Source organism: Geodermatophilus aquaeductus (assembly GCF_900182545.1).
GTDB lineage: Bacteria > Actinomycetota > Actinomycetes > Mycobacteriales > Geodermatophilaceae > Geodermatophilus > Geodermatophilus aquaeductus.
The window spans coordinates 1-56,669 of record NZ_FXTJ01000005.1 but is presented as its reverse complement, the minus strand read 5'-3'; the positions used below and the strand labels follow the sequence as shown (position 1 = coordinate 56,669).

Genomic DNA, 56,669 nt, shown 5'->3' with positions numbered 1-56,669 from the left:
TCGACGACCGCGACCTCGACCGCACCGCGGCGATCATCCGGTCGATGACGCCGCAGGAGCGCGTCGACTCGAAGATCATCAACGCGTCGCGCCGGGTGCGCATCGCCAACGGCTCGGGCGTGACCGTCACCGAGGTCAACCAGCTGCTGGAGCGCTTCGCGCAGGCCCAGAAGATGATGGGCCAGATGGCCGGCAGCATGGGCCTGCCCGGCATGGGCCCGATGTCGAAGAAGGCCCGCGGCCGGCAGATGCAGGCCCAGTCGGCGAAGGGCAAGAAGGGCAAGAAGGGGAAGGGCAAGGCGCCCGCCCGCCGTCCGATGGGCGCTCCCGGCCTGCCGCCGGGCGCCGGCTTCCCCGGTGGTGGCCTGCCCGGCGGGATGCCCGCGCTGCCCCCGGGCCAGGCGCTGCCCGACCTCAGCAAGCTCGACTTCAGCAAGTTCGGGGACGAGCGGCCCGGGCGGTGAGCGCGCCGGCCCTCCACGTCTCCGGGGTCGTCCTCCCCGAGGGCGAGCACCGCGACCTGTGGATCCGCGACGGCCGGGTGACGTTCGACCCGGTGCCGGGCGCGGAGACCGTGTCCCGCGGCGGATGGCTGCTGCCGGGTCTGGTCGACGCGCACTGCCACGTGGGCATCGGCCACGGCGGGGTGCCGGTGGAGGACCGGGCCGGGCTGCGGGAGCAGGCGCTGGCCGAGCGGGCCGCCGGCGTGCTCGCGCTGCGCGACTGCGGCTCGCCGGTGGACACCCGGGCGCTGGACGACGAACCCGACCTGCCCCGGATCGTCCGGGCCGGCCGGCACCTCGCCCGCACCCGCCGCTACATCCCGGGCCTGGCCGTCGAGCTCGAGCCCGCGGACCTCGTCGCCGAGGTGCGGGTGCAGGCCCGCCGCGGCGACGGGTGGGTCAAGCTCGTCGGCGACTGGATCGACCGCTCGGTGGGCGACCTCGCGCCGGAGTGGCCGGCCGACGTCGTGGTCGAGGCGATCGCCGCGGCGCACGAGGAGGGTGCGCGGGTCACCGCGCACACCTTCGGCACCGACGCGCTGCCCGGCCTGGTCCGCGCCGGCATCGACTGCATCGAGCACGGCACCGGGCTGACCGAGGACCTCGTCGGCGAGATGGCCGCGCGGGGGACCGCCGTCGTCCCGACGCTGGTCAACGTGGAGAACTTCCCCGGCTTCGCCGCGGCGGGGGAGGCGAGGTTCCCCACGTACGCGAGCACGATGCGGCGGCTGTACGCGCAGTCGGGTGCCGTCGTCCGGGCGGCGTACGAGGCCGGGGTGCCGGTGTTCGCCGGCACCGACGCCGGCGGCGGCATCGAGCACGGCCGCATCGCCGACGAGGTCCGTGCACTGTGCCGGGCCGGGCTGCCCGCCGAGGCCGCGCTGGCCGCCGCGTCGTGGTCCGCGCGCGCCTGGCTGGGGCTGTCCGGCATCGAGGAGGGGGCGCCGGCCGACCTCGTCGTCTACGAGGCCGACCCGCGCGCCGACCTCGACACGCTGACCCGGCCGGTCCTCACCGTGCTGCGCGGCCGGGTCGTCTGAGCCCGGTCAGACGGCGACGCCGGCGCTCGTGCAGGCGGCGCCGAAGTCGGTGACCGGCCCGGTCAGCGTCTCGAAGGCGGTGAACACGTCGGTGCCCGACCCGAGCTGGCCGATCACCTCGTCGGTGACCCCGGAGACGTCGTCGGCGGCGGCGAGCAGCGGCGCGCTGGCGTCCTGGTGGTCGGCGGGGGCGTCGCGCAGCGCCTCGAGCAGCGGGACGACGGAGGCGGGGTCGACGTAGCCGTTCTCGTCGACGGAGATCAGCGACAGGCCGGCGTAGCCGTACCAGCCGACGACCGCCTGGCACAGGCCCAGGTCGCCGGGCACGCCGGCGCCGGGGACGGGGAGGTCGTCGTCGGTGCCCGTCCCGGTGCCGCCCGTCCCGGGGGAGGTCTGCGGCGCGGGGCTCGGGACGGGGTCGGTGTCGCCGGCCTCCTCCACGGGCGGGGCGGCGGGGTCGGTCGAGGCCTCCTGGCCCTGGGAGACCGGGGTGGCCGTGCCGCTGACCGGGGACGAGCAGGCGGCGAGGGCCGCGCTCGCGGAGACGGCGAGGACGAGGGTGGCCAGTCGGCGGGGCGTGCGCACGGGGGGAGCTCCAGGGGTTCTCGGCGGGTTCGAGCCCGCCGGTCGGCGGCTCGCTGGGGACGACGGTCGCCGCCGGCACTTGCGACCCCCTTGCGAGCTGCTGACCGCGCGGCACAACCGGCTCGCGCGCCCTGGGAGACTCTGTCCGTGCTGTTGCGGATGTCCTCCCTGTTCCTGCGCACCCTGCGCGACGACCCGGCCGACGCCGAGGTGCCCAGCCACCGCCTCCTCGTGCGCGGCGGCTACATCCGGCGGGCCGCGCCGGGCGGGTTCACCTGGCTGCCGCTGGGCTGGCGGGTCTTCCGCAACGTCGAGCGCGTCGTCCGCGAGGAGATGGACCGGATGGGCGCCCAGGAGGTGCACTTCCCGGCGCTGTTGCCGCGCGAGGCCTACGAGGCGACCAACCGGTGGACCGAGTACGGCCCCAACCTCTTCCGCCTGCAGGACCGCCGCGGCGCGGACTTCCTGCTCGGCCCCACGCACGAGGAGATGTTCACGCTCCTGGTGAAGGACCTGTACTCGTCCTACAAGGACCTGCCGCTGTCGCTGTACCAGATCCAGACCAAGTACCGGGACGAGGCGCGGCCTCGGGCCGGGCTGTTCCGCGGCCGCGAGTTCACGATGAAGGACAGCTACTCCTTCGACGTCGACGACGCCGGCCTGGACGCCTCCTACGCCGCGCACCGCGCCGCCTACATCCGGATCTTCGACCGGCTGGGCCTGGAGTACGTGATCGTCTCGGCGATGTCGGGCGCGATGGGCGGCTCCAGGAGCGAGGAGTTCCTGCACCCCACCGAGATCGGCGAGGACACCTTCGTGCGCTCGGCCGGCGGCTACGCGGCCAACGTCGAGGCGGTCGCCAGCGTCGTCCCCGAGCCGATCCCGCTCGACGGGCTGCCCGAGGCGCACGTCGAGGACACCCCCGACACCCCGACCATCGAGACGCTGGTCGCCGTCGCCCGGGAGCTGTTCCCCGACGCCGGGTACACGGCGGCCTCGACCCTGAAGAACGTCGTCGTCACGCTGGTGCACCCCGACGGCACCCGCGAGCCGCTCGTCGTCGGCGTCCCCGGCGACCGCGAGGTCGACGCCAAGCGGCTCGAGGCGCAGATGGCGCCCGCCGAGGTGGAGCCGTTCGCGGACTTCGAGAAGCACCCGGCGCTGGTCAAGGGCTACATCGGGCCGCAGGTGCTCGGGAAGGACAGCGCGTCGGGCATCCGCTACCTCGTCGACCCGCGCGTGGTCCCCGGCACCCGGTGGGTGACCGGCGCCAACGAGCCGGGCAAGCACGTGTTCGACCTGGTGGCCGGCCGCGACTTCTCCTGGGACGGCACCGTCGAGGCCGCCGAGGTGCTGCCCGGCGACCCCGCGCCCGACGGCTCCGGCCCGCTGGAGCTGGCCCGCGGCGTGGAGATCGGGCACATCTTCCAGCTCGGCCGCAAGTACGCCGACGCGCTGGGCCTGCAGGTGCTCGACGAGAACGGCAAGCTCGTCACGGTCACGATGGGCTCCTACGGCATCGGCGTCTCCCGCGCGGTGGCCGCGATCGCCGAGTCCACGCACGACGAGCTGGGCCTGGTCTGGCCGCGCGAGATCGCCCCGGCCGACGTGCACCTGGTCGCCACCGGCAAGGACGCCGCGGTGTTCGAGGCCGCCGAGCGGCTGGCCGACGAGCTGGTGGCCGCCGGCCTGACCGTCCTCTACGACGACCGGCCGAAGGTGTCGCCCGGCGTGAAGTTCAAGGACGCCGAGCTGCTCGGGATGCCGACGATCGTCACGGTGGGCCGCGGCCTGGCGCAGGGCGTCGTCGAGGTGCGCGACCGGGCGACGGGGGAGCGGACGGAGGTCCCGGTGGCCGACGCCGCGGCCGCCGTCCTCACCGCGGCCCGGGGCTAGCTCTCCGCCACGAGCTCGACCTCGTAGCCGTCGGGGTCCTCGAGGTAGGCGGCGCGGTGGTCCGGGCCGCCGGCGAACGGGTGGCGGTCGGCGAACATCAGCCGCCACCCGTGCGCCGGCGCCGCGGCCACCAGGGCGTCGAGGTCCGCGGGCGTCCCCGCCCAGAACGCGAGGTGGTTGAGGCCCGGCCGCCGGCGCTCGTGGATGTCCGCGGACAGGTCCGGCGAGCGCTCGACCACGACGTAGACCTCGTCCAGCCGCCACGACCGGCCGCGCTCCCAGGACTGGTACGGCTGCGCGCCCAGGGCGGTCAGCAGCCAGCCCCACGACCGCTCGGCCCGGTCGAGGTCGGGCACCCACAGCTCCACGTGGTGGAGCAGACCCCGGCTGGTCATCACGTGCCTCCCGGCATCTGGCATCATGGACGGTCGAACACGGCGGTGCGCGGCCCTCTCACCGACGCCGGCCGTGTCCCTGGCTCCGCCCCGGCGTAACCCCACGCGTCCGTCCGGCGAGCACCGACGAACAGCGTTCGAGGAGAATCCGAGCCACCGTGGCCACCAAGATCAAGCTCATGCGTCTGGGCAAGATGCGTGCTCCGTACTACCGCATCGTCGTCGCCGACTCGCGCACCAAGCGCGAGGGCCGCGTCATCGAGACGATCGGCAAGTACCACCCGAAGGAGGACCCCTCCTTCATCGAGGTCGACACCGAGCGGGCGCAGTACTGGCTCGGCGTGGGCGCCCAGCCCACCGAGCCGGTCGCAGCCATCTTCCGCGTCACCGGTGACTGGCAGAAGTTCAAGGGCGAGCCGGCCCCGCCGCCCATGAAGGTCGCCGCCCCGAAGCCCGACCGCAAGGCCCTCTACGAGGAGGCCGTCCGCGGCAACGGCGACGAGCCGGCCGCCGGCGCGACCACCCCGAAGAAGAAGGCCGCGCCCAAGGCCGACGACGCCCCCGCCGCCGTCGCCGAGGCCGCCGGTGCCGCTGGCGAGGGCCCGGCCGCCGGCGCCACCTCGACGCCCGCCGAGTAAGACGTGCTCGAAGAGGCGCTCGAGCACCTGGTCAAGGGCATCGTCGACCACCCGCGCGACGTCACCGTCGACATGGTCGGCGGCCGTCGCGGCAAGACCCTCGAGGTCCGGGTCCACCCCGACGATCTCGGCAAGGTGATCGGCCGAGGCGGGCGCACCGCCAAGGCGCTGCGCACGGTCATGACCGGCGTCGGCGGCCGCGGCCTGCGGGTCGACGTCGTCGACACCGACGGGCGCTGAGCCCTCGCGTCCCGGACGTGGGACCCACTCCTGACGACACCGTGGTGGTCGGCCGCATCGGCCGGCCCCACGGTGTCCGTGGTGAAGCGACCATCGAGGTCCGCACCGACGACCCCGACGACCGGTTCGTCCCCGGTGCCGTCCTCCGCACCGTCCCCGCCGACCGCGGTCCGCTGACCGTCGCCGGCGCCCGCTGGCACCGCGAGGTGCTGCTGCTCGCGTTCGAGGGCTACGACTCCCGCGAGGAGGTCGAGGCCCTCCGCGACACCCTGCTCGAGGTCCCCGTCGCCGACCTGCCGGCACTGGAGGACCCCGACGCCTACTACGACCACCAGCTGCACGGCCTGGGCGTGCAGCTGCCCGACGGCACGCCGCTGGGCGAGGTGACCGCCGTCCGCCACGAGGGCGCCGACCTGCTGGTCGTGGCCCGCGTCGACGGCGGGGAGCTGCTGGTGCCCTTCGTCTCGGCGATCGTGCCGACCGTCGACGTCGCCGGCGGGATCGTGGTCGTCGACCCGCCCGAGGGGCTGCTCGACCTGTGACCTTCCGCATCGACGTCGTCACGATCTTCCCCGAGTACCTCGCCCCGCTGCGCCAGTCGCTGCTGGGGAAGGCCGCGGAGCGCGGCCTGCTCGCCGTCGGCGTGCACGACCTGCGGCAGTGGACCGACGACGTCCACCGCACCGTCGACGACGCCCCCTACGGCGGCGGCCCCGGCATGGTGATGCGCCCCGAGCCGTGGGCGCGGGCCCTGGAGGCCGTCCGGCCGCCCGGCACGCGGCTGGTCGTGCCGACGCCCGCCGGGCGCCCGTTCACCCAGGCCGTCGCCGCCGAGTGGTCCACCGAGCCCGGCCTGGTCTTCGCCTGCGGCCGCTACGAGGGCATCGACCAGCGCGTGGCCGACTGGGCCGCGGAGTCCGGGCCGGTGTCGGAGGTCTCCATCGGCGACTACGTCCTCGCCGGCGGTGAGTCCGCGGTGCTGGTGATGGTCGAGGCGGTCACCCGGCTGCTGCCCGGCGTCGTGGGCAACCGCGACTCGGTGGAGTTCGACTCGCACGCCGACGGGCTGCTCGAGGGCCCTTCCTACACCCGCCCGGCGTCCTGGCGTGGGCTCGACGTGCCGCCCGTGCTGCTCTCCGGCGACCACGCGGCCATCGCCCGGTGGCGGCGCGCGGAGTCCCTGCGGCGCACCGCGACCCGGCGTCCGGACCTGCTGGCCGCGCTGCCCGAGGACGCGCTCACCCCGGCCGACCGGGCGGCCCTCGACGGTGCCTGAGCGCGCGGTGGTGCGGCCGACGGCGCGGGTCGTCGTGCTCGACCCCGACGGGCGGGTGCTGCTGCTCGGCGCCCGGCTGACCGACCCGGCGGTCCCGCCCGGTGACGTGCTGTTCTGGTACACGCCCGGCGGGGGAGTGGAGGACGGCGAGACCGTCCGCCAGGCCGCCGCCCGCGAGCTCGCCGAGGAGATCGGCCTGGTGGTCGACCCGGCGGCGCTGGAGGGCCCCGTCTGGCTGCGCCGGCACGTGGGTCCCTTCGCCGGCGTCGACGTCGACTCCCGGGAGACGTTCTTCGTCCTGCGCGACGTCGTCCACGAGGTGGACGCCGCCGGCCGCACCGAGTTGGAGCTGCTGGGGGAGGAGCCGCACCGCTGGTGGACGCCAGCCGAGATCGCCGCCGCGGACGTGGAGTTCGCGCCGCGCGAGCTCGCCGACGTGCTGCCCGAGCTGCTCGCCGGAGCGTGGCGTCGGCCACCCCGGGTCGTCGACTGACGCCCGTTCCGCGGGGCCGCACTCGGCAGGCCGGCGCGGATGTGGCACAGTAGAGAGTCGCTGCAGACCGGAGGCGCCCGCCGACGGGTCCCCGGAGTCGCAGCCCCCTGGTCCGGAGCGCGGGGTGTCCCGCTGCCCGGACCGACGACGAGCCACTGCTGAGACCGAGGAATGCCGCGATGAACACCCTGGACGTACTCGACGCCGACTCGCTGCGCGACGACATCCCCGAGTTCCGCCCCGGGGACACCGTCAAGGTGCACGTGCGCGTCGTCGAGGGCAACCGCTCGCGCATCCAGGTCTTCCAGGGCGTCGTCATCCGGCGCCAGGGCGGCGGGATCCGCGAGACCTTCACCGTCCGCAAGGTCAGCTTCGGCGTGGGTGTCGAGCGCACCTTCCCGGTGCACACCCCGGTCGTCGAGAAGATCGAGGTCGTGACCCGCGGTGACGTCCGCCGCGCCAAGCTGTACTACCTGCGCGAGCTGCGCGGCAAGGCCGCCAAGATCAAGGAGCGCCGCGAGACCGTCGCGCGCTGACCGCGCCCGGCTCGCCCCGGACGACTCCGGGCCGGAACGACCCGGCCTGACCACGGCGGGTCCTCCGCGGCCGTACGCTGGCTCCCGATGAGCAGCGACCGGTCCGGAGGGCCCGCCGACGTCGTCCCGGGGGACGACCCCACGCCCGAGGAACCGGCCACCGGACGGCACCGCGCCTGGCGGAGGCCGAAGGGCGCCCCGGAGAAGAAGAGCTCGCTGCTGCGCGAGCTGCCGGTGCTGCTGCTCGTGGCCTTCGTGCTGGCGCTGCTGGTCAAGACGTTCCTCGCCCAGGCGTTCTTCATCCCCTCCGGATCGATGGAGCAGACGCTGCACGGCTGCACCGGCTGCACCGGTGACCGGGTGCTGGTCAACAAGATCCCGTACTGGTTCGGCGAACCCGAGCCCGGCGACATCGTCGTCTTCGAGGGTCCGGACACGTGGACACCCGAGGTCGAGGTGTCCGAGCCGTCGAACTGGTTCACCGGCGCCCTGCTCTGGCTCGGCCGCGCGGTCGGCGTCGCGCCGCCCAGCGAGGACGACTACGTCAAGCGGGTCATCGCCACCGGCGGGCAGACCGTGCAGTGCTGTGACGCCGAGGGGCGGGTGACCGTCGACGGCCAGCCGCTCGACGAGCCCTACATCTTCGAGAACACCCCGCTGGAGAGCCGCGCGTTCGACCCCGTGATCGTGCCCGAGGGCCGGCTGTGGGTCATGGGCGACCACCGGTCGGCGTCGGCCGACTCGCGGTCCCACGTCGGCGACCGCTACAGCGGCACCATCGCCGTCGACGACGTCATCGGCAAGGCCGCGCTCATCGTCTGGCCGGTCTCGCGCTTCGGCACCCTCGACGACCCGGACATCCAGGGCACCGAGGCGGCCGGCCTCTCCGGCACGGTCGGCCAGTACCTGCCGCTGGGTGCGGGTCTGGTCGGCGCGCTGCCGGTCGCGGCGTGGAACCGCAGGCGCCGGCTGCGCCCGCCACCGGGCTGAGCACCTCCGCCTCCCGACGGCGCCGTCCCTCCCCGAGGGGCGGCGCCGTCGTCGTTCCCGCGCCATTCCCGGAAATTGCGTCCCCATGTCGACAATCCGGAGTCGGTCACCACTCGGTGTTTCCCCTGTGACGGCGACTACCAATACGGGCCGCAGAAAAAATCCCCAGGAAGTGTTCAAGGTGTGCGCCATTCATCCCGATGGAGTAGTCGAGAGTCACCTGGTCCACTGAATTGGAGAAAGTCGTGTCCGCACCCCTGGCGAGCGCTACCCGAGGCGTCACCCGCGTGCTCCTCCTCGCCGACGCCCCCGTCCTGCGGCGCGGCCTGGTCAGCATGATCAACGAGACGGCCGGCATGCAGTCGGTCGGCACCCCCGGCGAGCTGCGCCGCGCCCTGACCCTCGTCGAGACCGCCCGGCCCGACGCCGTGGTCGTCGAGATGGGCGCCGGTCGCGCCGCCACCCTCAACGTCGTCCGCGACCTGCGCCGCCGCTTCCCGCGGGTGGCCGTCGTCGCCCTGGCCACCTCCGAGGACCCCGCCGTGGTCAACGAGGCGGTCGCCGCCGGTGTTCGCGGCTACCTGATGCTCAACACCTCGCCGACCCTGCTCGGCTGGGCGATCCTGGCCGCCCGTGCCGGCCGCACCGTCGTCGACCCGCAGATCCGCCGCGTCGAGGGCGCCACCGCTCCCGTCGCCAAGCCGCTGACCCCCGAGGTCCCCCTGACCCGCCGCGAGCAGGACGTCCTCGACGAGCTGCTGCAGGGCCAGTCCAACCGGCAGATCGGCCGCAACCTGTTCATCAGCGAGGACACCGTCAAGTCCCACGTCAAGGCCATCCTGCGCAAGCTGGGTGCCCGCGACCGGGCGCACGCGGTCTCCCTGGTGCTCTCCTCGCGCGGCTCGGCCTCCTGCACCTGCGGTGCCCACGCCGTGACCGCCGCCCCGGCCCCCGTGGAGGTCTGACCCCCTCCCTCCTCCGTCCGGACCGTCCGCCTCCTCGGCGGTCCGGCCCACGGACCCCCGGGTCCGCTCCGGTCCACGGGCCGGTCCCCTCTGACCCCGGGGACCGGCCCGTGGTCGTTGCCGCCGCCCCGCGGGCCCCGACGTCGCCGACGGTCCGTCGGGAGGGCGTCGTAGTGTCGGTCGGCGATGGCCGGACGTCTTCCCCCCGCCCACCGGGTCGCCGCTGCGCCGGCGGCCCGCTCCCGTCGTCCCGACGTCGCCGACGGCGACGCGCTGTGGGACATGGAACGGTCGCTGCGCCGGCGTGGCTTCGCCTCCGTGGCCGGTGCCGACGAGGCCGGGCGCGGCGCCTGCGCCGGACCGCTGGTCGCCGCCGCCTGCGTGCTCCCCGCCGGACGCCGCGGCCGCGTCCCCGGGCTCGCCGACTCCAAGCTGCTCACCGCCGCCGCCCGCAACCGGGTCTACGACGAGGTCGTCGAGCGCGCGGTGGCCTGGTCGGTCGTGGTGATCCCGGTCTCCGAGCTCGACGCGCGCGGCATGCACGTCACCAACCTCGAGGCGCTGCGCCGCGCGGTGACCGCGCTGGACCCGCCGGCCGACTACGTCCTCACCGACGGCTTCGCGGTGCCCGGGCTGGGCGTGCCCAGCCTCGCGGTGTGGAAGGGCGACCGCGTCGCCGCCTGCGTGGCCGCCGCGTCGGTGCTGGCCAAGGTCACCCGCGACCGCATCATGCTCGACCTGCACGAGCGCTTCCCCGAGTACGACTTCGCGGTGCACAAGGGCTACACGACCGAGGCGCACGGCGCCGCCCTCGAGCGTCACGGGCCCTGTCCCGAGCACCGCTCGCGGTTCGTCAACGTCGTCCGCGCGCGCGACGCACACGCCGTCCGGGAACTCCAGCTCACCGGTCCCGGCGGCATGGTCGATGATGGGGGCATGTGCACCGTCTCCGGAGAGCCGCGATGAGTACCGAGGACCTGGAGAAGTACGAGACCGAGATGGAGCTGCAGCTCTATCGCGAGTACCGGGACATCGTCCGGCAGTTCACCTACGTGGTGGAGACCGAGCGGCGCTTCTACCTGGCCAACTCCGTCGACCTGCAGGTCCGCGAGGCCGGCGGCGAGGTGTTCTTCGAGCTCAAGCTCTCCGACGCCTGGGTCTGGGACATGTACCGGCCGGCGCGCTTCGTCCGCAACGTCCGCGTGCTGACGTTCAAGGACGTCAACGTCGAGGAACTGGACAAGCCCGACCTCGAGCTGCCCGACGGGCCCCGGCTCAGCTGATCTGCACTCCACGCCCGGGAGGCTGACCGCCCGGGCCGACGGGAGCGTCCGCGCCGTCCACAGCCCGGGACGCCGTCCACAGACCGCCCTCCCGGGCCGTGGGCGGTGTCGCCGCGGGTCACGGTCGGCGGGTGTCCACGACCACCGAACTCGGCAGCCGCGGGGAGACCATCGCCGCGGTCTACCTGACAGACGCCGGACTGTCCGTCCTCGACCGCAACTGGCGCTGCCGCGACGGCGAGCTCGACATCGTCGCCCGCGAGGGGACGGCGATCGTCTTCTGCGAGGTCAAGACCCGCCGGGCGACCGGCTTCGGCCACCCCGTGGAGGCGGTGACCCCGGTCAAGCAGCGGCGGCTGCGCCTGCTGGCCCAGCGGTGGCTGGCCGCCCACGACGAGCACGCCCCCGACCTGCGCTTCGACGTCGTCGGCGTCCTCGTGCGGCCGGCCGCGCCGGCGCTGGTGACCCACCTGCGCGGGGCGTTCTCGTGACGCTGGCGCGCACCTGGTCGGTCGGCCTGGCCGGGGTGTCCGGGGAGATGGTCGAGGTCGAGGTGGACATGTCCGCCGGCGTCCCCGGGGTGGTGCTCGTCGGCCTGCCCGACGCCGTGGTGCGCCAGTCGGTCGACCGCGTCCGCGCCGCCGTCGTGAACACCGGCGCCTCGTGGCCGATGCGCCGCATCACCATCGGCCTGTCACCGGCCGCCATGCCCAAGCAGGGGAGCGGCTTCGACCTCGCCCTGGCCGCCGCGGTCCTCGCCGCGGCCGGCACGCTGCCGGCCGACAGCGCCGACGGGCTGGTCCTGCTCGGCGAGCTGGGACTCGACGGCTCGGTGCGTGCCGTCCGCGGTGTCCTGCCCGCGGTGCTGGCCGCCGCGCGGGCCGGCCACGCCACCGTCGTGGTCCCGGCCGGCAACGCCGAGGAGGCCGCCCTCGTCGGCGGCGTCGAGGTGCTCGCCGCGCGGACGCTCGGCGACCTCGTCGGCCACCTGTCCGGCCGCAGCCGCCTCCTGGCGCACCGGCGCGGTCCGCTGCCCCCACCGGCGCCGGCGCCGGACCTCGGCGACGTGGTCGGCCAGGCCGCGGGCCGGCGCGCGGTCGAGGTGGCCGCGGCCGGCGGTCACCACCTGTTCCTGACCGGCCCGCCCGGTGCGGGCAAGACGATGCTCGCCGAGCGGCTGCCCGGGCTGCTGCCGGTGCTCGACGAGCGGGCCGCGCTCGAGGTCACCGCCATCCACTCGGTGGCCGGCACGCTCCCGCCGGGAGCGCCGCTGCTGAGCCGGCCGCCCTTCGAGGCGCCGCACCACACGGCCACCATGGCCGCCCTCGTCGGAGGCGGCTCCGGCGCCATCCGCCCCGGGGCCCTCTGCCGCGCCCACCGCGGTGTGCTCTTCCTCGACGAGGCGCCCGAGTTCCCCCGGGCGACGCTGGACACGCTGCGCCAGCCCCTGGAACGCGGGCAGGTCACGATCAGCCGGGCCGCGGGCTCGGCGACCTTCCCGTGCCGCGCCCAGCTGGTGCTGGCGGCCAACCCGTGCCCGTGCGCCAGCGCGGCCGGCGACGCCGCGTGCACGTGCAGCCCGCTGGAGCGGCGCCGCTACCAGTCGCGCCTGTCCGGCCCGCTGCTCGACCGCATCGACCTGCGCGTCGAGCTCCCGCCGGTCACCCGGGCCGCCTGGATGGACGCGGGCTCGGCCCCGGAGCCGACCGCCGCGGTGGCGGCGCGGGTGGCCGCCGCACGGTCGGCCGCGGCCGACCGGCTGGCCGGCACCGGGCTCGTCCTGAACAGCCAGGTGCCCGGACGGCTGCTGCGCGAGCGCTGGCCGGTCCCGCGCCCGGCACTGGCGCTGGCCGAGCGGGCGCTGGACCGCGGCCTGCTCTCGGTCCGCGGCCTGGACCGCGTGCTGCGGGTCTCCTGGACGCTGGCCGACCTGTCGGGGCGGACGGTGCCCGACAGCGACGACGTCGCCGAGGCGCTGGGCATGCGGCTGCAGCGGGTGGCGGCGTGACCGCGCCGACCCTCGACGAGGACCTCGAGGACGCCCTCGCCGGCCCGGCCGCGGTCGGGGGCGTCGCCGCGGCCGGCCTGCGGCGGGCCCGGGCCTGGCTGACCCGTGCCGCCGAGCCGGGCTCGGTGGACCTGTGGCGGTGGATCGACGAGGTCGGACCGGTCGCCGCGGTGCGCGCGCTACGCGCCGGGGTGGCGCCGGAGAAGGCCCGGGCCCTCGTCGGTCCGCGGGCCGGGGAGGACGCCAGCCTCGCCGACCTGCGCCGCGCCGAGCGCTGCGGCGCCCGTCTGGTGGTGCCCGAGGACGACGAGTGGCCCGCCCTGGCGCTGCACCCGCTGACCGTCGCCGCGCACGACGGCGGGGACGCGGGCCAGAGCGACCGGACCACCGCGCTGGTGCCCCCGGTGGGCCTGTGGGTGCGCGGGGACCCGCCGCTGGACGCGACCGTCGACCGCTCGGTGGCCGTGGTGGGGGCGCGCGCCTCCACGGCCTACGGCGAGCACGTGGCCGTCGACCTCGGCGCGCAGCTGGGGGAGCGGGGCTGGACGGTCGTCTCGGGCGGGGCCTACGGCATCGACGTCGCCGCCCACCGCGGCGCGCTGGCCGCCGGCGCGCCCACCGTGGTGGTGCTCGCCTGCGGCGTCGACCGGGCCTATCCCGCGGCCCACTCGGCGGTGTTCTCGCGCATCGTCGACGCCGGGGGCCTGCTGGTCAGCGAGTGGCCGCCGGGCGCAGCACCGCACCGGCACCGCTTCCTCGTCCGCAACCGGATCATCGCCGGGCTCACCCGCGGCACCGTGGTGGTCGAGGCCGCGGCCCGCTCCGGCGCCCAGGCCACCGCCCGGCGGGCGCGCGGGCTGGGCAAGCAGGTGCTGGTCGTGCCCGGCCCGGTCACCAGCGCGATGTCGGTCGGCTGCCACGAGCTGCTGCGCGAGCCGGAGGGTGGCGCGCAGCTGGTGGGCAACGCCGCCCAGGTGATCGAGGCGGTCGGCAGCCTCGGCGACGACCTCGTGGCCCCGGCGGCGCGGCCCGCGTCCCCGCGCGACGGCCTGTCCGACATCGCCCGCCGGGTGCTCGACGCCTGCCCGGTCCGGACCGGCGTCAGCGCCGAGCGGCTGGCCGCCGTGGCCGGGTGCGACCCGCTGGAGGCCCTGCGCGTCCTGCCGGCGCTGGAGCTGGCCGACCTCGTGCAGCGGACCGGCACCGGCTGGCGGCTGGCACCGCCGCCGCGGAAGCGCGGGTGACGCCCGTCGGTGCATCCGTGGTGGGCAACCGACCGGCGCGGCGCCTTGACCGGCGGTCGGCGCCGTCGGACGGTCAGGACCGTGACCGCCCGGACCGCCGACGCCCGCGCCGCGCTGCCGCCCGCGCTGGGTGCCGCGCTCGAGGGCTACGAGCGGGCGCTGCTCGACGAGCGGGACCTGTCGGCGCACACCGTCCGCGGGTACGTCACCGACGCCGTCTGGCTGCTCGACCACCTGGCCCGGCGCGGCGGCACGCAGGTGGACGAGCTCGACCTCGGGGTCCTGCGCAGCTGGCTGGCCCAGGGCCGCACCCGGGGTGCGAGCCGCGCGACCACCGCCCGCCGCGCCGCGGCCGCGCGGTCGTTCACCGCCTGGCTGCGCCGCTCGGGGCTCATCCCGGAGGACGTCGGCCAGCGGCTGGTCAGCCCCAAGGCGCACCGCACGCTGCCCGACGTGCTCGCCCCCGACCAGGCGCGCGCGGTCGTCGAGTCGACCGCCGGCGCCGAGGAGCCGGTGGGCCTGCGCGACGCCGTCGTCCTCGAGCTGCTCTACGCCAGCGGCATCCGGGTCAGCGAGCTGGTCGGCCTCGACGTCGACGACGTCGACCGCGGCCGGCGACTGCTGCGCGTCCTGGGCAAGGGCCGTAAGGAGCGCAGCGTCCCCTACGGCGCCCCGGCCGAGCAGGCGCTCGACGCCTGGCTGACCCGCGGCCGCCCGGCGCTGGCCACCCCGGACTCCGGCCCGGCGCTGCTGCTCGGCGCCCGCGGCCGGCGGCTGGACCCGCGCGAGGCCCGCCGGACGGTGCACGCCGCGGTGGCCCGCGCGCCCGGCGCCCCCGACGTCGGCCCGCACGGGCTGCGCCACTCCGCGGCCACGCACGTCCTCGAGGGCGGCGCCGACCTGAGGTCCGTCCAGGAGCTGCTCGGCCACGCTAGCCTCGCGACGACGCAGATCTACACGCACGTGACCGTCGAGCGACTGCGTGCGGTGCACGCGCAGGCGCACCCGCGGGCCTGAGCCCACCACCCACCAGCCCGACAGTCCGAGGGGTCCCGCGGGACCCGAGCCACCACGAAGCGGGGAGAGCCGACGTGCCCGAGGCGACCATCCACCGGATCGGCGGCGACTCCGAGGAGGACGCCGACGCAGCGCTGACCGAGCTCTGGGCGCAGTACGTCGCCGACCGCGCCCCCGAGCTGCGCGACCGGCTGATCCTCCACTACGCGCCGCTGGTCAAGTACGTCGCCGGCCGGGTCGGCAGCGGTCTGCCGGCGCACGTCGAGCAGGCCGACCTGGTCTCCTACGGCACCTTCGGGCTCATCGACGCGATCACCCGCTACCAGCCCTCGCGCGAGGTCAAGTTCGAGAGCTACGCGATGGCCCGCATCCGCGGCGCGATCATCGACGAGCTGCGCAGCACCGACTGGATCCCCCGGTCGGTCCGCATGCGCGCCCGCCAGTTCGAGCGGACGGTCGCCGCGCTGGAGAGCCAGCTGCGGCGCAGCCCGACCGACGAGGAGATCGCCGCGGCGATGGAGATGGACGTCGAGGACGTCCGCAAGTTCCTCGGCCAGCTCTCCCTGGTCAACGTCGTCGCCCTCGACGAGCTGCTCACCGACGACGACGGCGGCGCCCCCCGCCTGGTCGACACGCTGCAGGACGCCAACGCCCTCGACCCGCAGGCGATGGCCGAGCACGGCGAGGCCCGCCAGTTGCTCGCGCGCGCCGTCGAGCAGCTGCCCGAGCGCGAGAAGGTCGTCGTCAGCCTCTACTACTTCGAGGGCCTCACCCTGGCCGACATCGGCCGCGTCCTCGGCGTCACCGAGAGCCGGATCTGCCAGCTGCACACCAAGGCGGTCCTGCACCTCCGCACCAAGCTCGCCGACATCGCGTGAGCGCGGGCGTCCTCGAGCACGCCCTCCTGCCGGTCCGGCCCGGGGAGGAGGACGCGTTCGAGGCGGCCTTCGCGCGGGCCCGGCCGCTCATCGCGGCCGCCCCGGGGTTCCGGTCGCTGCGGCTGTCGCGCTGCCTCGAGCGCGGCAACGTCTACCTGCTGCTCGTCGAGTGGGACAGCCTGGAGGACCACACCGAGGGCTTCCGGGGCTCGCCGGCCTATCAGCAGTGGCGCGCGCTGCTGCACGCCTTCTACGACCCGTTCCCGACCGTCGAGCACTTCACCGAGGTGCTCACGGCCTCACCCGAGCGGTAGCAGCCGGACTCGCGGCGGGCGCAGCAGCGACAGCGGGTCGAGGTAGACCTCGCCGCGGCGCAGCCCCCAGTGCAGGCACGCGGCGGCCGGGCACCCCTCGTGCCCGGCCAGGAGCGTCCCGAGCGGAGCGCCGCGGGACACCGCCTGCCCGGCCGCGACGGCGGGGTCGACCGGCTCGTACGTCGTCCGCAGCCCGCCGGCGTGGTCGACGCTGACCACCGGCCGCCCCGCCACCATCCCGGCGAAGACGACGACGCCGTCCCCGGCCGCCGCGACGACGGCACCCGGGACGCCGGCCAGATCGGCGCCGCGGTGCCCGGGGCCGTAGGGCGAGGGCGGGGGAGCGAACGGGCGGGAAACCCGCGGCGGATCGCCGAGCGGCGACGTCCACGCCGCGGCGCCCGGGACGGCGGGCTCGGCGACCGCGGGGGCCGGCGCGAGCACGGCGGCGCAGGTCAGCAGGACCACGAGCAGCAGGCGGGCGGGCACGCCGCCGAGCCTCGACGCCGTCGCGCGCGGACCGACCGCGGACGGCGGACCTGTGGACGGGCCCGACGGCGGGGGAGGAGCACACCGGGCACCGCGTATGCTGAATGGTGCGACCCGTCTGCACGGGTCGACTCCGCGCGTCCTCCTCCCGCCCCAGCGGCGGGGCAGCCCCACCTCGGTCCCGGTCCTGCCGGGTCGGTGGCGCCGCGGGACGCCAGGGCGGGACACCACCCGGTGCCCGCGTCAACCGAGGAGCGCGGCCGCCGTGCGGTCGCGCGTGAGCACGAGAGGCTGCGCCCCACATGGCAGTCGTCAGCATGAAGCAGCTGCTCGACAGCGGCGTCCACTTCGGGCACCAGACCCGTCGCTGGAACCCGAAGATGAAGCGGTTCATCTTCACCGAGCGCAACGGCATCTACATCATCGACCTGCAGCAGACGCTCGGGTACATCGACCAGGCCTACGAGTTCGTCAAGCAGACCGTGGCCCACGGCGGCTCGATCCTGTTCGTCGGCACCAAGCGCCAGGCGCAGGAGGTCGTGGCCGAGCAGGCCCAGCGCGTGGGCATGCCCTACGTCAACCAGCGCTGGCTGGGCGGCATGCTCACCAACTTCCAGACCGTGCACAAGCGGCTCCAGCGCCTCAAGGAGCTCGAGGACATGGAGCAGACCGGCGTGCTGGTCAGCCTGTCCAAGAAGGAGCAGCTGGTCCTCAGCCGCGAGAAGGCCAAGCTCGAGCGCAGCCTCGGCGGTATCCGCGACATGCAGAAGGTGCCCAGCGCCGTCTGGATCGTGGACACCAAGAAGGAGCACATCGCCGTCGGCGAGGCGCGCAAGCTGAACATCCCGGTCGTCGCGATCCTGGACACCAACTGCGACCCCGACGAGGTCGACTACAAGATCCCGGGCAACGACGACGCCATCCGCAGCGCCGCCCTGCTGACCCGCGTGATCGCCGACGCGGTCGCCGAGGGCCTCATGGCCCGCTCGGCCGCCCAGGCCAACGCCGGCCGCGAGGACGGCGGCGAGCCGGTCATCGGCGACGCCGAGCCGCTGCCGGACTGGGAGCGCGAGCTGCTGACCGGCCAGGCCGACGCTGCCGCGACCGAGGCCGCCCCGCTGCCGGAGACCCCGGCCGCCCCGCCCGCCGTGACCGCCGAGGAGATCGCGCCGGTCGAGGGCGTGCCCGCCACCGGCGACACCGCCACCGGTACCCAGGGCGCCCAGAACGGCTGACCCGACGGCGCCGCCGCTCCGGACCCGTGGGGACCGGGCGGCGGCGCCGCGGCACGTCCGCACCACCCACTCCAGACCCGTGAGGAAGTGACATGCCCGCCTTCACCGCTGCCGACGTCAAGCGCCTCCGCGACGCCACCGGCGCCGGCATGATGGACGCCAAGAAGGCCCTGACCGAGGCCGACGGCGAGTACGACAAGGCCATCGAGCTGCTGCGCATCAAGGGTGCCAAGGACGTCGGCAAGCGCCTCGAGCGCTCCACGACCAACGGCATCGTCGTCAGCAAGCACGGCGCCCTGCTCGAGCTCGACTGCGAGACCGACTTCGTCGCCAAGAACGCCGACTTCGTCGCGCTCGCCGAGCGCCTCATCGAGATCGTCCTCGAGCAGTCCCCCGCGACCCTCGAGGACCTCATGGCCACCGAGGTCGACGGCCAGACCGTCGCCAAGCTGATCGAGTCCGAGTCCGCCCGCATCGGCGAGAAGCTCGTCCTCTCCCGCTTCGCCACCTTCGAGGGCCCGACCGCGGTCTACCTGCACAAGCGGGCCACCGACCTGCCCCCGGCCATCGGGGTCGCCGTCCAGTACCAGGGCGGCGACGAGGAGGCCGCGCGCTCGCTGGCGATGCACATCGCCGCCGCGCGCCCGCGCTACCTGTCCCGCGAGGAGGTCCCGGCCGAGGCCGTCGAGACCGAGCGCCGCGTCGCCGAGCAGACGGCCAAGGAGGAGGGCAAGCCCGAGCAGGCGATCGTCAAGATCGTCGAGGGCCGGGTCAACGCCTACTACAAGGACTTCGTCCTGCTCGAGCAGCCGTCGATCACCGAGCCCAAGCGCACGGTGAAGCAGATCGTCGACGAGGCCGGCCTGACCGTGCAGCGGTTCGCCCGCTTCGAGGTCGGCCAGGCCTGAGGCCGCACCGCACCGCGCACCGGCCCCGTCCCGCCCAGGGACGGGGCCGGTGGCGTCTCCGGGCCCGGCTGACGCGCCGGGCGCCGTTTGGCAGGATCAGCGCAACGACGTCGAGCGAGGGATGAGCTGTTGACCGAGACCGCCACGACGCAGACCCCGGCCGCAGCGCACCCACCGCTGTCGGCCCCCAGCGCCTTCCAGCCCGCCGACGGCAACGGCTACCAGCGGGTGCTGCTCAAGCTCTCCGGTGAGGCCTTCGGCGGCGGCAGCGTCGGTGTCGACGGCGGCATCGTGCACAGCATCGCCGAGCAGCTCGCCGGGGTCGTCCACGGCGGCACCCAGGTCGCCGTGGTCGTCGGGGGCGGCAACTTCTTCCGCGGCGCGGAGCTCGCCGAGGCCGGGATGGACCGCCGGCACGCCGACTACATGGGCATGCTCGGCACGGTCATGAACGCCCTGGCGCTGCAGGCGTTCTGCGAGCAGGTGGGCCTGGAGACCCGGGTGCAGACGGCGATCACCATGGGCCAGGTCGCCGAGCCCTACATCCCGCGCAAGGCGGTCCGGCACATGGAGAAGGGCCGGCTGGTCATCTTCGGCGCCGGCGCCGGCATGCCCTACTTCTCCACCGACACCGTCGCCGCCCAGCGCGCCCTGGAGATCGGCTGCCAGGTGCTGCTCATGGCCAAGAACGGCGTCGACGGCGTCTACGACGACGACCCGCGCACCAACCCCGCCGCCACCATGTACGACGACCTCGAGTACGCCACCGTCCTCGCCGACCAGCTCAAGGTCGCCGACGCCACGGCCATCAGCCTGTGCATGGACAACCGGATGCCGATCGTGGTGTTCAACCTGCTGCGCGACGGCAACATCGCCCGTGCCGCGGCGGGTGAGAGGATCGGCACGCTGATCAGCTGAGCGCGCGCCCGCACGCGAGCCGCACCGCAAGACGACGGCGGGGACGATCCCGCTGCAGGAGGAGAGACCCGTGATCGACGACACCCTGCTCGACGCCGAGGAGCGGATGGACAAGGCCCTGTCGGTCGCGCGGGAGGACCTCGGCTCGGTGCGCACCGGCCGCGCCGCCCCCTCGATGTTCAACAAGGTCCTGGTCGACTACTACGGCGCCCCGACGCCGGTGCCGCAGATGTCGTCGATCACCGTGCCCGAGGCGCGCATGGCGGTCATCAAGCCCTACGACATCAGCCAGCTCTCGGCGATCGAGAAGGCCATCCGCGACAGCGACCTCGGCGTCAACCCGACCAACGACGGCCAGATCATCCGCGTGGTCTTCCCGCAGCTCACCGAGGAGCGCCGCCGCGACCTGGTCAAGCAGGCCCGCTCCAAGGGCGAGGACGCCAAGGTCGCCATCCGCAACGTCCGCCGCCGCAGCAAGGAGGAGCTCGACCGCATCGCCAAGGACGGCGAGGCCGGCGAGGACGACGTGCGCCGCGCGGAGAAGGAGCTCGACGACCTCACCGCCCAGCACGTCTCGGCGATCGACGAGGCCGTGAAGAACAAGGAGTCCGAGCTCCTCGAGGTCTGAGCCGCTCGCCCGACCCCAGCCATGACCTCCCGTCCCGACGCCACCGGGGCCGGCCCGTCCGGGGACGCCGACACCGGGCCGATCCCGGTCGTCCGGCGTCCCTCGCCGCCGCCACCGCCCCCGTCATCGTCGCGCTCCGACGCCACGACCGGGCCGGTGCGGCCGGTGGCGCCGCCCACCAGCCCGATCGACGTCCCGGGCACCCAGGAGATCGCCGTCCCGGCGGCGGCGCGCGCCGAGCCCCGCACCACCGAGCCCGAGCCGGGACGCACCGGACCGGACGTCGGGCCGGTGCCCGGACCCGATCCCGAGCCGGACCTCGTCCCGCCCTCGAGCAGCCGGGCGGGGCGGAACCTGGTCGCCGCCATCGGGGTCGGTCTCGGCCTCGGCGCGGTCATCATCGCCTCGCTGGTGGTCTACCGGCCGGCGTTCCTGCTGGTCATCGCGGTGGCCATCCTGGTCGGCGTCGTCGAGCTGGTCCGTGCCCTGGAGTCCGGCAGCGTGCGTGCCCCCCTGCTGCCGCTGCTGGTCGGCACCGTCGCCATGCTCGCGCTGGCCTGGACCCGCGGCCCCGACGGGCTCGTCGTCGGCTTCCTGCTGACCGTCGTCGCGGTGCTGCTCTGGCGGCTCGGGGACGGGCCGGACGACTACCTGCGCGACGCCTCCGCCGGCGTCCTGGTCGCCCTCTACGTGCCGCTGCTGGCCGGCTTCGCGGTCCTGCTGCTCGTCCCCGACGACGGCGTCGCGCGGGTGCTGGCGTTCATCGCCACCGTGGTCGGCAACGACGTCGGCGGCTACACGGCGGGCGTGCTCTTCGGCCGGCACCCCATGGCGCCGACGGTGAGCCCGAAGAAGTCTTGGGAGGGCATGGCCGGGTCGGTCGTGGCCTGCGTCCTCGTCGCCACGCCGATCGTCGTCCTCGCCCTCGACGGCCCGTGGTGGGGCGGGGTGCTCGTCGGCGTCGCGCTGGCGGTCACGGCCACGCTGGGCGACCTGGGGGAGTCGCTGATCAAGCGCGACCTCGGCATCAAGGACATGGGCACGCTGCTGCCCGGCCACGGCGGGATCATGGACCGGCTCGACAGCCTGCTGCCGTCGGCGGCGGTGGCCTACCTGCTGCTGTCCTGGGTCGCGCCCCCGCTCTGACCCGGGACCACCTCCCAGGTCGACCCGGCCACGGTGAAGCCGCGGCGGGCGTACCAGTCCCGCGGCCAGTCGCGGGCGTCGGCGTCGAGGACGACGAGGTCGCAGCCGGCGTCGGCGGCGAGCTGCAGCAGCCGGGCGAGGACGGCGTCGGCGTGCCCGCGCCCGCGGGCGGCCGGCTCGGTCATCACCGACTCGACCACCGCCGTCGCGCCGTCGACCCGCAGCTGGCCGGCCGCCACCACCCGGCCGTCCTCGCGCGCGGCCACGTCGGTGACCGCGACGACGGCGTCGTTGCGGTGCTCGCGGCCCACCAGCTGGCGCACCACCTCGTCGAGGTCGGGCAGCCCCGCCAGGCCGCGCCGCCACGAGGCCTCCCACAGCGGGTGCACCTCCGCCTGCGCGACGACCTCCGCCCGCTCCGCGCCCGGCAGGGAGGGGACGGGGGAGCGGGCCATGACGACCAGCTCCTCGGCCTCCCACCCGGCCGCGGCCAGCTCGGCGGCGGCCGCGTCGGCGCCGGGCCAGCGGAGCGTGGCCGGCAGGACCTGCCCCTCGAGCACGTCGGCGGCGACCCGGGCCACCGTGCCGGCGTCGGCCGGGTCGTCGAGCAGCAGCCGGTTGTCGTCCCGCGAGTGCGGGAAGCGCCGGTCGAGGACGGCCACGCCGCCGGGGACGTCGCGCACCTCGGCGGCCCGCCGCGTCCGCAGCGACAGCTGGTGCGCCAGCGCCCGGCCCAGCGCGTCGCCGGGGGCGGGCAGCACCGGCTCGACCGGCGGCCGGTACGGCACGACGGCGACCACCGCGGCGGCCGGCAGCGGGCCGTACAGGTGCGGGAAGCGCATGCCCACCGGGTCGCCGGGGACGCCGGGCTCCTCGACCACCGGGTCGGTCAGGCGCGCCGGGTCGACGACGAGCAGCACCAGGTCCCGCCGGCCCGGGAACAGCCGGCCCGCCGGGAGGGACACCTGGCCGGGGGAGGAGAGGTGCACGAAGGGCCCGCCGGACGGCCGCAGCGCCCCGGCGGAGAGCGCCGCCCGCCAGTCCGCGGGCGTGCAGAGGTGGACGAGGACGCTCACCCCGCGGGCACGGCGTCGGGGTCGATCCCGCGGGCGGCCAGGGCGGACTCGATCGCCTCGCACACGGTGCGGACGACGGCCACCCGCGCCCACCGCTTGTCGTCACCGGCCACCAGCGTCCAGCGGCCGGCGGGGTGGTCGGTGCGCGCCAGCATGTCCTCGACGGCGGCCTCGTAGGCCGGGCGCTTCTCGCGGTTGCGCCAGTCCTCGTCGGTCAGCTTCCACGCGCGGTAGGGGTCGGTCGAGCGCGACTCGAAGCGGCTCAGCTGCTCCTCGGGCGAGACGTGCAGCCAGAACTTGACCAGCACCATGCCCTCGGCGGCGAGCGTGGTCTCCAGGTCCACGATCTCGCCGTAGGCCCGCTGCCACGCCTCCTCGGGTGCGAACCCCTCGACCCGCTCGACCAGGACACGGCCGTACCAGGTGCGGTCGAGCACGGCCATGCCGCCCCAGCCGGGCAGCACCGGCCAGAACCGCCACAGGAAGTGGTGCCGCTTCTCGTCGGACGTCGGGGCGGCGAACTGGGACACCCGGACGTGGCGGGGGTCGAGCTCGTCGACCAGCCGCTTGATCGCGCCGCCCTTGCCGGAGGCGTCCCAGCCCTCGAAGAGCACACACACCGGTGGCCCGAGCGGTGTCCCCAGCTGGCCGCCGAGGAACAGCCGCAGGTGCACCAGCCGCTGCTGGGCCGCGGCCAGCTGTTCCTTGGCCTCGCGCTTGCCGAGCCGCTGGGTCAGGTCCACGTCGTCGAGTCGCCCCACCCCGCCGAGCCTGGCGCACCGGCTCCCGGCTGTCAGCCCGGAGCGCTCAGGTCGGCGTGCTGGCGGACCCAGGCGTGCATGGCGATGCCCGCCGCGACACCGGCGTTGATCGACCGCGTCGAGCCGAACTGGGCGATCGACAGGACGTCGCCGGCCACCGCCCGCGCCTCGGCCGTCAGCCCGCTGCCCTCCTGGCCGAACAGGAACACGCAGGCCCGCGGGAGGACGGCGGTCTCCAGCGGCCGCGCGCCGGGCAGGTTGTCGACGGCGAGCACGGGCAGCTCCCGCTCGCGCGCCCAGGCACCCAGCGCGGCCGCGTCGGGGTGGTGCCGCACGGACAGGTACCGGTCGGTCACCATCGCGCCCCGGCGGTTCCACCGCTTCCGGCCGACGACGTGCACCTCGGCGGCGAGGAAGGCGTTGGCCGTGCGCACGACGGTCCCGATGTTCAGGTCGTGCCGCCAGTTCTCGATGGCGACGTGGAAGGCGTGCCGGCGCGGGTCGAGGTCGGCCACGATCGCCTCGACCGTCCAGTAGCGGTACCGGTCGACGACGTTGCGGCGGTCCCCGGCGGCGAGCAGCTCGGGGTCGTAGCGCGGGTCCTCCGGCCACGGTCCCTCCCACGGCCCCACGCCGACCGGATCGAGCGGGCTGGGGTCGCGTTCCGCCTCGGCCACCCGGCCGACGCTAGCGGGCTCCCCACCCCCGCCCGGCCGCGCCTCCGGCACGCGGCCGGATCCGTCCGGCACGATGACCACTCCACGGGGTGAGCACAACATGACGGTCGGTTACTGCGAGGTGGGATGACGGCGCAGCAGGACGACGAGGCGCGCGACGACCTCGGCACAGCCGGGAGCCCGGTGGACCCGGTGGAGCAGGCGGAGGACGCGGCCGCGCCGGCGTCCGCCCTGTGGCGGGACTGGCTGCCGGAGTGGGTGAACCAGCCGGAGCCCGTGCCGGCCCCGGACGGCGCCCCCGTGGACGACGCAGTCCAGGACGAGGCGCCCGAGGCCGAGGCGCCCGAGGCCGAGGCACCGGACGACGAGGCGTCCGAAGCCGAGGTGCCCGAAGCCGAGGCGCCCGAGGCGGTGACCCGCGAGGACGCCGCTCCCGAGGACGCGGCCTCCGAGGACCCGGCCTCCGAGGACCCGGCCTCCGAGGACCCGGCCTCCCAGGACCCGGCCTCCCAGGACACGGCGCCCGAGGTGCCGGAGGAGCCCGTCCTCGGAGCGGACGACGCCGCGGACCACGGGACGCCACCGCCGTCGCCCGGCCCCTACGCGGTGCCCGAGGCCCGGGCGCTGGAGACGGTGTTCGCGGTCGCCGGTCCGGCGGAGGCCGTGCGGCCGCAGGTCCTCGTCGGCCCCCGCCGCCGGCCCCGGCGCCGGCTGGGGATCACGCTCGTGGCGGTGCTGATGGCCGTCGGCGCGGTGGCGGGCGCGGCTCTGGCGGCGACCTCGTCGTCCGACGCGGTCCCGACCGCGGCCGTGCAGTCCTCGCCGACCGCGGCCCCCTCGACCTCCCGCACCGCGACGCCGACCCGGCCCCATGCGGTCGTCGCCGTCCCGGCCGCACCGACCACCCCCGAGCCGGTGCCGGTCGAGCCCGCCCCGGCGACCGGTACGGACCCCGCGCCGGTCGCCGTCGTCGCCCCCGCGGCCCCACCGGCCGTCGCGCCGGCACCGGACCCGCAACCGGCGGCGCCGGCCGTCGTCGCGCCGGCACCGGTGACGCTCCCGGCGGCCCCTCCCGTCGACCAGCCCGTCGCGCCCCCGGTCACGGTCCCGACCCCGGTCGAGCCGGCGCCGACGAGCACGCCGACCGCGACGCCGACGACGGACCCGGGCGTGGAGGAGACACCGCCCCCGACGCCACCGACGGCCACACCCGAGACGACGACGACGACGCCGCCGCCGACCGACGAGCCCGAGACGGACACGGACGAGGCCGAGGAGACCGCCGACCCGACCACGACGCCCCAGCCGACGACGGCACCGGAGCCCGCGGTGGCCGGGGGCCGGCGGTCCTGAGCGAGGGACCTCACCCGCAGCGCGGCCCACGCGCCGCGCACGGGTGGGACCATGGACACGCCATGACTGTCCTGCCGCTCGTCCTCGACGCCCCCCGCCGGGGCAAGCCGCCGCGCCACCTCGCCGACCTGACCCGCGAGGAGGCGCGCACCGCCGTCGCCGGGATCGGGCAGCCGGCCTTCCGCGCCGACCAGCTCGCCCGGCACTTCTTCCGCGGCACCACCGACCCGGCGCAGATGACCGACGTGCCCGCCGCGGTGCGCGAGGCGCTGGCCGAGGCGCTGCTGCCGGGGCTGCTCACGCCGGTCCGGCACCAGTCGGCCGACGGCGGCCGCACCCGCAAGACGCTCTGGCGGCTGCACGACGGCGCGCTGGTCGAGAGCGTGCTCATGCGCTATCCCGACCGCGCCACCGTGTGCATCTCCAGCCAGGCCGGCTGCGGCATGGCCTGCCCCTTCTGCGCCACCGGGCAGCAGGGGCTGACCCGCAACCTCTCCGCGGCCGAGATCATCGGGCAGGCGGTCGCGGCCGCCGCGGCCATGGCCTCCGGCGAGATCCCCGGCGGCCCGGGCCGGCTGTCGAACGTGGTCTTCATGGGCATGGGCGAGCCGCTGGCGAACTACGCCCGCGTCCGCCGCACCCTCGACGCGCTGCTGACGCCGGCCCCCTGGGGCCTGGGCCTGTCGCAGCGCTCGGTCACCGTCTCCACCGTGGGCCTGGTGCCGGCGATCCGGCGGCTCACCGAGGAGGGCCTCAACGTCACCCTCGCGGTGAGCCTGCACGCCCCCGACGACGAGCTGCGCGACACCCTCGTGCCGATCAACACCCGCCACAAGGTGGCCGAGGTCGTCGACGCCGCCGACGCCTACGCCGCGCGCACCGGCCGCCGGTACTCGGTGGAGTACGCGCTCATCCGCGACGTCAACGACCAGCCCGAGCGCGCCGACCTGCTCGGCCGGCTGCTGGCGAAGCGGCTCGCGCACGTCAACCTGATCCCGCTCAACCCGACGCCGGGCAGCCCCTGGGACGCCAGCCCCCTGCCCGCGCAGCGGGAGTTCGTGGCCCGGCTGCGCGCGCACGGGGTGCCGACGACGGTCCGCGACACCCGCGGCCAGGACATCGACGGCGCCTGCGGCCAGCTCGCCGCCGCCGACCGCGCCGACGGCGTCCCCACGGTCGCCACGCCGACCCCGGCGGTCGAGACCCCGGTGGCCCTGGGGGCGGAGACGGACGCGTGACGTCCGAGGCGCCTACCGCCGAGGCGCACGAGCACAGCCACGCGGACGTCTCCGGCGGCTGGCTGCGCGCCGCCGTCTTCGGCGCCATGGACGGGCTGGTGACCAACACCGCGCTGGTCTCCGGTGTCGGCGGCGGCGGGGCGTCCTCCCGCGCGATCGTGCTCGCCGGCACGGCCAGCCTGGTCGCCGGCGCCCTCTCGATGGCGCTGGGCGAGTACACGTCGGTGAAGACGCAGAACGAGCAGCTCGACCTCGAGGTCGAGAAGGAACGCCGCGAGCTGGAGCGCAATCCGGCCGGGGAGCTCGCCGAGCTGGTGCAGATGCTGCGGGTCCGCGGGGTCGACGGCGACCTCGCCCGGCAGGTGGCCGTCCAGCTGCACCGCGACCCCGACACCGCGCTGCGGCTGCACGTGGTCGCCGAGCTGGGGCTCAACCCAGCCGACAAGCCGTCCCCGATGACGGCCGCGGTCTCCTCGCTGCTCACCTTCGCCGTCGGCGCGGTGGTCCCGCTGCTGCCCTACCTGTTCGGGCTCTCGCTGCTGTGGGTGGCGCTGCTGTGCGGCGGCGTGGGCCTGGTGGTGGCCGGCGCGCTGTCCTCGCGCTTTACGCCGCGGCCGTGGTGGTCCGCGGGCCTGCGGCAGCTGCTCTTCGGGGCGGTCGCGGCCGGGGCCACCTACGCCATCGGCGCGGCGATCGGCGTCACCGCCGCCTGATCTGTCCTAGGGGCGCCAGGCGGTGCGCTTGCGGCGCAGGTCCCACAGCAGCAGGACGACGAGCCCCGCGGCGATGGCGAAGAGGAACACGTCCTCCATGCGGCCCTCGTGGTTGCCCCACGTGTAGGACAGCATCGCCACCACGGTGAGCCAGCCGGCGACCTGGGGCGCCGTGCGCATGCGGTGGTGCCAGCCCCAGTCCTCGGGGCGCTCGTGCTCGACCGGGTGCTCCCCGGCGCGGACCACGCCCTCCTCGCGGTTGGGCTGGTTGACGCGCGTGGTCAGCGGGTTGTGCTGGCGGACCCCGGGGCCGTGCTGCTCGCTCACGCCCCCATCCTGCCAGCCCGCCCCACTGGGCACCGGTCGAGGTGGCGGCGGGTCGTCAGGCGTCGCAGTGCATCCCGGCCGCGGCCACGGCGGCGGTGGTGTCCGACGTGGGCAGACGCGGCAGCGTGCCGGCCACCGGCTCGGCCGCCGGGAGCACGTCCACCGCACCGATGTCGGCCCTCGCCAGCGCGAGCAGGTCGGCGACCGACGTACCGGGGTCGACCGTGAGGGCGCCCGAGGCCGCCCAGGCCATCGACTGCAGCCGCCAGGGGAGCAGCGACGAGCGCTGCACCTGCGCGACCAGCGCGGACAGGACGGTGCCCGCCGCCGTCGCCCGGCCGTCCGGGTCGACCGGCGCAGGCACCCACGCGCCGTCGACGCGGTGCTCGGGGTGCCGGGAGCGGACCAGGGCGAGTGCGGTGGCGCCGTCGACGTGCTGCCGTCCGGCGCGCTCCAGCAGCAGGCCGGCGGGCCGGTCGCGGACGGGCTCGGGGACGTCGACGTCCAGCCCGCCGGCGGCGTCGACCACCGCGGCGAAGCCGGCCAGGTCGACGGTGACCAGGTGGTCGGTGGGGATCCCCAGCCGGCAGAGCGCGCCGACGGTGGCAGAGGGTCCGTCGAGCCAGCTCAGGGCCAGTCGGTCGGGACTGCGTCCACTGACGACCAGGAGGTCGCGGGGGACCGACAGCACGCTGGTGCCGGCGTCGGTCTGGTGGACGACGAGCACGACGTCGGCCCGCGTGCCGGGCACGGTTTCGGGGGTGCCGAAGTCGGCGGGGTCGGCGCCCGCGGGCAGGTGCTCGCGCGAGTCGAGGCCCACCAGGAGCCACGTGCGCCCGTCGGAGTCGTCGGCGGTCAGGGCGACGTCGACCTCGCCGACGCGGTCGGACAGCACGGCGGCGTCGGCCAGGAGCAGCAGCACCGCCAGCAGGCCGGCGGCGAGGGTGGCCCGCCGGCGCCGCGAACGCGGCCGACGCCGGCCAGGCGGTGCCTGGCCGGCGTCGGGGTCGTGCGGAGGGGTCACGCTCAGGCCTGCGGGGCCCCCGCGGACCGGCGGCGGGAGAGGACCACCAGGCCGCCGCCCAGCGCGAGGGCCCCGGCGCCCAGGCCCAGCGGCAGGGCGACGCTCGCGCCGGTGTAGGCCAGGGCGGCGCCGGAGCCGGCAGCCGCGGTCACCGTGAACGCCTCCTGGAAGTAGGTGCCCTGGCTGCCCTCGTAGACCAGCGTGTGCGCGCCGGCCGGGGTGCCCGCCGGGAGGGTGAACTCGATGCGGACGGTGCCCGAGGCGTCGGCGGTCGCACTGGCCACCCGCTGCGGGGTCGAGTGCAGGGTCACCGTGACGACCTCACCGGGCTTGAAGCCGGTGAGGACCTTGACGACCTTCTGGCCAGGGGTCGAGCGGTCGCCGGTCGCGGCGCCGGTGTCGGGGCTGGCCACGCCGGGGCTGTTCGCCGAGGTGCCGCGGATCTGGCCGGTGGCCGAGGTGGTGGGAGCGGCGCTGGTGGTGGAGGCGGTCGGCGTCGACGGCGTGCCGGTCGAGGGGGTGCCCACGGTGACGGTGACGACGGGGTACTCGGTGGCCTCCTCGCCGTAGTAGGAGCCGCAGGCCGCACGGATCTCGTGCCTGCCGGTGGTGCCGGCGGGGAACACGACCGTCGCGGTCCAGGAGCCGTCGTCGTGCGGGATGGCGCCGAAGAGGTCGTCCTCCGGGTCCTGGGTCGGGACGTCGGTCACGATCCCGACGACGGCCCAGTTGAAGGGCTCCTCGATCACGCAGCCGGTGCCGGTGACCTGGAACCCCACGCCGGCCTCGACGGTCGCCGGAGCCGTGGGAGCGGGCAGGCCGGCGGCGAGGGCGGTCGGCGCGAGCGCGACACCGGCAGCGACCGTGCCGGCGGCGAGCCCTGCGACGGTGCAGAGGCGGAGCGGGGACACGCGGGACATGGGCCCTCCGGGGCGTCTGTGGCCCGGACACCCCGGGCCGTCAGCACCCTCATCGGCACGATCCTGTTCCGATGTAGCCCGGATGATCATTTCGGGTCAGGAGTGACCGGAGGGGTGCATGGGGCCCGCGGTGCGCGAATGGCAGCGGCGGGGTTGGCAGGATGCGCGACATGAGCGAGCCGCGCGAGGTCACCGTGCTGGGCTCCACCGGCTCGATCGGCCGGCAGGCGATCGCCGTCGCCGAGCAGAACCCCGGCCGGCTGCGGATCACCGCGCTGGCCGCCGGAGGGGGCGACGTCGCCCGGCTGGCCGAGCAGGCGCTGACCCTCGGCGTGCGCACCGTGGCGGTCGCCCGCGCCACGGCGGCCCAGGACCTGCAGCTGGCCTTCTACGCGGCGGCCTCGCAGCGCGGCTGGGCCAAGGGGGAGTACGCGCTGCCGGAGATCCTCGCCGGGCCGCGCGCCGCCGAGGAGCTGGCCGCGCGGCGCACCGACGTCGTCCTCAACGGGATCACCGGCTCGATCGGGCTCGGACCCACGCTGGCCGCCCTGCGGGCCGGCAACGTCGTCGCCCTGGCCAACAAGGAGTCCCTCGTCGCCGGCGGCGACCTGGTCACCGCCGCCGCCGCGCCCGGCCAGCTCGTGCCGGTGGACTCCGAGCACTCGGCGCTGGCGCAGTGCCTGCGCGGCGGTGCCCGGGGCGAGGTGGCCCGGCTGGTGCTCACCGCCAGCGGCGGCCCGTTCCGCGGGCGCGCCGCCGCCGACCTCGCCGACGTCACCCCTGAGCAGGCGCTGGCGCACCCCACCTGGGCCATGGGGCCGGTGGTGACGATCAACTCCGCCACCCTGGTCAACAAGGGCCTGGAGCTGATCGAGGCGCACCTGCTCTTCGGCGTGCCCTACGCCGACATCGACGTCGTCGTGCACCCGCAGTCGATCGTGCACTCGATGGTCACCTTCGCCGACGGCGCGACGATCGCCCAGGCCAGCCCGCCCGACATGCGGCTGCCCATCGCGCTGGCGCTGGCCTGGCCCGACCGGCTGCCGCACGTGCAGCCGGCCCTCGACTGGTCGACGGCGAGCACCTGGGAGTTCGCGCCCCTGGACTCCGACGCCTTCCCGGCGGTGCGGCTCGCGCGCGCGGCGGGGGAGGCCGGCGGCGTCGTCCCGGCGGTGTACAACGCGGCCAACGAGGAGGCGGTCGCGGCCTTCCTCGCCGGGCGGCTGCGTTTCCCGGACGTCGTCGGGCTCGTCGCGCGTACCCTCGACGACGCGCCGGACCTCGGCGCGCCCACCTGCGTGGACGACGTGCTGGCCGCCGAGCGCTGGGCCCGGCAGCACGCCCGCGCCGCCCTTGCCGGAGGCCCCAGCTGAGCATCCTGCTGACCGTCCTCGGGATCGTCGCGTTCGCGATCGGCCTGCTGTTCAGCATCGGCTTCCACGAGTTCGGCCACTTCTTCTGGGCGCGGAAGTTCGGCATGCGGGTCCCGCAGTTCATGGTCGGCTTCGGGCCCACCGTGTTCTCCCGCCGCCGCGGCGAGACCGAGTACGGCATCAAGGCCATCCCGCTCGGCGGCTACATCCGCATCGTCGGCATGATCCCGCCGGCCGAGGAGGGCGAGAGCGAGCGCGCCACCCGCATGCGGAGGTTCATCGCCGAGGTCCGCGGCCAGGCCCTCGACGACGTCCGGCCCAGCGACGCCGGCCGGGTCTTCTACGCCAAGCCCTGGTGGCAGCGCGTGATCGTCATGTTCGCCGGGCCGTTCCACAACCTGGTGCTCGCGGTCCTGTTCTTCGGCATCGCGCTCACCGCGATCGGCACCAACGTCGTCACCACCCAGCTCGACACCGTGCCGGCCTGCGTCGTCCCGGCGGGCGCGGAGAGCATCGCCGTCGCCGAGGAGCAGGACACCGACGTCTGCGGCATCCCGATCGTCACCAGCGGCGCGGAGGCCGGGCAGCTGTGCGAGGCGGGCAGCGCCGACTGCGCCGAGCCGGTGCCGAGCCCGGCTGCCGAGGCCGGCCTGCGGCCCGGCGACACGATCGTCGCCATCGGCGGGCAGCAGGTCGATCCGACCGCGTACGACAGCTGGACGACGGTGCAGCAGGCGATCCGCGCCTCGGCCGGCCAGCCGCTGCAGCTCACCGTCGAGCGCGACGGCGCCCGGCGGGAGCTCACGGTCACGCCGATCGAGAACGTCGTCGCCACCGACGACGGCGAGGGCACCATGACCGCCGGCTACCTCGGCGTCAGCCCGGTGTTCGGCTTCGCCCGCCAGTCGGTCGGCGAGCTGCCCGGCTACTTCGGCATGGTCGTGTCGCAGTCGGTGCAGCGGCTGCTGGAGATCCCCGAGCGGGTGCCGCAGCTGTTCCGGGCGGCGTTCCTCGGCGAGGAGCGCGACGTCAACGGGCCGATCGGCGTCGTCGGCGTCGGCCGGATCTCCGGCGAGGTGTTCGCCATCCAGGAGTTCAGCGGCGCCGAGAAGGTGAGCTTCTTCCTCAGCCTGCTGGCCAGCGTGAACATGGTGCTGTTCCTGTTCAACCTGGTGCCGATCTACCCGCTCGACGGCGGGCACGTGGCCGGGGCGCTGTACGAGAAGGCCCGGTCGGTGGTCGCCCGCTGGCGCGGCCGCCCCGACCCCGGGCCGTTCGACATCGCCCGGCTGATGCCCGTGGCCTACGTCGTCGCCGGGTTGTTCATCGCGCTGTCGGGGCTGCTGCTCGTCGCCGACGTCGTCAACCCGATCACACTCCAGTAGCCCACGGCGCCGACCCCGCGAGTGCGGGGATACTCGCTGGCATGGCCATCCCCGTCGCTCTCGGCATGCCCGCCGCGCCCCCGCCCGTCCTGGCACCGCGCCGGAAGACGCGGCAGCTGGACGTCGGCGGCGTGGGCGTCGGCAGCGACTTCCCGGTCAGCGTGCAGTCGATGACGACGACCAAGACCGCGGACGTCAACGCGACCCTGCAGCAGATCGCCGAGCTCACCGCCTCGGGCTGCCAGATCGTGCGGGTCGCCGTCCCCGACACCGACGACGCCGAGGCGCTGCCGATCATCGCGAGGAAGTCGCAGATCCCGGTCATCGCCGACATCCACTTCCAGCCGCGGTACGTCTTCGCCGCGATCGACGCCGGCTGCGCGGCGGTCCGCGTGAACCCCGGCAACATCAAGAAGTTCGACGACAAGGTCGGGGAGATCGCCCGGGCGGCCAAGGGCGCCGGCATCCCGATCCGCATCGGCGTCAACGCCGGGTCGCTCGACAAGCGGCTGCTCGCCAAGTACGGCAAGGCCACCCCCGAGGCGCTGGTCGAGTCGGCGCTGTGGGAGTGCTCGCTGTTCGAGGAGCACGACTTCCGCGACATCAAGATCTCGGTCAAGCACAACGACCCGGTGGTCATGGTGCGCGCCTACGAGCTGCTGGCCGCCCAGTGCGACTACCCGCTGCACCTCGGCGTCACCGAGGCCGGTCCCGCCTTCCAGGGCACGATCAAGTCCGCCGTCGCCTTCGGGGCGCTGCTGTCCCAGGGCATCGGCGACACCATCCGCGTCTCCCTGTCGGCCCCGCCGGTCGAGGAGGTCAAGGTCGGCACCCAGATCCTGGAGTCGCTGAACCTGCGCCAGCGCGGCCTGGAGATCGTCAGCTGCCCGTCGTGCGGGCGCGCCCAGGTCGACGTCTACAAGCTCGCCAACGAGGTCACCGCCGGCCTCGACGGCCTGGAGGTCCCGCTGCGGGTCGCCGTCATGGGCTGCGTCGTCAACGGCCCCGGCGAGGCCCGCGAGGCCGACCTCGGCGTGGCCTCGGGCAACGGCAAGGGCCAGATCTTCGTCAAGGGCGAGGTCGTCAAGACCGTCCCCGAGTCCCAGATCGTCGAGACGCTGATCGAGGAGGCCATGAGGATCGCCGGCGAGCACACCGCCGACGACGTCCCCTCCGGCCCGCCCGTCGTCACCGTCGGCTGACCCGGCACCCCTGCACCCAGGTCCGACCGTGCTCCGCTCGCCGACCGCCCGCGTCCTCGACGAGACCGACGAGCCGGCCGTGCGCCGGCTGCTGGCCGCCGACCCCGTCGCGGCCTGCGTGCTCGCCGGACGGGTCGAGGCGGCGGGCACCGCACCGGCCTCCCTCGGCGCGCCGCTGTGGGGGATCGGCAGCGGGCGCGCCCTCGACGCGGTCTGCCTGGCCGGCGCCAACCTCATCCCGTTCGCCGTCCCCGGCGCGGAGCGGGCCGCGGCGGTCGCCTTCGCCGAGCGGGCCCGCCGGGCCGGCCGCCGCTGCTCGACGATCGTCGGACCGGCCGCGGCGGTGGACCCGCTGTGGGAGCTGCTCGAGCCCGCGTGGGGCCCGGCCCGCGACCACCGCCCCCGGCAGCCCCTGATGGCCATCGACGGCCCGCCGGCGGTCGCCCCGGAGCCCCGGGTCCGGCCGGTACGGCCGCGCGAGGTCGACGTGCTGCTGCCCGCCGCGGTGGCGATGTTCACCGAGGAGGTCGGCGTCAGCCCGCTGCGGGTCGACGGCGGCGCCGGCTACCGGGCGCGGGTCGAGGACCTCGTGCGCGCCGGGCAGTCGCTGGCGTGGATCGAGGACGGCCGGGTGCTGTTCAAGGCCGAGATCGGGGCGGTCTCGCGTGCCGTCTGCCAGGTGCAGGGCGTGTGGACCGCGCCCGAGTGGCGCGGGCGCGGCATCGGCGCCGCCGGGATGGCCGCCGTCGTCGAGTACGCGCGCACGACCATCGCCCCGGTCGTCAGCCTCTACGTCAACGACTACAACGCCCCGGCGCGCGCGGTGTACACCCGGGTCGGGTTCCGCGAGGTCGGCCGCTACGCCAGCGTCCTCTTCTGACCTGCCTCCCCGAGATCGGAGGCACCGTCTGACAGGGTGTCCCGACGTGGCAGCACGACGCACGGCGGTCCTCGGCACGGTCCTGACCCTCCTGTCCGCACCCGTCCTCGCGGCCTGCTCCGGCAGCTCCGAGGACGACGTCCGCGTCGCCGCGCAGAACTTCCTCGACGACTGGTCGGGCGGGGACACCGACGCCGCGGCCGACGCCACCACCGACCCCGGGGCCGCCCGCACCCTGCTCGGGCAGACCGCCACCGACCTGCCCGGGGCCACGCTCACCGCCGAGCTGGGCGACGTCACCGTCGAGGACGGCACGGCCACCGCCGCGTGGAGCGCCACCTGGGACCTCGCCGCCGCGCCCGACTGGACCTACGACGCCACCCTCGAGCTGCGCGAGGGGGAGGACGCCTGGCAGGTGGTCGCCGAGCCTCCCGTCGTCCACCCGGAGCTGGGGGAGGGCCAGCACCTGCTGCTGAGCCGGTCGCTGCCTGAGCGCGCCGCCGTCACCGACGCCGGCGGCACCCCGCTGTTCACGCCCACCGAGGTCGTCAACGTCGGCGTCGACACCGCCCAGGTCACCGACCTGCCCGCGCTCGCCGCCGCGCTGTCGGCGGCCACCGGCGTCGCGGCCGAGGAGATCACCGCCGACGTCCAGGCCGCGCCGGCCGGCCAGTTCGTGCCGGTCATCACGCTGCGCCGCCCCGACTTCGAGGCCATCCGCGCGCAGGTCTTCGACCTGCCCGGCGCCGTCTTCCCCACCGACACGCGGCTGCTCGCGCCGTCCTCCCGGTTCGCCTCCGCGCTGCTCGGCCGGGTCGGGGCGGCCACCGCCGAGGTGATCGAGGAGACGACCACCGACGGCGTGGCCGCCTACGCCGCCGGCGACCAGCTCGGCCTGTCGGGCCTGCAGCGCGCCTTCCAGGAGCAGCTCACCGGCACCCCGGGCTTCACCGTCTCGGTGGTCAGCGCCGACGAGTCCACCGGCGACGCCGGGCAGCAGGTCGCCGCCGTCGACCCCGTCCCCGGGCAGCCGATCCGGACACCGCTGGTCCGCGCGCTGCAGGACGCCGCCGACGGCGCGGTGGCCACCCAGCCGCTGCCCACGCACCTGGTCGTCGTCCGGCCCGGCACCGGCGAGATCCTGGCCGTCTCCTCCAACGAGGCCGCCGCGGCCGGCAACGCGCTGACCGGCCAGTACCCGCCGGGCTCGAGCATGAAGACGATCACGGCGACGGCGCTGCTCTCCACCGGCCAGCTCACCCCGGACACCCCGGTCGCCTGCCCCGGGACGACCCTCGTCGAGGGCCGCGAGTTCGAGAACCAGGACCAGTTCGACCTCGGCACCGTGCCCTTCACCGAGGCCTTCGCCCAGTCCTGCAACACCACCTTCATCCAGGCCGGCCTGCAGCTGCCCGACGACGCCCTCGCCGCCGCGGCCGCCTCCTACGGGGTGGGCAGCGACTGGCAGCTGCCGGTCGACGTGTTCAGCGGCAGCGTCCCGGCCGACTCCACCGGCACCACCAAGGCCGCCGACGCGATCGGCCAGGGGCAGGTGCTCATGAGCCCGGTGCAGCTCGCGCTGGTGGCGGCCGGCATCGCCAGCGGCACGCCCGCCGTCCCCGTCGAGGTGGTGGGCGGCGACCCGGCCGGGCCGGCGCCGGCCGGACCGGGCCAGGCGGTGCTCGACCAGCTGCGGCCGCTCATGCGCCAGGTCGTCCTCACCGGCACCGCCGAGGCGCTGGCCGACCGCGGCGAGGTGTACGGCAAGACGGGGACCGCCGAGTTCGGCAGCAACACCCCGCCGGACGCGCACGGGTGGTTCATGGGCTACCGGCTCGGCGGCCCGCAGGGCGACCTCGCCTTCGCGGTGCTCGTCGAGGGCGGTCGGTCCAGCAGCGCCGCCGTCGCCGTCACCGACGCGTTCCTCGGCGCCGTCGGCTAGTCCGGGAGGCCCGGGAGGGCCGTCGTGACCGGCGTGCGGCCGGCCGCGGTCCGCCAGGCCACGGCACGCTCCTCGGCGGCGCCCAGGGAGTCCACGGCGAGCTGCCGCACCTCGGCGTCCGCCGCGGCGTCGAGCAGCGCCACCCAGGCCGCCGAGACGCCCTCCTCGAGCACGACCGCCAGCGCCGCGGCGTCGGCCGCCGACAGCACCGGGAAGGGCAGCTCGTAGCCGGCCCCGGCCGGGACCGGGTCGGCGTCGCGCTCGTCCAGGAGCTCCGCGAGCCGGTCGCGGGAGTCGCGGTGGGCCCGCTCGCCGTCGGCGGCCGGCCCCCGGCCCTCCGGCGGCAGCGCCGCGCCGACGACCCCGTAGCCCCACACGGCGGCGTGCTCGGCGGCGAGGACGTCGTCCAGGGCGGCGTCCTCCGTGCTCCCGGTGCTCCCGTCGTCAGCCACGTCCCGCCTCCCTCGTGCCGGCGCTCCCGCCGGACCTCACGCCAGGGCCGCCACGTGCCCGCGCAGCCCCGCCGCCAGCGACCCCAGGAGCGCCGCCGCCGCGCCGGAGACCTCGACGCAGGCGGCCGCGTGCGCGGCGGCCGCGGCGCCCACCTGGTCGCGCAGCCAGGCGCGCAGGTCCCCTCCGGCCGGCGGCCCGGGCGGGGCGGACGACGACGAGGCGGTCGCTCCCGGAGCGGCCGCGCGCAGCCGGTCCAGCTGCTCCTGCGCCTGGCCGGCGAGCGCGGCGACCGACTCCCCGACGGCGGCGTCGGCCACGCCCACGGCGCCGTACGCGGCCACCACCGCCTCCTGCACGGGCACCTGCGCGGCCAGCCGGTCCTCCTGCGCCCTGGCCTCCCGGTTCCCGGCCTCCTGCGCCGCCTGACCGGACCCGCCGGACGTGCACCCGGCCAGCAGCAGCGCCAGCCCGGCGCTCCCGGCGAGCAGGCGGCGGCGCGGGAAACCGGCGGGAGCGGGGGAGGCGGACATCACCGCCAGTCTCCCAGGAGCCGCCCGGTCCGCCGGGCAGGGACCGGGCGCGTCGGGACGGCGGGAGCGTCCCCCGTCCGAGCGGCCGGGGCCGCGCACCCCGGGGAGCGGTAGCCTGACGACTCCCCGGGTACGCCGCGGCCGGAGCCGCGCGAGTCCGCGCCACCGGGCGCGGCCCCGGGCGGTGCGGTCCGCCGAGCACGAGCTCCGACCGGTTGCAGAGGAGGGAGCCCGTGTCCGCGAGGTCACGGCAGGACCAGGCCGCCAGGTCACGGCAGGAGGACCCGGCGGCCACCCGGCTGGCCGGGTGGATCGAGCCCGTGGTCGGCGACGCCGGCTACGACCTCGAGGAGCTGGTGGTCACGCCCGCCGGCCGGCGCAGCGTCGTCCGCGTGGTCGTCGACCGCGACCAGGGCGTCTCGCTCGACGACGTCGCGGAGGTCAGCCGGGCCATCTCGGCGGTGCTCGACCACAAGGACGGCGAGCTGGGCCGCGCCCCCTACGTGCTGGAGGTGACCAGCCCCGGCGTCGACCGGCCGCTGACCGAGCCCCGGCACTGGCGGCGCAACACCGGCCGGTTGGTCACCGTGACCGTCGGCCCGTCGGGGGCGACCGAGCAGGTCACCGGACGGGTCACCGAGGTCGACGACCGGGGCGTGACCCTGGCGGTCGAGCCGAAGGCCAAGCCGGGCGCGCGCAAGCGCCCGCCGACGCCCCGGCAGGTGCCCTGGGCCGAGCTCGGGGCCGGCCGGGTGCAGGTCGAGTTCGGCCGCCCGGGCAGGGACGAGCCCGCGCCCGACGACGACCTGCACGACGACGACCTGCACGACGACCTGATCGACGACACGGACGACGACCTGCTCGACGACGCACCGGACGACGAGGGCGACGACGACGGAGGAGGACAGTGAACATCGACGTGACCGCCCTCAAGGCGGTCGAGCGGGAGAAGGGCATCCCCGCCGACACGGTCATCGAGGCCATCGAGACGGCGCTGGTGACCGCCTACCGCCACGCCGACGGCGCGGCGAAGCACGTGCGGGTGCACGTCGACCGGCGGTCCGGCGAGGTCGCGGTGCTGGCCCAGGAGCTCGGCGCCGACGGCGAGGTCGTGCGCGAGTGGGACGACACCCCCGGTGACTTCGGCCGGATCGCGGCCAGCACCGCCAAGCAGGTCATCGTCCAGCGGCTGCGCGACGCCGAGCACGAGCAGACCTTCGGCGAGTACGCGGGCAAGGAGGGCGACATCGTCAGCGGCGTCGTCCAGGCCGACGCCCGCCGCAACGCGCAGGGCTCGGTGCTGGTCGACATCGGCAAGGTGGAGGCGGTCCTGCCCGCCGCCGAGCAGGTGCCCGGGGAGCGGTACCCGCACGGCAGCCGGCTGCGCGCCTACGTCGTGTCGGTCGCCCGCACCCACCGCGGCCCGCAGGTCACGGTCTCGCGGACCCACCCGAACCTGGTGCGCAAGCTGTTCGCGCTGGAGGTCCCCGAGATCGCCGACGGCAGCGTCGAGATCGTCGCGGTCGCGCGCGAGGCCGGGCACCGCTCGAAGATCGCCGTCCGCACCTCGGTGCCCGGGCTCAACGCCAAGGGCGCCTGCATCGGGCCGATGGGCCAGCGCGTGCGCAACGTCATGAGCGAGCTGCACGGCGAGAAGATCGACATCGTCGACTGGTCGGACGACCCCGCGACCTTCGTGGCCTCCGCGCTCAGCCCCGCCCGGGTCAACAGCGCGACGCTGGTCGACCCCAAGGCCAAGGCGGTGCGGGTCGTCGTCCCGGACTTCCAGCTGTCGCTGGCCATCGGCAAGGAGGGGCAGAACGCCCGCCTCGCCGCCCGGCTCACCGGCTGCCGGATCGACATCCGCAGCGACGCCCAGCCCGACGACGCCAGCCCCTCGCCGGGCGTCGGCCGGCCGCCGCTGCGCTCGGGCCCGCCGCCGGTGCGCGCCGGTGCCCCGGGGGGCCGGACGTCCCCCGGCGGGGGTGCCCTGCGCTCCGGTCCCCGGCGCCCGGAACAACGGGGTCCCTCAGCGCGCTAGAGTGACGGGTGGCCGAAACGTCGATCCCGGTGCGCACCTGTGTGGGCTGCCGGAACCGCGCTCCGGTCACCGACCTGCTGCGTGTCGTCCTCCGGTCCGGGACCCTCGTGCCCGATCCCCGGCGGAGGCTCCCCGGCCGGGGAGCGTCCCTGCACCCCACTCCGGAGTGCCTGCACGCAGCGGAGCGACGCCGGGCCTTCCCCCGTGCGCTGCGCCTCCCGGGCGGAGCCGCGGTGGAGGCCGGTCCGCTCCGGGCCCACGTCCTCGGCGCCGACGCGCCGGAGGGCCGGACCCCGGGGCGGGCGACCGCGAACGAACGACAGACCGCACTTCCCACAGACGGACCGGCACCCCGCCGGTCCGCACGTCGAGAGCAGGACGTCGTCGGATGAGTCAGCCGTGAAGTCCCCACGATGACAAGCCAGACCATGCACCACTGACGACGAGGTCGCGCGGGCGAGCCGCCGGCCTCACCAGAGGAGATCCGTGCCAGGCAAAGCCCGTGTCCACGAACTCGCCAAGGAGTTCGGGGTCGACAGCAAGACCGTCCTCGCCAAGCTCAAGGAGCAGGGCGAGTTCGTGAAGTCCGCCTCCTCGACCGTCGAGGCCCCCGTGGCCCGGCGGCTCCGGGAGGCCCTCGGTGCGTCCACCGGCGGCAACGGTCGCGGCGCTCCCGCCGCCCGTCCCGCCGCCCCGTCCGCACCCCGTCCGGCCGCTCCGGCGCCCGCCCCGGCTCCCGCCGCGCGCGCTCCGCAGGCCCCGGCCGCCCCGTCGGCGCCCGCGCCGTCGGCCGGTGTCCCGTCCGGCCCGCGCCCCGGTGCCCCGCGTCCGGGTGCTCCGATGCCCGGCCCGCGTCCGGCCCAGCAGCCCGCCGCGCCCCAGGCGCCGGCGGCCAGTGCCCCCGCGGCCAGTGCCCCCGCGGCCAGCGCCCCGGCGGCCAGTGCGCCGACCCAGCAGCCGACCGCGCCGCAGGGTCCGCGTCCGGCCGCGCCCGGCGCTCCGCGTCCCGGTGCGTCCGCGCCGCGTCCCGCCGGTGGTTCCGTCCCCGGTGCGGCGCGTCCCGGCTCCCCGCGTCCGGCGGCTCCCGGCGCGCCCCGTCCCGGTGGCGCCGCTCCCGGTGCCCCTGGTGCCGGTCCGCGGCCGGGTCCCCGTCCGGCTCCGCGGCCGGGCAACAACCCCTTCAGCAGCGCTCCGCGTCCGGGTCCCGCGGCCGGCCCGCGTCCGGGCCCGGCTGCCGGTGGCCCGCGCCCCGGTCCCGGTGCCGGCGGTCCCCGCCCGGCTCCCGGTGCCGGCGGTCCGCGTCCGGCGCCCGGCGCGGGTGGTCCCCGTCCCGGTGGCCCGCGTCCCGCGGCCGGTCCGGGTGGTCCCCGGCCGAACCCGGGCATGATGCCGCAGCGCCCCTCGCCGGGCATGATGCCGCCGCGTCCGGCCGGTGCCGGTCGTCCCGGTGGCGGCCCCGGTGGTCCCGGTGGCCGTGGCCGCCCGGGTGGCCCCGGTGGCGGCGGCGGTGGCGGCGGCTTCCGTCCCGGTGGCGGTGGCCCCGGTGGCGGTGGCGGTGGCGCTCCCGCGGGTGGCGGTTTCCGTGGCGGCGGCGGTGGCCGCGGTCGCGGTCGCGGTGGCTCCGGTGCGGGTACCGCGGGTGCCTTCGGGCGTCCCGGTGGCCGTGGTCCGGTCCGCGGGCGCAAGAGCAAGAAGCAGCGGCGTCAGGAGTTCGACTCCATGGCGGCGCCCAGCATGGGCGGCGTCAGCCTGCCGCGTGGCCACGGGCAGACCGTCCGGCTGCCCCGCGGCGCCTCGCTGACCGACCTCGCCGAGAAGATCGGCGCCCAGCCGTCCGCGCTGGTCACCGCCCTGTTCCACCTGGGCGAGATGGTCACCGCGACGCAGTCGGTCAACGACGAGACGCTGCAGCTGCTCGGTGCCGAGATCGAGTGGGACATCCAGGTCGTCAGCCCCGAGGACGAGGACCGCGAGCTCCTCGAGACCTTCGACCTCACCTTCGGCGACGAGGGTGACGAGGAGGACTGGGTCGCGCGTCCGCCGGTCGTCACGGTCATGGGTCACGTCGACCACGGCAAGACGAAGCTGCTCGACGCCATCCGCAACAGCAACGTGGTGGCGCGCGAGGCCGGCGGCATCACCCAGCACATCGGCGCCTACCAGATCGTCACCGAGCTGGAGGACTACGAGCGGCCGATCACCTTCATCGACACCCCGGGTCACGAGTCGTTCACCGCGATGCGTGCACGGGGCGCGAAGGTCACCGACATCGTCGTGCTGGTCGTGGCGGCCGACGACGGCGTCATGCCGCAGACGGTCGAGGCGCTCAACCACGCCCAGGCCGCCGAGGTGCCGATCGTGGTCGCGGTCAACAAGATCGACAAGGAGGGGGCCAACCCCGCCAAGATCCGTCAGCAGCTCACCGAGTACGGGCTGGTGGCCGAGGAGTACGGCGGCGACACGATGTTCGTCGACGTCTCCGCGACCACCCGCCAGGGCCTCGACGAGCTGCTCACGGCGATCCTGCTGACCGCCGACGCCTCGCTGGACCTGCGCGCGAACGCCGAGCAGGACCCGCAGGGCGTGGTCATCGAGGGCAAGCTGGACAAGGGCCGCGGCCCCGTCGCGACCGTCCTCGTCCAGCGCGGCACGCTGCGCCAGGGCGACTCGATCGTCGCCGGCGACGCCTACGGCCGCGTGCGGTCGCTGCTCGACGAGCACGGCAACAAGCTCAAGGAGGCCCTGCCGGCCCGCCCCGTGCAGGTCGTCGGGCTCACCTCCGTGCCGCGTGCCGGTGACACGTTCCTCGTCGTCGAGGAGGACCGCGTCGCCCGGCAGATCGCCGACCGTCGTCAGGCCCGCATCCGCAACGCGCAGAACGCCTCCATGCGCAAGCGGATCAGCCTCGAGGACCTCGACGCGGCGCTCAAGGAGAACCGCCAGCTCAACCTGATCATCAAGGGCGACAACTCGGGCACCGTCGAGGCGCTCGAGGAGGCCCTGATGAAGATCGAGGTGAGCGACGACATCTCGCTGCGGGTCATCCACCGCGGCGTCGGCGGCATCACCAAGAGCGACATCGACCTGGCGCTGGCCGACGACGTCATCGTCCTGGGCTTCAACGTCCGGGCCGAGGGCCAGGCCACCGAGCTCGCCAACCGCGAGGGTGTCGACGTCCGGTACTACTCGGTCATCTACCAGGCGATCGAGGAGATCGAGGCGGCCCTCAAGGGCATGCTCAAGCCGGAGTACGAGGAGGTCGCGCTCGGCACGGCGGAGGTCCGCGAGGTCTTCCGGGTGCCGCGCATCGGCAACGTCGCCGGCTCGATCGTCCGCAGCGGGGTCATCACCCGGAACTCGAAGGCCCGGTTGGTCCGGGACGGGGTCGTCGTCGCCGACAACCTCACCGTCGAGTCGCTGCGCCGCTTCAAGGACGACGTGACCGAGGTCCGCGACGGCTACGAGTGCGGTATCGGGCTCGGGTCGTTCAACGACATCAAGATCGAGGACGTCATCGAGACGTTCGAGATGCGTGAGAAGCCGCGCGCGTAACGCACGCAGGACGTCGCCCGGCAGCAGGGAGGAAGGGAGCATCCGGTGTTCACCGGGTCGCTGACCGCTGACCTGCTGCTGGGCGACGTCCACTCGCTCAAGGGCAAGCGCGCCGTGGTGCGGCCGATCGTGGCCGAGCTGCGGCGTCGCTTCGCCGTGGCCGCGGCCGAGGTGGGCGACCTCGACCTGCACCGCCGTGTCCAGGTCGGGGTCGCCACCGTCGCGGGCGACGCCGGCCAGGTGACCGACGTCCTCGACTCCTGCGAGCGGTTGCTGGCCGAGCGGCCGGAGGTGACGCTGCTGTCGACGCACCGGCAGCTGTTCTCCGACGAAGACTGAGGACCCCACCCCGGGTGGGCCGCCGCCCGTCCGACCGTCCACCCGGCGTCCTGCGGACGCCCCGACTCCCGGAGGTCTGCCGTGGCCGACCCCGCCCGCGCCCGCAAGCTCGCGGTGCGCATCCGCCAGATCGTGTCCGCCGCGATCGAGTCGCAGGTCAAGGACCCGCGGCTGGGCATGGTCACCGTGACCGACGCCCGGGTCACCAGTGACCTGCGCGAGGCCACGGTCTTCTACACCGTCTACGGCGACGCCACCGCGGCCGCCGACTCGGCCAAGGCACTGGCCAGCGCCACCGGTGTGCTGCGCTCCACCGTCGGCCGGCAGACCGGCATCAAGTTCGTGCCGACGCTGACCTTCGTCGCCGACGCCGTCCCGGACACCGCCCGCGAGCTCGACGAGGCCCTCGAGCGCGTCCGCTCGGCCGACGCGGAGCTCGCCCGGCTGCGCGAGCACGCCACCTACGCCGGCGACGCCGATCCCTACCGGCACCCGGAGGCGGACGACGACGAGTCCGGTGCCGAGGAGTCCGACGACGCCCCGACCCAGACCAGGAGCGCCTCATGAGCGAGAACGACCCGGATCCGCACCTGCCCGACGAGGGGCAGGGCCGCTCGGAGCTGGGCGGGCGCGCCGAGCCGAACGCCGGCGACCCGACCGACGGCGGCCGCACGGGCCAGATCGGGACGGCGCCCTCCATCGCGTCCGACCTGCCCGACGACGGCGGGCCGGCGCTGGCGCCCGGTGGCGGCACCGTGTCCGAGGACGAGGACGCCGTCCCGGTGGCCGATCCCGGCCCCGACGCCTGACCCGGTGAGCGCGCCGACCGCCGGGGTACCCGTCCGCACCCCGGCCGCCGTGCTGGGCGCGGCCGCCGACGCGGGGGCCACCGTGGTCCTCAGCGGGCACGTGCAGCCCGACGCCGACGCCCTGGGCAGCACCCTGGCCCTCGCGGAGGGGCTGCGCCGCCGCGGCGCCCGGGTGACCGCCACGTTCCCCGGCCGCCCGGTGCTGCCGGAGTCCCTCGGCTGGCTGCCCGGCGCCGAGGGCCTGGTGCCGTCGACCGCCGTGCCCGCGTCCCCTGACGTCTTCGTCAGCCTCGACGCCGCCTCACCGGGCCGGCTCGGCGAGCTGGCCGCCCTGCTCGAGGGCGCCGGCACCTCGGTCGTCCTCGACCACCACGCCAGCAACCCCGGCTTCGGCGACGTCTCGCTGGTCGACCCCGCCGCCCCCGCCACCATCGTGCTCGTGGCCGGGCTGCTCGACGCGCTCGGCGTCGACCTCGACGCTGACCTGGCCACGCTGCTGTACGCGGGCCTGACCGCCGACACCGGCTCCTTCCGCTTCGGCAGCACCCGGCCCGCCACGCACGTGCTCGCCGCGCGGCTGCTGTCCACGGGCATCGACCACGCGGCGATCAGTCGGCGGCTGTTCGACACTGCGCCGTTCGGCTGGCTGCGGCTGCTGTCGGCGGTCACCGGCCGGGCGGTCCTCGAGACCGGGGTCGGCGCGGGCCTGGTGTGGACCTGGTCGAGCACCGCCGAGGCCGCGGAGCACGGGCTGCCCGGCGAGCAGCTCGAGGCCCTGGTCGACGTCGTCCGGACCACCGCCGAGGCCGACGTCGCCTGCGTGCTCAAGGGCCAGGACGACGGCTCGTGGTCGGTGTCGCTGCGCTCCCGCGGCGCCACCGACGTCGCCCGGGTCGCCATGGCCCTCGGCGGCGGCGGGCACCGGGCCGCGGCGGGGTTCACCTCGCACCTCGACCGCGAGGGCACCGTCGCCCGGCTGCGCGGCCTGCTCGGGGCGTGAGCGCGCGTCAGCCCTCGGTGCCGGGGCTCGCCGTCCCGGCGCTCGTGGTGCTGGCGGCCGAGCCGCTGTACCTGCTCGTCGACACCGCCGTGGTGGGCAACCTGGGCACCGTCGCGCTCGGCGGCCTGGCCGTCGGCGGCGGGCTGCTGGCCTGGGCCGCCGCGCTGCTGAACTTCCTCGCCTACGGCACCACCGCCCGCGCCGCCCGCCGCGCCGGGGCGGGGGACCGCCCGGGGGCGGTCGCCGAGGGCGTGCAGGCCACCTGGCTGGCGCTGCTGCTCGGGGCCGCCGTCGTGCTGCTGTTCCAGGTCCTGGCCGGCCCGCTGACCCGCCTCCTGGCCGGCGGCCCCGGCGAGGTGGCCGCGGCGGGGGAGCAGTGGCTGCGGATTGCCGGCTGCGGCGCGCCGCTGCTGCTCGTCTCGCTGGCCGGCAACGGCTGGCTGCGCGGGGTGCAGGACCTGCGCCGGCCGGTGCGCTTCGTGCTGGCCGGGAGCCTGCTGAGCCTCGTCCTGTGCCCGCTGCTGGTGTACCCGGCCGGCCTGGGGCTGCCGGGCTCCGCCGTCGCCAACCTCGCCGGGCAGTCGCTGACGGCGGCGCTGTTCGTGCGGGCGCTGCTGCGCGAGGACGCCGACTGGCGGTTCCGGCCGGCCGCCGTCCGGGCCCAGCTCGTCCTCGGCCGCGACCTGCTGCTGCGCGCCACCGTGCTGCAGCTGTCCTTCCTCGTCGCCGCGGGGGTCGCCGCTCGCGCCGGGCAGGCACAGCTCGGCGCCCACCAGATCGCGCTGCAGCTGTTCCTCTTCCTCGCGCTCGTCCTCGACGCCTACGCCATCGCCGCGCAGACCCTCGTCGGCCACGCCCTCGGCGCCGGCCGGCCCGACGACGCCCGCGCCACCGCCCGCCGGGTCACGCTGTGGGGCCTGGGCACCGGCGTGCTGGTCGCGGCGCTGCTGCTGGCCGGCCGCGACCTGCTGGTCCCGCTGTTCACCGACGACCCCGCGGTGCGCGCCCAGGCCGAGCTCGTCTGGTGGTTCCTGGCCGGGTTCCAGCCGCTGGCCGGCGTCGTGTTCGCCCTCGACGGCGTGCTCATGGGCGCCGGCGACGTCGGCTACCTGCGCACGGTCACCGTCGGCGCCGCGCTCGTCGGCTTCCTCCCGCTGTCGCTGCTGTCCGGCCCGCTGGGCTGGGGCCTGGCCGGCGTCTGGACGGGGCTGACGGCGTTCATCGTGCTGCGGCTGGTCGCCGTCCTGGCCCGGGTGGCGGGGGACCGGTGGCTCACGGCACCTGCGACGGTGGGGACGTGAGCTCACCCCACGAAGACGCTCCGCTGGCGCTCCACGTCTCCGCGGGGACCCCAGCATGAGCCGCCGCCGCGCCGCCGACGCCGACGTGACCCCGGGGATCCTGCTGGTCGACAAGCCCGGCGGGATGACCTCGCACGACGTCGTGGCCCGGGCCCGCCGGGTGCTGTCGGTCCGTCGGGTCGGGCACGCCGGCACCCTCGACCCGATGGCCACCGGCCTGCTCGTGCTCGGCGTCGGGACGGCGACCCGGCTGCTGGGCCACCTCGGCGGCTCGGACAAGGTCTACGAGGCCACCGTCCGCCTCGGGCAGACGACGGTCACCGACGACCGCGAGGGCGAGGTCCTCACCACCACCTCCGCCGGCGGCCTCGACGACGACGCCGTGCGCGCCGCGCTCGCGGCCCAGACCGGCCCGCTGCTGCAGGTGCCCTCCTCGGTCAGCGCGGTCAAGGTCGGTGGCCGCCGCTCCTACGACCGCGTCCGGGCCGGTGAAGAGGTCGTCCTCGAGCCCCGCGCGGTCACCGTGCACCGCCTCGACGTGCACTGGATCACCCGGCCCACGCCCGATCTGGTCGACGTCGAGGTCACCGTCGCCTGCACCGCGGGCACCTACGTGCGCGCCATCGCCCGCGACGCCGGCGCGGCCCTCGGCGTCGGCGGGCACCTGACCGCGCTGCGCCGCACCGCGTCGGGCCCGTTCACCACCGACCGGGCCGCCCCGGTCGAGGAGGCCGCGGCCGCGCTCGCCGACGGCGGGGGAGCGGGGGTGCTCGGCCTGACCGAGGCGGCCACCGCCATCTACCCCGAGCGGCGGCTGTCCGAGGAGGAGGCCCGCGCGGTGGGGTACGGCCAGCGGATCGCGGCCACCGGGCGGCCGGGACTCACCGCGGCCGTCGACCCCGCGGGCCGGCTGGTCGCGCTGCTCGAGGACACCGGCTCCGGCGCCCGGGTCGCCGTCGGCTTCCCGCCCGGCTGAGCTAGCTGCCGGCGACCTTGCCGACGAGCGACTCGTCGAGGTGCGCGAGCAGGTCGGCCGGGTCGTCGTAGACCTCGTCGGCCCCCTCCTCGAGCAGCTCCTGCCGGGAGATCCCGCCGCAGGTCAGCGCGATCACGGGCAGGCCGGCGTCGCGGGCGGCCCGCACGTCCCAGATCGTGTCGCCCACCGCGACCGTCCGGTCGGGGTCGAGCCCGTGGGCGTCGACGGCGGTCTGCAGCAGGTCCGGCGCCGGCTTGGCCGACTCGACGTCGGCCGAGCTCGTGGCCCCGTCGACGACGTCCTCCCCGCCGATCGCCGGCACCATCCACTCCAGGTCGGACTCCTTGCCGCTGGTGGCCAGCACCACGGCCAGGCCGCGCTCCCGGCAGGCCGCCAGGAGCTCGTCGACGCGGGGGAAGGGCGTGACCAGCTCGCGCAGCGGCTCGTAGCGGCCGGTCTTGGCCTCCGAGACCGCCTCGGCGTCGTCGGCGTCGTCGCCGAGCAGGTGGGTGACGAGCTCCTCGCTGGCGATGCCGATCGCGCGGTGGCAGTCGGCCATGGAGACCTCGGGGTGCCCGGTGTCGCGGAAGGCCTGCCACCAGGCGAGGACCTGCAGGTAGTTGGTGTCCAGCAGGGTGCCGTCGACGTCGAACAGGACGCCGGGACGGGAGGCCTCGGTCATCGGGTCATCCTCGCCGGGCGCGGCGGACGGCGCAGGGGTTGACGGCCGTCCGCGCCGGGAAGGGGATTCCCATGAGCGTCGTGAAGATCAACGCGATCGTGGTGCCGCCGCACGCCCAGGAGCGCTTCGAGGAGCGCTTCCGCGGCCGGGGCGGAGCGGTCGAGAAGACCCCGGGTTTTGAGTGGTTCGAGCTGCTGCGCCCGATCGAGGGCACCGACCAGTACCTGGTCTACACCCGATGGGAGAGCGAGGAGGCCTACCGCAGCTGGGAGGGCAGCCAGGACTTCGCGCGCGCCCACCAGGGCGGCGGCGACGAGCTCGCCCCGGCGGCCAGCGACTCGCACCACCTGTGGTCCTACGAGGTCGTCGAGAGCTCCGCGCCCGACCGGCCCTGAGCCCGGTCGGGTCCGGCGGCGGCGGTCGGCTCCCGGCCGCCGCCGGCCCCGGCGCTACTGTGGTCGGCGGGCCGGTCGTCCGCCGGTCCGCGCCCCGAGCACGCCCAGGTGGGAGACATGACCGACACGCTCGCCGACAGCCGCACCTCCTCCCGGGTCTTCTCCGAGGGCGTGCCGGTGACCGTGGAGGGCGTGACCCGCCGGCCGGCCGCCGAGCGCGCGGCCGTGCTGGCCGACCCGGGCTTCGGCCGGCACTTCACCGACTCGATGTTCGTGGCCCGCTACGAGGCCGGCCGCGGCTGGTACGACGCGCGGCTGACGCAGTACGCGCCGCTGCAGGTCGACCCCGCCACCGCCGCGCTGCACTACGCACAGTCGATCTTCGAGGGGCTCAAGGCCTACGCCCAGCCCGACGGCAGCGTGGCCACCTTCCGGCCCGAGGCCAACGCCGCCCGCTTCGCCCGCAGCGCCCGCCGGCTGGCGATGCCGCCGGTGCCCGAGGAGGCCTTCATCGCCGCCGTCGATGCGCTCGTCGACGCCGACCGCGACTGGGTGCCCACCGGGCCCGACCAGACCCTCTACATCCGGCCCTACCAGCTGGCCACCGAGCCGTTCCTCGGCGTGCGGCCGGCCAACGAGTACCTGTTCCTGGTCATCGCCAGCCCGGCCGGGGCGTACTTCCCGCGCGGCGTGCACCCGGTGTCGGTCTACCTGTCGGAGGACTACATCCGGGCCGCGCCCGGCGGCACCGGCGACGTCAAGTGCGCCGGCAACTACGCCGCCAGCCTGCTCGCCCAGGAGCAGGCCATCGCCGCCGGCTGCGACCAGGTGGTCTGGCTCGACGCGGTGGAGAAGCGCTACGTCGAGGAGATGGGCGGGATGAACCTGTTCTTCGTCCTCGGCTCCGGCGACGACGCCGAGCTGGTCACCCCCGAGCTCACCGGCACGCTCCTGCCCGGCATCACCCGCGATTCGCTCATCGAGGTCGCCCGCGCACGCGGCATGCGGGTCACCGAGCGCCGCTTCAGCGTCGACGAGTGGCGCTCCGGCGTGGCCGACGGCACGGTCACCGAGACCTTCGCCTGCGGCACCGCCGCGGTGATCACCCCGGTCGGCGAGGTCAAGGCGCGCACCGGCGACTTCACCGTCGGCGACGGCACCCCCGGCCCGGTCACCATGGGCCTGCGCGAGCACCTGCTCGACATCCAGCACGGCCGGGTGCCCGACACCCGCGGCTGGCTGCACCGGGTCGCCTGAGCGACCCGGCGACGACACGGGGAGCGGAGGCGTGCAGCGCTGGCGCGGGCAGGCCCAGACCCCGGCCGACCTCGGCCGGACCGTGGTCACCGTGGGCATGTACGACGGCGTCCACCGCGGCCACCAGTCGCTGATCGGCACCGCCGTCGGCCGCGCGCGGGCCCTGGGCCGCCCGTGCGTGCTGGTCACCTTCGACCCGCACCCCACCGAGGTCGTCCGGCCCGGCTCGCACCCGGCGATCCTCACCTCGCTGGACCGCAAGGCCGAGCTGGTCGCCGGGCTCGGGGTCGACGGCATGTGCGTGCTGCCCTTCACCCCGGAGTTCAGCCGGCTGACCCCCGAGGAGTTCGCCCACGGCGTGCTCGTCGAGCACCTGCACGCCGCGATGGTCGTCGTCGGCGAGAACTTCACCTACGGGCACAAGGCCGCCGGCAACGTGACCACGCTCACCCAGGAGGGGCGCCGGTTCGGCTTCGCCGTCGAGGGCGTCCCGCTGGCCGGCGATGCCTCCGCCGACGGCGAGGTCACCATCTCCTCGACCTACATCCGCGCCTGCGTCGCCGCCGGGGACATGGAGAGCGCGGCGCGGGCGCTGGGCCGGCCGCACCGGGTCGACGGCGTCGTCGTGCGCGGCGACCGGCGCGGCCGCGAGCTGGGCTACCCCACGGCGAACGTCGAGTGCCCGCCCTTCACCGCCATCCCCGCCGACGGGGTCTACGCCGGCGCGCTGGTCACCCGCGACCCCGCCGGCCGCACCCTCGACAGCCGGCCCGCCGCGGTCTCGGTGGGCACCAACCCCACCTTCCAGGGCTCGCGGCGCACCGTCGAGGCGTTCGTCCTCGACTGGTCCGGCGACCTCTACGGCGAGCACGTCGGCGTCGAGTTCGTCTCGCGGCTGCGTCCGATGGCCGCCTTCGCCGGCGTCGACGAGCTGGTCGCGGCCATGGCCGACGACGTCACCCGCACCCGCGCCGTGCTGGGCCTGCCCCCCGCCGGGTGATCACCGCCGCGGCCGCCCCGGGCCGCGCTGGTAATGTCGACGGCGCCGTGTATCACGCGGCGATGTGTGCCACCTGCCCCCGTGAGTCAGACCGGGGGCCACACGTGACCTGGCCCGGAGGCCCTCCATGGCGCTCGACAGCGCGACGAAGCAGCAGATCATGACCGAGTACGCGACGGTCGAGAAGGACACGGGCTCGCCCGAGGTCCAGGTCGCGATGCTCACCCGCCGGATCAGTGACCTGACCGAGCACCTCAAGCAGCACAAGCACGACCACCACAGCCGGCGGGGCCTGCTCCTGCTGGTCGGCCGTCGCCGGCGGCTGCTGAACTACCTGGCCAAGACGGACATCAACCGCTACCGCTCGCTGATCGAGCGGCTCGGTCTGCGCCGCTGACCTCAGAGGGGACCGTCCCGCCGGGACGGTCCCCTCTCTCGTGGGGCACCCGCTCCGCGAGAACCACGGCACCGCGCCGCGCACCCCGACGCTGGTCGGTCCTCGGTGGTGGCCCCCGGGCATGTCCCCCCTCCGGAGGGGGAACGACCCCCGTGGGCTTCGATCGAAGACCGGTCATCCCGGAGCAGTCCGGCACGGGACGCCACGAAGAGGACGTCGCCGCATGCGACGTAGGAAGAGGACACAGTGTCCGCACCCACCACCCAGGGCAGCATCGCTGCCGAGTACGACCCCGAGGACGGGGTCACCACCGCCACCGCGGTCATCGACAACGGCAGCCGCGGCAGCCGCAGCATCACCTTCGAGACCGGGCGGCTGGCCAAGCAGGCCGCCGGCTCGGTCGTCGTCAGCATGGGCGACACCATGCTCCTGTCGGCCACCACGGCCGGCCGCCAGCCCAAGGAGCACTTCGACTTCTTCCCGCTGACGGTCGACGTCGAGGAGCGGATGTACGCCGCCGGGCGCATCCCCGGCTCGTTCTTCCGCCGTGAGGGCCGGCCGGGCGAGGACGCGATCCTCACCTGCCGGCTGATCGACCGCCCGCTGCGCCCGACCTTCGCCAAGGGCCTGCGCAACGAGGTCCAGGTCGTCATCACCGTCCTGTCGCTGGACCCCGACCACGTCTACGACGTGCTCGCCATCAACGGCGCGTCGGCCTCCACCCAGCTGTCGGGCCTGCCGTTCTCCGGCCCGGTCGGCGGCACCCGCGTCGCGCTGGTCGACGGCCAGTGGATCGGCTTCCCCACCCACGCCGAGCTCGAGGACGCCGTCTTCGACATGGTCGTGGCCGGGCGCCTCCTGCCCGACGGCGACGTCGCGATCATGATGGTCGAGGCCGAGGCCACCGAGAAGACCGTCGAGCTCGTCCGCGGCGGCGCCACCGCGCCGACCGAGGAGGTCGTCGCCCAGGGCCTCGAGGCCGCCAAGCCCTTCATCCGGCAGCTGTGCGAGGCCCAGGCCGCGCTCGCGGAGAAGGCCGCCAAGCCGGTCGCCGACTTCCCCCGCTTCCTCGACTACCAGGACGACGTCTACGCCGCCGTGGAGTCCGCCGCCCTCGACCGCCTCACCGAGGCCCAGTCGATCGCCGGCAAGCAGGAGCGCAACGACGCCACCGACGCGCTCAAGGACGAGGTCGTCGCCTCCCTGGCCGAGCAGTTCGCCGGCCGCGAGAAGGAGGTGTCGGCCGCCTTCCGCGCCGTCACCAAGAAGGTCGTCCGGCAGCGCATCCTGCGCGACAAGGTCCGCATCGACGGCCGCGGCCTGACCGACATCCGGCCGCTGTCGGCCGAGGTCGAGGTCCTCCCGCGGGTGCACGGCTCGGCGCTGTTCGAGCGCGGCGAGACCCAGATCCTGGGCGTCACCACGCTGAACATGCTCCGCATGGAGCAGCAGCTCGACACGCTCTCGCCGGTCACGCGCAAGCGGTACATGCACAACTACAACTTCCCGCCGTACTCCACCGGGGAGACCGGGCGCGTGGGCTCGCCCAAGCGCCGCGAGATCGGCCACGGCGCGCTCGCCGAGCGGGCGCTGCTGCCGGTGCTGCCCGACCGCGAGGAGTTCCCCTACGCGATCCGGCAGGTGTCCGAGGCGCTGGGCTCCAACGGCTCGACGTCGATGGGCTCGGTCTGCGCCTCCACCCTGTCGCTGCTCAACGCCGGTGTGCCGCTGCGCGCCCCGGTCGCCGGCATCGCCATGGGCCTGGTGTCCGACGAGGTCGACGGCAAGACGCAGTACGTCGCGCTGACCGACATCCTCGGTGCCGAGGACGCCTTCGGTGACATGGACTTCAAGGTCGCCGGCACCAAGGACTTCGTCACGGCCCTGCAGCTGGACACCAAGCTCGACGGGATCCCGTCCGACGTGCTCGCCCAGGCGCTGACCCAGGCCCGCGCCGCCCGCCTGCACATCCTCGACGTGATGAACGAGGCCATCGACGCCCCCGACGAGATGAGCCCGTACGCCCCGCGCGTGACCACGGTGCGCATCCCGGTCGACAAGATCGGCGCGGTCATCGGCCCCAAGGGCCAGATGATCAACTCGATCCAGGACGAGACCGGCGCCGACATCACCATCGAGGACGACGGCACCATCTACGTGGGCGCCTCCGACGGCCCCTCGGCCCAGGCGGCGGTCGACCGCATCAACGCGATCGCCAACCCGCAGATGCCGAAGGTCGGGGAGCGCTTCCTCGGCACCGTCGTCAAGACGACGCCGTTCGGCGCCTTCGTCTCGCTGCTGCCGGGCAAGGACGGCCTGGTCCACATCAGCAAGCTGGGCGGCGGCAAGCGCATCGGCAAGGTCGAGGACGTCGTCAACGTCGGCGACAAGCTGCAGGTCGAGATCACCGACATCGACGCCCGCGGCAAGATCAGCCTCGTCCCGGTGGCCGCCGAGGGCGGCGACGCCCCGGCCGGCGATGCTCCGGCCGGCGACGCGGCCCCGTCCGACGCCTCCGCTCCCGCGGAGGCCTGACACGGTCGCCGACCCGACTCCGTCCGGGGCCGGGGCTGGCGTGGGGTCCACCGACCTCGCGTCCGCCCCGGCCCCGGTCGGTGTCACCCGAGTCATCGACGTCGACGAGGTCGGCGGCCGGGTGGAGCGCACGGTGCTGCCCGGCGGGCTGCGCGTGCTCACCGAGACGATGCCCGGCGTCCACTCGGCCACCCTCGGCATCTGGGTGGGCGTGGGCTCGCGGGACGAGGACGACCGGGTCGCCGGCGCCTCGCACTTCCTCGAGCACCTGCTGTTCAAGGGCACCCGCAGCCGCAACGCCCTGGAGATCGCGACGGCCATGGACGCCGTCGGCGGTGAGATGAACGCCTTCACCGCCAAGGAGCACACCTGCTACTACGCCAACGTGCTCGCCAGCGACCTCCCGCTGGCCGTCACGCTGCTCGGCGACCTGGTGACCGACGCGCTCAACACCGCCGAGGACCTGGAGTCCGAGCGGACGGTGGTGCTCGAGGAGATCGCCATGCGCGACGACGAGCCCTCCGACCTGGTGCACGACCTGTTCGCCGAGACGCTCTTCGGCGGCACCCCGCTCGGGCGCTCGGTGCTCGGCACCGTCGAGTCGATCGAGGGGCTCACCCGCGACGACGTCGACGGCTGGTACCGGTCGCGCTACGCCGTCCCCTCGATGGTGGTCACCGCCGCCGGGCGGGTGGACCACCAGCAGGTGGTCGACCTGGTGACGGCGGTCTTCGGCGAACGGCTCTCCGGCCCGGTGTCCCCGGCACCGCTGCGCCGCGGGGCGGACCTCGCCCCCGACGGCCCCGCGTCCCCGGCCGGGCTGGTGAACAGGAAGACCGAGCAGACCCACCTGCTGCTCGGCAACCTGGGTCTGAGCCGCTTCGACGAGCGGCGCTACGCCGCCGCGGTCCTGGAGACGGCGGTCGGCGGCGGGATGAGCTCGCGGCTGTTCCAGGAGATCCGGGAGAAGCGCGGTCTGGTCTACAGCGTGGGGTCCGCGCTGACCTCCTATGCGGGCACCGGCGCCTTCTCCGTCTACGCCGGGTGCGCCAAGAAGCGGGTGCCGGAGGTCCTGCGCCTCATCCGCGAGGAGCTGGCCCGCGTGGCCGCCGACGGGCTGACGCCGGAGGAGGTGGCCCGCGGTCGCGGGCAGCTGCGCGGCGGGACGGTGCTCGGCCTCGAGGACACCGGTTCGCGGATGAGCCGGCTGGGCAAGAGCGAGCTGTCGCACGGGGAGTACGTGCCGGTGCGCGAGGTGCTCGACCGGATCGCCGCCGTGGACGAGGACCAGGTGCGCGCCGTCGCCGCCGACCTGCTGGGCCGGGAGACCTGCCTGGCCGTCGTCGGCCCCTACCGCGAGTCCGACCTCGACCGGCTCTGACCCACCCCGCACCGCCCCACCCGCACCGCCCCGGACCCACGGAGACCGATGACCGACCCGCGTCCGCACCCGGTGTTCCGCGTGCACGGCGCCCTGTCCCGCGGGGCCTTCGCGGTGACGGTGCTCGTCTCGCTCGCCGTGCTGTTCGCGCCGGCCTCCGACGTGCCCTCCGCACCCCCGGGGGTGGACAAGGTCGTGCACCTGCTGCTGTTCACCGCGCTCGCCGTCGCCGGGCGGTGGGCCGGCACGCGACCCGGTCCGCTGGCGGTGCTGCTGCTCGCCTACGGCGCGGTCAGCGAGGTGGTCCAGGCGCTCTCGGCGCTGCAGCGCTCGGGTTCGGTCGTCGACTGGCTGGCCGACGCGGCCGGCGTGGGACTCGGCTTGCTGCTCTGGGCGGGAGGGGAGCGCCGGTCCACCCGGGCCGTCTTGCGTCGGGACGGACCGCCGGGAAACCTGACCGCGTGACCACGAGCGCCCCCGGACCCGGCCAGCAGACCACCCCCGGCGAGCCGCCCCGCATCTCGGTCGGCGTCCTCGGGGCGCGGGGGCGGATGGGCACCGAGGTCGTGCGTGCGGTCAACGCCGCCGAGGACCTCGAGCTCGTCGCGATGGTCGACGAGGGCGACTGGCTGTTCAACGTGGCCGACGCCGGTGCGCAGGTGGTCGTGGACTTCACCCGCCCGGACGTCGTCATGGACAACATCCGCTTCTGCATCGACCAGAACATCTCCTGCGTCGTGGGGACGACGGGCTTCGACGAGCAGCGACTGGCCACCGTGGCCGAGTGGCTCGAGCCCAAGCCCGACGTGGGCGTCGTCATCGCGCCCAACTTCGGCATCGGCGCGGTGCTGCTCATGCGCTTCGCCCAGGAGGCCGCGCGCTTCTTCCCCTCCACCGAGATCGTCGAGCTGCACCACCCGAACAAGGTGGACGCCCCCTCGGGGACCGCCGTCCGCACCGCCCGGCTGGTGGCCGCGGCGCGCCGGGCCGCCGGCCTCCCGCTGTCACCCGACGCCACGACCGACTCGCTGCCCGGCGCCCGCGGTGCCGAGGTCGAGGGGATCGCCGTGCACGCGGTGCGGCTGACCGGTCTGGTCGCGCACCAGGAGGTCCTCATGGGGTCGGCGGGGGAGACGCTGACCCTCCGGCACGACTCCTACGACCGCGCGTCCTTCATGCCCGGCGTGCTCCTCGCTGTCCGGGAGATCGGCCGCCGGCCCGGGCTCACCGTGGGGATCGAGTCCTTCCTGGGGCTCTGACCCGGACCTCCCGGGGGCCCGCGGGTGTGACCGAGACCCCCGTGCACGCCCTCTGAGAGTCGTGTATGGTTCTTTCTGCGCCGGACGGAGCCCGAGAGGGCCACGGAGGAGCACCCCAGCGGTGCAGGACTCCGGAAGTCGGCGTAAGGTAGGACAAGCAGCCACCGAGGAAGCCCGAGAGGGTCGAGTTGGTGTGCGTCCGCTCCTTGAGAACTCAACAGCGTGCCGAAAGTCAGTGCCAAGTAATAACCCCGTGGCCTGGCCGC

62 protein-coding genes and 1 pseudogene (1 of these 63 running past the window's edge) are annotated in these 56,669 nt (G+C 75.4%); 51 read left to right on the top strand and 12 right to left on the bottom strand.

The annotated features are described in order from the left end of the window. Both ffh and FN207_RS13730 read left to right on the top strand, forming a co-directional pair. Positions 1-464: the 3' portion of a signal recognition particle protein gene (ffh, locus tag FN207_RS13735; protein WP_110905325.1), read on the top strand. Its footprint begins 1,105 nt before the window's first position; the window shows 464 of its 1,569 coding nt (coding positions 1,106-1,569); the start codon falls outside the window, past its left edge; it ends in the stop codon at positions 462-464. Next, positions 461-1,543 carry an amidohydrolase family protein gene (locus FN207_RS13730; protein ID WP_142459077.1) on the top strand — a complete coding sequence of 361 codons (1,083 nt, stop codon included), beginning with the start codon at positions 461-463 and terminating at the stop codon, positions 1,541-1,543. Before ffh ends, FN207_RS13730 begins: the two co-directional genes overlap by 4 nt. Before the next feature lie 6 nt (positions 1,544-1,549). On the opposite strand, the gene FN207_RS13725 is transcribed toward FN207_RS13730, so the two are convergent. Continuing rightward, entirely contained in the window at positions 1,550-2,128 is a 579-nt protein-coding gene (locus FN207_RS13725; RefSeq protein ID WP_142459076.1) for a hypothetical protein, read from the bottom strand. Between the two features lie 147 nt (positions 2,129-2,275). Here FN207_RS13725 and FN207_RS13720 point away from each other — a divergent pair, with 147 nt between their 5' ends. Next, complete coding sequence (locus tag FN207_RS13720; RefSeq protein ID WP_142459075.1) at positions 2,276-4,024, top strand: proline--tRNA ligase; 1,749 nt, start codon at positions 2,276-2,278, stop codon at positions 4,022-4,024. On the opposite strand, the gene FN207_RS13715 is transcribed toward FN207_RS13720, so the two are convergent. Further along, on the bottom strand, positions 4,021-4,419 hold the full coding sequence (locus FN207_RS13715; protein WP_221888193.1) for a VOC family protein: 399 nt from the start codon (positions 4,417-4,419) through the stop codon (positions 4,021-4,023). The genes FN207_RS13720 and FN207_RS13715 overlap by 4 nt on opposite strands. Positions 4,420-4,577: 158 nt before the next feature. Between FN207_RS13715 and rpsP the strand changes: the two genes are divergently transcribed. From rpsP to FN207_RS13635, 16 genes are all read left to right on the top strand, one after another. After that, the gene (rpsP, locus tag FN207_RS13710; protein WP_142459074.1) at positions 4,578-5,057 is read left to right on the top strand and encodes a 30S ribosomal protein S16; all 480 of its coding nucleotides are present in this window, start codon (positions 4,578-4,580) and stop codon (positions 5,055-5,057) included. A gap of 3 nt (positions 5,058-5,060) precedes the next feature. After that, a complete protein-coding gene (locus tag FN207_RS13705) occupies positions 5,061-5,297 on the top strand; it encodes an RNA-binding protein (protein WP_093579987.1) in 237 nt (78 codons plus the stop codon). A gap of 17 nt (positions 5,298-5,314) precedes the next feature. Next, a complete protein-coding gene (gene rimM, locus FN207_RS13700) occupies positions 5,315-5,839 on the top strand; it encodes a ribosome maturation factor RimM (RefSeq protein WP_142459073.1) in 525 nt (174 codons plus the stop codon). Then, positions 5,836-6,573 (top strand): tRNA (guanosine(37)-N1)-methyltransferase TrmD, encoded by a 738-nt coding sequence (gene trmD, locus FN207_RS13695; RefSeq protein WP_142459072.1) that lies wholly within the window; start codon positions 5,836-5,838, stop codon positions 6,571-6,573. The genes rimM and trmD overlap by 4 nt, the downstream gene beginning before the upstream one ends. Next, on the top strand, positions 6,566-7,066 hold the full coding sequence (locus FN207_RS13690) for an NUDIX hydrolase (protein WP_142459071.1): 501 nt from the start codon (positions 6,566-6,568) through the stop codon (positions 7,064-7,066). The genes trmD and FN207_RS13690 overlap by 8 nt, the downstream gene beginning before the upstream one ends. Positions 7,067-7,245: 179 nt before the next feature. After that, complete coding sequence (rplS, locus tag FN207_RS13685; protein ID WP_089402526.1) at positions 7,246-7,602, top strand: 50S ribosomal protein L19; 357 nt, start codon at positions 7,246-7,248, stop codon at positions 7,600-7,602. Positions 7,603-7,689: 87 nt separating this feature from the next. Next, a complete protein-coding gene (gene lepB, locus FN207_RS13680; protein WP_142459070.1) occupies positions 7,690-8,592 on the top strand; it encodes a signal peptidase I in 903 nt (300 codons plus the stop codon). A gap of 245 nt (positions 8,593-8,837) precedes the next feature. After that, positions 8,838-9,557, top strand: a complete 720-nt coding sequence (locus tag FN207_RS13675; RefSeq protein WP_142459069.1) for a LuxR C-terminal-related transcriptional regulator — start codon at positions 8,838-8,840, stop codon at positions 9,555-9,557. A 186-nt stretch (positions 9,558-9,743) separates the two neighbouring features. Then, on the top strand, positions 9,744-10,523 hold the full coding sequence (locus tag FN207_RS13670; protein ID WP_142459068.1) for a ribonuclease HII: 780 nt from the start codon (positions 9,744-9,746) through the stop codon (positions 10,521-10,523). Then, positions 10,520-10,840: a DUF2469 domain-containing protein gene (locus tag FN207_RS13665; protein ID WP_110005697.1), complete on the top strand. Its 321-nt coding sequence runs from the start codon at positions 10,520-10,522 to the stop codon at positions 10,838-10,840. Before FN207_RS13670 ends, FN207_RS13665 begins: the two co-directional genes overlap by 4 nt. A gap of 131 nt (positions 10,841-10,971) precedes the next feature. Next, the gene (locus FN207_RS13660) at positions 10,972-11,331 is read left to right on the top strand and encodes a YraN family protein (RefSeq protein ID WP_142459067.1); all 360 of its coding nucleotides are present in this window, start codon (positions 10,972-10,974) and stop codon (positions 11,329-11,331) included. Then, the gene (locus FN207_RS13655; protein WP_142459066.1) at positions 11,328-12,848 is read left to right on the top strand and encodes a YifB family Mg chelatase-like AAA ATPase; all 1,521 of its coding nucleotides are present in this window, start codon (positions 11,328-11,330) and stop codon (positions 12,846-12,848) included. Before FN207_RS13660 ends, FN207_RS13655 begins: the two co-directional genes overlap by 4 nt. Continuing rightward, entirely contained in the window at positions 12,845-14,092 is a 1,248-nt protein-coding gene (gene dprA / locus FN207_RS13650) for a DNA-processing protein DprA (protein WP_142459065.1), read from the top strand. Before FN207_RS13655 ends, dprA begins: the two co-directional genes overlap by 4 nt. Before the next feature lie 81 nt (positions 14,093-14,173). After that, positions 14,174-15,109, top strand: a complete 936-nt coding sequence (locus FN207_RS13645) for a tyrosine recombinase XerC (protein ID WP_142459064.1) — start codon at positions 14,174-14,176, stop codon at positions 15,107-15,109. Between the two features lie 74 nt (positions 15,110-15,183). Further along, positions 15,184-15,987 carry an RNA polymerase sigma factor WhiG gene (whiG, locus tag FN207_RS13640; RefSeq protein ID WP_142459063.1) on the top strand — a complete coding sequence of 268 codons (804 nt, stop codon included), beginning with the start codon at positions 15,184-15,186 and terminating at the stop codon, positions 15,985-15,987. Further along, entirely contained in the window at positions 15,984-16,301 is a 318-nt protein-coding gene (locus FN207_RS13635; RefSeq protein WP_142459062.1) for an antibiotic biosynthesis monooxygenase family protein, read from the top strand. The genes whiG and FN207_RS13635 overlap by 4 nt, the downstream gene beginning before the upstream one ends. On the opposite strand, the gene FN207_RS13630 is transcribed toward FN207_RS13635, so the two are convergent. Next, on the bottom strand, positions 16,287-16,790 hold the full coding sequence (locus FN207_RS13630) for a M23 family metallopeptidase (RefSeq protein WP_142459061.1): 504 nt from the start codon (positions 16,788-16,790) through the stop codon (positions 16,287-16,289). The genes FN207_RS13635 and FN207_RS13630 overlap by 15 nt on opposite strands. Positions 16,791-17,092: 302 nt before the next feature. On the opposite strand from FN207_RS13630, the gene rpsB reads away from it, so the two are divergent. From rpsB to FN207_RS13605, 5 genes are all read left to right on the top strand, one after another. Continuing rightward, positions 17,093-18,025 (top strand): 30S ribosomal protein S2, encoded by a 933-nt coding sequence (gene rpsB / locus FN207_RS13625; RefSeq protein ID WP_142459060.1) that lies wholly within the window; start codon positions 17,093-17,095, stop codon positions 18,023-18,025. Positions 18,026-18,117: 92 nt separating this feature from the next. Then, complete coding sequence (gene tsf / locus FN207_RS13620; protein ID WP_142459059.1) at positions 18,118-18,933, top strand: translation elongation factor Ts; 816 nt, start codon at positions 18,118-18,120, stop codon at positions 18,931-18,933. Between the two features lie 129 nt (positions 18,934-19,062). After that, complete coding sequence (gene pyrH, locus FN207_RS13615) at positions 19,063-19,851, top strand: UMP kinase (RefSeq protein ID WP_185938340.1); 789 nt, start codon at positions 19,063-19,065, stop codon at positions 19,849-19,851. 70 nt (positions 19,852-19,921) lie between these two features. Next, positions 19,922-20,479 carry a ribosome recycling factor gene (gene frr / locus FN207_RS13610; RefSeq protein ID WP_110905306.1) on the top strand — a complete coding sequence of 186 codons (558 nt, stop codon included), beginning with the start codon at positions 19,922-19,924 and terminating at the stop codon, positions 20,477-20,479. Between the two features lie 165 nt (positions 20,480-20,644). Next, positions 20,645-21,625, top strand: coding sequence for a phosphatidate cytidylyltransferase (locus FN207_RS13605; protein ID WP_246066036.1), 981 nt, complete (start codon positions 20,645-20,647; stop codon positions 21,623-21,625). Here the strand turns inward: FN207_RS13605 and FN207_RS13600 are convergent. From FN207_RS13600 to FN207_RS13590, 3 genes are read right to left on the bottom strand one after another with little or no spacing between them, the layout of a single operon-like run. Next, entirely contained in the window at positions 21,589-22,701 is a 1,113-nt protein-coding gene (locus FN207_RS13600; RefSeq protein ID WP_142459057.1) for a GNAT family N-acetyltransferase, read from the bottom strand. The genes FN207_RS13605 and FN207_RS13600 overlap by 37 nt on opposite strands. After that, positions 22,698-23,462, bottom strand: coding sequence for a polyphosphate kinase 2 family protein (locus tag FN207_RS13595; RefSeq protein ID WP_142459056.1), 765 nt, complete (start codon positions 23,460-23,462; stop codon positions 22,698-22,700). The genes FN207_RS13600 and FN207_RS13595 overlap by 4 nt, the downstream gene beginning before the upstream one ends. Positions 23,463-23,494: 32 nt before the next feature. After that, positions 23,495-24,139 carry a TrmH family RNA methyltransferase gene (locus FN207_RS13590; RefSeq protein WP_246066035.1) on the bottom strand — a complete coding sequence of 215 codons (645 nt, stop codon included), beginning with the start codon at positions 24,137-24,139 and terminating at the stop codon, positions 23,495-23,497. Positions 24,140-24,265: 126 nt separating this feature from the next. On the opposite strand from FN207_RS13590, the gene FN207_RS26290 reads away from it, so the two are divergent. From FN207_RS26290 to FN207_RS13575, 3 genes are all read left to right on the top strand, one after another. Continuing rightward, a complete protein-coding gene (locus tag FN207_RS26290; protein ID WP_185938339.1) occupies positions 24,266-25,492 on the top strand; it encodes a hypothetical protein in 1,227 nt (408 codons plus the stop codon). Between the two features lie 62 nt (positions 25,493-25,554). After that, positions 25,555-26,730 carry a dual-specificity RNA methyltransferase RlmN gene (gene rlmN, locus FN207_RS13580; protein WP_142459054.1) on the top strand — a complete coding sequence of 392 codons (1,176 nt, stop codon included), beginning with the start codon at positions 25,555-25,557 and terminating at the stop codon, positions 26,728-26,730. Beyond that, the gene (locus tag FN207_RS13575) at positions 26,727-27,443 is read left to right on the top strand and encodes a VIT1/CCC1 transporter family protein (RefSeq protein WP_142459053.1); all 717 of its coding nucleotides are present in this window, start codon (positions 26,727-26,729) and stop codon (positions 27,441-27,443) included. Before rlmN ends, FN207_RS13575 begins: the two co-directional genes overlap by 4 nt. A 6-nt stretch (positions 27,444-27,449) precedes the next feature. On the opposite strand, the gene FN207_RS13570 is transcribed toward FN207_RS13575, so the two are convergent. From FN207_RS13570 to FN207_RS13560, 3 genes are read right to left on the bottom strand one after another with little or no spacing between them, the layout of a single operon-like run. Further along, complete coding sequence (locus tag FN207_RS13570) at positions 27,450-27,770, bottom strand: DUF2631 domain-containing protein (RefSeq protein WP_142459052.1); 321 nt, start codon at positions 27,768-27,770, stop codon at positions 27,450-27,452. A 55-nt stretch (positions 27,771-27,825) separates the two neighbouring features. Then, on the bottom strand, positions 27,826-28,794 hold the full coding sequence (locus FN207_RS13565; RefSeq protein WP_142459051.1) for an LCP family protein: 969 nt from the start codon (positions 28,792-28,794) through the stop codon (positions 27,826-27,828). Between the two features lie 2 nt (positions 28,795-28,796). After that, complete coding sequence (locus FN207_RS13560; RefSeq protein WP_142459050.1) at positions 28,797-29,714, bottom strand: hypothetical protein; 918 nt, start codon at positions 29,712-29,714, stop codon at positions 28,797-28,799. 170 nt (positions 29,715-29,884) lie between these two features. On the opposite strand from FN207_RS13560, the gene dxr reads away from it, so the two are divergent. The 5 genes from dxr to FN207_RS13535 are packed head-to-tail and all read left to right on the top strand — an operon-like array spanning position 29,885 to position 36,496. Beyond that, the gene (gene dxr / locus FN207_RS13555; protein ID WP_142459049.1) at positions 29,885-31,087 is read left to right on the top strand and encodes a 1-deoxy-D-xylulose-5-phosphate reductoisomerase; all 1,203 of its coding nucleotides are present in this window, start codon (positions 29,885-29,887) and stop codon (positions 31,085-31,087) included. Further along, positions 31,039-32,472, top strand: coding sequence for a M50 family metallopeptidase (locus FN207_RS13550; protein ID WP_342778746.1), 1,434 nt, complete (start codon positions 31,039-31,041; stop codon positions 32,470-32,472). Before dxr ends, FN207_RS13550 begins: the two co-directional genes overlap by 49 nt. A 41-nt stretch (positions 32,473-32,513) precedes the next feature. Then, a complete protein-coding gene (gene ispG / locus FN207_RS13545) occupies positions 32,514-33,674 on the top strand; it encodes a flavodoxin-dependent (E)-4-hydroxy-3-methylbut-2-enyl-diphosphate synthase (protein ID WP_342778739.1) in 1,161 nt (386 codons plus the stop codon). 28 nt (positions 33,675-33,702) lie between these two features. Then, on the top strand, positions 33,703-34,554 hold the full coding sequence (locus FN207_RS13540; RefSeq protein WP_142459047.1) for a GNAT family N-acetyltransferase: 852 nt from the start codon (positions 33,703-33,705) through the stop codon (positions 34,552-34,554). Positions 34,555-34,600: 46 nt separating this feature from the next. Then, positions 34,601-36,496, top strand: coding sequence for a penicillin-binding transpeptidase domain-containing protein (locus FN207_RS13535; protein ID WP_142459046.1), 1,896 nt, complete (start codon positions 34,601-34,603; stop codon positions 36,494-36,496). Here the strand turns inward: FN207_RS13535 and FN207_RS13530 are convergent. After that, the gene (locus tag FN207_RS13530; protein WP_142459045.1) at positions 36,493-36,948 is read right to left on the bottom strand and encodes a ferritin-like domain-containing protein; all 456 of its coding nucleotides are present in this window, start codon (positions 36,946-36,948) and stop codon (positions 36,493-36,495) included. The genes FN207_RS13535 and FN207_RS13530 overlap by 4 nt on opposite strands. A 36-nt stretch (positions 36,949-36,984) precedes the next feature. Further along, positions 36,985-37,479 carry a hypothetical protein gene (locus FN207_RS13525; RefSeq protein WP_142459044.1) on the bottom strand — a complete coding sequence of 165 codons (495 nt, stop codon included), beginning with the start codon at positions 37,477-37,479 and terminating at the stop codon, positions 36,985-36,987. Positions 37,480-37,712: 233 nt separating this feature from the next. Between FN207_RS13525 and rimP the strand changes: the two genes are divergently transcribed. The 11 genes and pseudogenes from rimP (at position 37,713) to truB (ending at position 47,497) form a co-directional block, all read left to right on the top strand. Further along, positions 37,713-38,390, top strand: a complete 678-nt coding sequence (gene rimP / locus FN207_RS13520; protein ID WP_221888192.1) for a ribosome maturation factor RimP — start codon at positions 37,713-37,715, stop codon at positions 38,388-38,390. After that, positions 38,387-39,520, top strand: coding sequence for a transcription termination factor NusA (gene nusA, locus FN207_RS13515; RefSeq protein WP_142459042.1), 1,134 nt, complete (start codon positions 38,387-38,389; stop codon positions 39,518-39,520). Before rimP ends, nusA begins: the two co-directional genes overlap by 4 nt. 8 nt (positions 39,521-39,528) lie before the next feature. Further along, positions 39,529-39,912, top strand: a complete 384-nt coding sequence (locus tag FN207_RS13510) for a DUF448 domain-containing protein (RefSeq protein ID WP_142459041.1) — start codon at positions 39,529-39,531, stop codon at positions 39,910-39,912. Between the two features lie 94 nt (positions 39,913-40,006). After that, positions 40,007-40,153, top strand: a pseudogene (locus FN207_RS26950) (translation initiation factor IF-2 N-terminal domain-containing protein); the annotation flags it as partial. Positions 40,154-41,239: 1,086 nt separating this feature from the next. After that, positions 41,240-43,072, top strand: a complete 1,833-nt coding sequence (gene infB, locus FN207_RS26945) for a translation initiation factor IF-2 (RefSeq protein ID WP_246066082.1) — start codon at positions 41,240-41,242, stop codon at positions 43,070-43,072. 45 nt (positions 43,073-43,117) lie between these two features. After that, positions 43,118-43,411, top strand: coding sequence for a DUF503 domain-containing protein (locus FN207_RS13500; RefSeq protein WP_110905292.1), 294 nt, complete (start codon positions 43,118-43,120; stop codon positions 43,409-43,411). An 81-nt stretch (positions 43,412-43,492) separates the two neighbouring features. Further along, on the top strand, positions 43,493-43,978 hold the full coding sequence (gene rbfA / locus FN207_RS13495; RefSeq protein ID WP_110905291.1) for a 30S ribosome-binding factor RbfA: 486 nt from the start codon (positions 43,493-43,495) through the stop codon (positions 43,976-43,978). Further along, on the top strand, positions 43,975-44,220 hold the full coding sequence (locus tag FN207_RS13490) for a hypothetical protein (RefSeq protein WP_142459039.1): 246 nt from the start codon (positions 43,975-43,977) through the stop codon (positions 44,218-44,220). The genes rbfA and FN207_RS13490 overlap by 4 nt, the downstream gene beginning before the upstream one ends. A gap of 4 nt (positions 44,221-44,224) precedes the next feature. Further along, positions 44,225-45,220, top strand: coding sequence for a DHH family phosphoesterase (locus tag FN207_RS13485; RefSeq protein ID WP_142459038.1), 996 nt, complete (start codon positions 44,225-44,227; stop codon positions 45,218-45,220). Next, positions 45,217-46,521, top strand: a complete 1,305-nt coding sequence (locus tag FN207_RS13480; RefSeq protein WP_246066034.1) for an MATE family efflux transporter — start codon at positions 45,217-45,219, stop codon at positions 46,519-46,521. The genes FN207_RS13485 and FN207_RS13480 overlap by 4 nt, the downstream gene beginning before the upstream one ends. A 55-nt stretch (positions 46,522-46,576) precedes the next feature. Next, a complete protein-coding gene (gene truB, locus FN207_RS13475; protein ID WP_142459037.1) occupies positions 46,577-47,497 on the top strand; it encodes a tRNA pseudouridine(55) synthase TruB in 921 nt (306 codons plus the stop codon). Position 47,498: 1 nt separating this feature from the next. On the opposite strand, the gene FN207_RS13470 is transcribed toward truB, so the two are convergent. After that, positions 47,499-48,179, bottom strand: a complete 681-nt coding sequence (locus tag FN207_RS13470; RefSeq protein ID WP_142459036.1) for an HAD family hydrolase — start codon at positions 48,177-48,179, stop codon at positions 47,499-47,501. A 71-nt stretch (positions 48,180-48,250) separates the two neighbouring features. On the opposite strand from FN207_RS13470, the gene FN207_RS13465 reads away from it, so the two are divergent. The 8 genes from FN207_RS13465 (at position 48,251) to dapB (ending at position 56,403) form a co-directional block, all read left to right on the top strand. After that, positions 48,251-48,574 (top strand): antibiotic biosynthesis monooxygenase family protein, encoded by a 324-nt coding sequence (locus tag FN207_RS13465; protein ID WP_142459035.1) that lies wholly within the window; start codon positions 48,251-48,253, stop codon positions 48,572-48,574. A gap of 117 nt (positions 48,575-48,691) precedes the next feature. Next, positions 48,692-49,831, top strand: a complete 1,140-nt coding sequence (locus tag FN207_RS13460; RefSeq protein ID WP_185938338.1) for a branched-chain amino acid aminotransferase — start codon at positions 48,692-48,694, stop codon at positions 49,829-49,831. Positions 49,832-49,862: 31 nt separating this feature from the next. Continuing rightward, complete coding sequence (locus tag FN207_RS13455) at positions 49,863-50,831, top strand: bifunctional riboflavin kinase/FAD synthetase (RefSeq protein WP_142459034.1); 969 nt, start codon at positions 49,863-49,865, stop codon at positions 50,829-50,831. Positions 50,832-50,958: 127 nt separating this feature from the next. After that, complete coding sequence (gene rpsO / locus FN207_RS13450) at positions 50,959-51,228, top strand: 30S ribosomal protein S15 (RefSeq protein WP_072920360.1); 270 nt, start codon at positions 50,959-50,961, stop codon at positions 51,226-51,228. A gap of 246 nt (positions 51,229-51,474) precedes the next feature. Further along, the gene (locus FN207_RS13445; RefSeq protein WP_221888191.1) at positions 51,475-53,763 is read left to right on the top strand and encodes a polyribonucleotide nucleotidyltransferase; all 2,289 of its coding nucleotides are present in this window, start codon (positions 51,475-51,477) and stop codon (positions 53,761-53,763) included. 40 nt (positions 53,764-53,803) lie between these two features. Beyond that, entirely contained in the window at positions 53,804-55,144 is a 1,341-nt protein-coding gene (locus tag FN207_RS13440; protein ID WP_142459033.1) for a M16 family metallopeptidase, read from the top strand. A gap of 48 nt (positions 55,145-55,192) precedes the next feature. Next, positions 55,193-55,609, top strand: a complete 417-nt coding sequence (locus FN207_RS13435; protein WP_246066033.1) for a VanZ family protein — start codon at positions 55,193-55,195, stop codon at positions 55,607-55,609. Beyond that, a complete protein-coding gene (gene dapB, locus FN207_RS13430; protein WP_142459032.1) occupies positions 55,606-56,403 on the top strand; it encodes a 4-hydroxy-tetrahydrodipicolinate reductase in 798 nt (265 codons plus the stop codon). The genes FN207_RS13435 and dapB overlap by 4 nt, the downstream gene beginning before the upstream one ends. The last annotated feature ends 266 nt before the right edge of the window (positions 56,404-56,669 follow it).

Bases quoted from the DNA above. Each gene is read 5' to 3' on its own strand.
- FN207_RS13715 (WP_221888193.1), bottom strand. From the start codon at position 4,419: ATGACCAGCCGGGGTCTGCTCCACCACGTGGAGCTGTGGGTGCCCGAC.
- rplS (WP_089402526.1), top strand. From the start codon at position 7,246: ATGAACACCCTGGACGTACTCGACGCCGACTCGCTGCGCGACGACATC.
- lepB (WP_142459070.1), top strand. From the start codon at position 7,690: ATGAGCAGCGACCGGTCCGGAGGGCCCGCCGACGTCGTCCCGGGGGAC.
- FN207_RS13670 (WP_142459068.1), top strand. From the start codon at position 9,744: ATGGCCGGACGTCTTCCCCCCGCCCACCGGGTCGCCGCTGCGCCGGCG.
- FN207_RS13665 (WP_110005697.1), top strand. From the start codon at position 10,520: ATGAGTACCGAGGACCTGGAGAAGTACGAGACCGAGATGGAGCTGCAG.
- rpsB (WP_142459060.1), top strand. From the start codon at position 17,093: ATGGCAGTCGTCAGCATGAAGCAGCTGCTCGACAGCGGCGTCCACTTC.
- tsf (WP_142459059.1), top strand. From the start codon at position 18,118: ATGCCCGCCTTCACCGCTGCCGACGTCAAGCGCCTCCGCGACGCCACC.
- FN207_RS26290 (WP_185938339.1), top strand. From the start codon at position 24,266: ATGACGGCGCAGCAGGACGACGAGGCGCGCGACGACCTCGGCACAGCC.
- rlmN (WP_142459054.1), top strand. From the start codon at position 25,555: ATGACTGTCCTGCCGCTCGTCCTCGACGCCCCCCGCCGGGGCAAGCCG.
- FN207_RS13560 (WP_142459050.1), bottom strand. From the start codon at position 29,714: ATGTCCCGCGTGTCCCCGCTCCGCCTCTGCACCGTCGCAGGGCTCGCC.
- dxr (WP_142459049.1), top strand. From the start codon at position 29,885: ATGAGCGAGCCGCGCGAGGTCACCGTGCTGGGCTCCACCGGCTCGATC.
- ispG (WP_342778739.1), top strand. From the start codon at position 32,514: ATGGCCATCCCCGTCGCTCTCGGCATGCCCGCCGCGCCCCCGCCCGTC.
- FN207_RS13525 (WP_142459044.1), bottom strand. From the start codon at position 37,479: ATGTCCGCCTCCCCCGCTCCCGCCGGTTTCCCGCGCCGCCGCCTGCTC.
- infB (WP_246066082.1), top strand. From the start codon at position 41,240: ATGGCGGCGCCCAGCATGGGCGGCGTCAGCCTGCCGCGTGGCCACGGG.
- FN207_RS13490 (WP_142459039.1), top strand. From the start codon at position 43,975: ATGAGCGAGAACGACCCGGATCCGCACCTGCCCGACGAGGGGCAGGGC.
- truB (WP_142459037.1), top strand. From the start codon at position 46,577: ATGAGCCGCCGCCGCGCCGCCGACGCCGACGTGACCCCGGGGATCCTG.
- FN207_RS13470 (WP_142459036.1), bottom strand. From the start codon at position 48,179: ATGACCGAGGCCTCCCGTCCCGGCGTCCTGTTCGACGTCGACGGCACC.
- FN207_RS13465 (WP_142459035.1), top strand. From the start codon at position 48,251: ATGAGCGTCGTGAAGATCAACGCGATCGTGGTGCCGCCGCACGCCCAG.
- FN207_RS13460 (WP_185938338.1), top strand. From the start codon at position 48,692: ATGACCGACACGCTCGCCGACAGCCGCACCTCCTCCCGGGTCTTCTCC.
- rpsO (WP_072920360.1), top strand. From the start codon at position 50,959: ATGGCGCTCGACAGCGCGACGAAGCAGCAGATCATGACCGAGTACGCG.
- FN207_RS13435 (WP_246066033.1), top strand. From the start codon at position 55,193: ATGACCGACCCGCGTCCGCACCCGGTGTTCCGCGTGCACGGCGCCCTG.